The sequence below is a fragment of the Streptomyces sp. NPDC088725 genome, from assembly GCF_044751305.1.
In the GTDB taxonomy this organism is placed as follows: Bacteria; Actinomycetota; Actinomycetes; order Streptomycetales; family Streptomycetaceae; genus Streptomyces.
Genome location: NZ_JBIVLO010000004.1, coordinates 193522 through 251192 on the forward strand (window position 1 = coordinate 193522; position 57671 = coordinate 251192).

The 57671-nt window shown below is 69.1% G+C and carries 47 protein-coding genes and 8 pseudogenes (1 of these 55 running past the window's edge); 25 read left to right on the forward strand and 30 right to left on the reverse strand.

Going from position 1 to position 57671, the window contains the following annotated elements:
- Positions 1-478: 478 nt before the first annotated feature.
- Positions 479-1564 carry an AI-2E family transporter gene (locus tag ACIP6N_RS11060; RefSeq protein ID WP_401815223.1) on the reverse strand — a complete coding sequence of 362 codons (1086 nt, stop codon included), beginning with the start codon at positions 1562-1564 and terminating at the stop codon, positions 479-481.
- A gap of 326 nt (positions 1565-1890) precedes the next feature.
- On the opposite strand from ACIP6N_RS11060, the gene ACIP6N_RS11065 reads away from it, so the two are divergent.
- A complete protein-coding gene (locus tag ACIP6N_RS11065; RefSeq protein WP_401814649.1) occupies positions 1891-2610 on the forward strand; it encodes an SDR family NAD(P)-dependent oxidoreductase in 720 nt (239 codons plus the stop codon).
- Positions 2611-2876: 266 nt separating this feature from the next.
- Here the strand turns inward: ACIP6N_RS11065 and ACIP6N_RS11070 are convergent, their stop codons facing one another.
- The 5 genes and pseudogenes from ACIP6N_RS11070 to ACIP6N_RS11090 form a co-directional block, all read right to left on the reverse strand.
- Positions 2877-3395 (reverse strand): hypothetical protein, encoded by a 519-nt coding sequence (locus ACIP6N_RS11070; protein WP_401814650.1) that lies wholly within the window; start codon positions 3393-3395, stop codon positions 2877-2879.
- Between the two features lie 122 nt (positions 3396-3517).
- A complete protein-coding gene (locus ACIP6N_RS11075) occupies positions 3518-4117 on the reverse strand; it encodes an IS3 family transposase (RefSeq protein ID WP_401814652.1) in 600 nt (199 codons plus the stop codon).
- Positions 4117-4317, reverse strand: a pseudogene (locus ACIP6N_RS11080) (IS3 family transposase); the annotation flags it as partial. The gene ACIP6N_RS11075 and the pseudogene ACIP6N_RS11080, both read right to left, overlap by 1 nt.
- Positions 4318-4370: 53 nt before the next feature.
- Positions 4371-4697 carry a transposase gene (locus ACIP6N_RS11085; RefSeq protein ID WP_401814653.1) on the reverse strand — a complete coding sequence of 109 codons (327 nt, stop codon included), beginning with the start codon at positions 4695-4697 and terminating at the stop codon, positions 4371-4373.
- A 48-nt stretch (positions 4698-4745) separates the two neighbouring features.
- Positions 4746-4943: pseudogene (locus ACIP6N_RS11090) on the reverse strand (Hint domain-containing homing endonuclease); the annotation flags it as partial.
- Between ACIP6N_RS11090 and ACIP6N_RS11095 the strand changes: the two are divergent.
- Positions 4871-6183, forward strand: a pseudogene (locus tag ACIP6N_RS11095) (tyrosine-type recombinase/integrase). The pseudogenes ACIP6N_RS11090 and ACIP6N_RS11095 sit on opposite strands and share 73 nt — an antisense overlap.
- 879 nt (positions 6184-7062) lie before the next feature.
- On the opposite strand, the gene ACIP6N_RS11100 reads toward ACIP6N_RS11095, so the two are convergent.
- Both ACIP6N_RS11100 and ACIP6N_RS11105 read right to left on the reverse strand, forming a co-directional pair.
- Positions 7063-7533 (reverse strand): NUDIX domain-containing protein, encoded by a 471-nt coding sequence (locus ACIP6N_RS11100; protein WP_037888451.1) that lies wholly within the window; start codon positions 7531-7533, stop codon positions 7063-7065.
- 2 nt (positions 7534-7535) lie between these two features.
- A complete protein-coding gene (locus ACIP6N_RS11105; RefSeq protein ID WP_401815224.1) occupies positions 7536-8255 on the reverse strand; it encodes an XRE family transcriptional regulator in 720 nt (239 codons plus the stop codon).
- A gap of 273 nt (positions 8256-8528) precedes the next feature.
- Here ACIP6N_RS11105 and ACIP6N_RS11110 point away from each other — a divergent pair, with 273 nt between their 5' ends.
- The gene (locus ACIP6N_RS11110; protein ID WP_093554521.1) at positions 8529-8780 is read left to right on the forward strand and encodes a hypothetical protein; all 252 of its coding nucleotides are present in this window, start codon (positions 8529-8531) and stop codon (positions 8778-8780) included.
- Between the two features lie 88 nt (positions 8781-8868).
- Positions 8869-9849: pseudogene (locus tag ACIP6N_RS11115) on the forward strand (tyrosine-type recombinase/integrase); the annotation flags it as partial.
- 122 nt (positions 9850-9971) lie between these two features.
- Here the strand turns inward: ACIP6N_RS11115 and ACIP6N_RS11120 are convergent.
- Together ACIP6N_RS11120 and ACIP6N_RS11125 are read right to left on the reverse strand one after the other, a co-directional pair.
- Positions 9972-10235: a hypothetical protein gene (locus ACIP6N_RS11120; protein ID WP_401814655.1), complete on the reverse strand. Its 264-nt coding sequence runs from the start codon at positions 10233-10235 to the stop codon at positions 9972-9974.
- 798 nt (positions 10236-11033) lie between these two features.
- Positions 11034-11529, reverse strand: a pseudogene (locus ACIP6N_RS11125) (polymorphic toxin-type HINT domain-containing protein); the annotation flags it as partial.
- A gap of 4 nt (positions 11530-11533) precedes the next feature.
- Here ACIP6N_RS11125 and ACIP6N_RS11130 point away from each other — a divergent pair.
- Positions 11534-12293, forward strand: a pseudogene (locus ACIP6N_RS11130) (tyrosine-type recombinase/integrase); the annotation flags it as partial.
- Between the two features lie 135 nt (positions 12294-12428).
- On the opposite strand, the gene ACIP6N_RS11135 reads toward ACIP6N_RS11130, so the two are convergent.
- The 7 genes and pseudogenes from ACIP6N_RS11135 to ACIP6N_RS11165 all read right to left on the reverse strand — a co-directional run bounded on the left by ACIP6N_RS11135 (position 12429) and on the right by ACIP6N_RS11165 (position 19263).
- A complete protein-coding gene (locus tag ACIP6N_RS11135) occupies positions 12429-12758 on the reverse strand; it encodes a hypothetical protein (protein WP_401814657.1) in 330 nt (109 codons plus the stop codon).
- Positions 12759-13162: 404 nt separating this feature from the next.
- A pseudogene (locus ACIP6N_RS11140) lies at positions 13163-14506 on the reverse strand (polymorphic toxin-type HINT domain-containing protein); the annotation flags it as partial.
- Between the two features lie 113 nt (positions 14507-14619).
- Positions 14620-15528, reverse strand: a complete 909-nt coding sequence (locus ACIP6N_RS11145; protein ID WP_401814658.1) for a hypothetical protein — start codon at positions 15526-15528, stop codon at positions 14620-14622.
- Entirely contained in the window at positions 15525-16229 is a 705-nt protein-coding gene (locus tag ACIP6N_RS11150; protein ID WP_401814660.1) for a hypothetical protein, read from the reverse strand. The genes ACIP6N_RS11145 and ACIP6N_RS11150 overlap by 4 nt, the downstream gene beginning before the upstream one ends.
- 29 nt (positions 16230-16258) lie before the next feature.
- The gene (locus ACIP6N_RS11155; protein WP_401814662.1) at positions 16259-17563 is read right to left on the reverse strand and encodes a putative T7SS-secreted protein; all 1305 of its coding nucleotides are present in this window, start codon (positions 17561-17563) and stop codon (positions 16259-16261) included.
- A gap of 2 nt (positions 17564-17565) precedes the next feature.
- Positions 17566-17877, reverse strand: a complete 312-nt coding sequence (locus ACIP6N_RS11160; RefSeq protein ID WP_401814663.1) for a hypothetical protein — start codon at positions 17875-17877, stop codon at positions 17566-17568.
- Positions 17878-18309: 432 nt separating this feature from the next.
- The gene (locus ACIP6N_RS11165) at positions 18310-19263 is read right to left on the reverse strand and encodes a pirin family protein (protein WP_401814665.1); all 954 of its coding nucleotides are present in this window, start codon (positions 19261-19263) and stop codon (positions 18310-18312) included.
- Positions 19264-19562: 299 nt separating this feature from the next.
- Between ACIP6N_RS11165 and ACIP6N_RS11170 the strand changes: the two genes are divergently transcribed.
- Together ACIP6N_RS11170 and ACIP6N_RS11175 are read left to right on the forward strand one after the other, a co-directional pair.
- Positions 19563-20183 (forward strand): hypothetical protein, encoded by a 621-nt coding sequence (locus ACIP6N_RS11170; RefSeq protein ID WP_401814667.1) that lies wholly within the window; start codon positions 19563-19565, stop codon positions 20181-20183.
- A 91-nt stretch (positions 20184-20274) separates the two neighbouring features.
- Positions 20275-20889, forward strand: coding sequence for a hypothetical protein (locus ACIP6N_RS11175; protein ID WP_401814668.1), 615 nt, complete (start codon positions 20275-20277; stop codon positions 20887-20889).
- A 324-nt stretch (positions 20890-21213) separates the two neighbouring features.
- Here ACIP6N_RS11175 and ACIP6N_RS11180 read toward each other — a convergent pair whose 3' ends face one another.
- Positions 21214-21696: an SseB family protein gene (locus ACIP6N_RS11180; RefSeq protein ID WP_401814670.1), complete on the reverse strand. Its 483-nt coding sequence runs from the start codon at positions 21694-21696 to the stop codon at positions 21214-21216.
- A 212-nt stretch (positions 21697-21908) separates the two neighbouring features.
- Between ACIP6N_RS11180 and ACIP6N_RS11185 the strand changes: the two genes are divergently transcribed.
- From ACIP6N_RS11185 to ACIP6N_RS11195, 3 genes are all read left to right on the forward strand, one after another.
- On the forward strand, positions 21909-23735 hold the full coding sequence (locus ACIP6N_RS11185) for an acyl-CoA dehydrogenase (RefSeq protein ID WP_401814671.1): 1827 nt from the start codon (positions 21909-21911) through the stop codon (positions 23733-23735).
- 183 nt (positions 23736-23918) lie between these two features.
- The gene (locus tag ACIP6N_RS11190; protein WP_401814672.1) at positions 23919-25214 is read left to right on the forward strand and encodes a M18 family aminopeptidase; all 1296 of its coding nucleotides are present in this window, start codon (positions 23919-23921) and stop codon (positions 25212-25214) included.
- A 124-nt stretch (positions 25215-25338) separates the two neighbouring features.
- Positions 25339-25560 (forward strand): DUF6458 family protein, encoded by a 222-nt coding sequence (locus ACIP6N_RS11195; protein WP_401814673.1) that lies wholly within the window; start codon positions 25339-25341, stop codon positions 25558-25560.
- A 100-nt stretch (positions 25561-25660) separates the two neighbouring features.
- Here the strand turns inward: ACIP6N_RS11195 and ACIP6N_RS11200 are convergent.
- Both ACIP6N_RS11200 and ACIP6N_RS11205 read right to left on the reverse strand, forming a co-directional pair.
- A pseudogene (locus ACIP6N_RS11200) lies at positions 25661-26080 on the reverse strand (MFS transporter); the annotation flags it as partial.
- Between the two features lie 50 nt (positions 26081-26130).
- The gene (locus tag ACIP6N_RS11205) at positions 26131-27978 is read right to left on the reverse strand and encodes an NHL domain-containing thioredoxin family protein (RefSeq protein ID WP_401814674.1); all 1848 of its coding nucleotides are present in this window, start codon (positions 27976-27978) and stop codon (positions 26131-26133) included.
- 202 nt (positions 27979-28180) lie between these two features.
- On the opposite strand from ACIP6N_RS11205, the gene ACIP6N_RS11210 reads away from it, so the two are divergent.
- Positions 28181-28675, forward strand: coding sequence for an LURP-one-related/scramblase family protein (locus ACIP6N_RS11210; protein ID WP_401814676.1), 495 nt, complete (start codon positions 28181-28183; stop codon positions 28673-28675).
- 381 nt (positions 28676-29056) lie between these two features.
- Positions 29057-29881: a maleylpyruvate isomerase family mycothiol-dependent enzyme gene (locus ACIP6N_RS11215; RefSeq protein ID WP_401814678.1), complete on the forward strand. Its 825-nt coding sequence runs from the start codon at positions 29057-29059 to the stop codon at positions 29879-29881.
- Positions 29882-30133: 252 nt separating this feature from the next.
- Here ACIP6N_RS11215 and ACIP6N_RS11220 read toward each other — a convergent pair whose 3' ends face one another.
- Positions 30134-31432 carry a nitrate/nitrite transporter gene (locus ACIP6N_RS11220; RefSeq protein ID WP_401815226.1) on the reverse strand — a complete coding sequence of 433 codons (1299 nt, stop codon included), beginning with the start codon at positions 31430-31432 and terminating at the stop codon, positions 30134-30136.
- Between the two features lie 50 nt (positions 31433-31482).
- Positions 31483-32166, reverse strand: a complete 684-nt coding sequence (locus ACIP6N_RS11225) for a GntR family transcriptional regulator (RefSeq protein WP_401814679.1) — start codon at positions 32164-32166, stop codon at positions 31483-31485.
- Between the two features lie 397 nt (positions 32167-32563).
- Between ACIP6N_RS11225 and ACIP6N_RS11230 the strand changes: the two genes are divergently transcribed.
- The 3 genes from ACIP6N_RS11230 (at position 32564) to ACIP6N_RS11240 (ending at position 35522) form a co-directional block, all read left to right on the forward strand.
- On the forward strand, positions 32564-33562 hold the full coding sequence (locus ACIP6N_RS11230) for a glycoside hydrolase family 64 protein (RefSeq protein ID WP_401814680.1): 999 nt from the start codon (positions 32564-32566) through the stop codon (positions 33560-33562).
- 208 nt (positions 33563-33770) lie between these two features.
- A complete protein-coding gene (locus ACIP6N_RS11235; RefSeq protein ID WP_401814681.1) occupies positions 33771-34718 on the forward strand; it encodes a Bro-N domain-containing protein in 948 nt (315 codons plus the stop codon).
- Between the two features lie 162 nt (positions 34719-34880).
- Complete coding sequence (locus ACIP6N_RS11240) at positions 34881-35522, forward strand: DUF6518 family protein (RefSeq protein ID WP_401814682.1); 642 nt, start codon at positions 34881-34883, stop codon at positions 35520-35522.
- Between the two features lie 685 nt (positions 35523-36207).
- Here ACIP6N_RS11240 and ACIP6N_RS11245 read toward each other — a convergent pair.
- Genes ACIP6N_RS11245 through pdhA form a run of 3 tightly spaced genes read right to left on the reverse strand, consistent with a single transcriptional unit; the run spans position 36208 to position 39898 of the window.
- Positions 36208-37680, reverse strand: a complete 1473-nt coding sequence (locus tag ACIP6N_RS11245; protein ID WP_401814684.1) for a dihydrolipoamide acetyltransferase family protein — start codon at positions 37678-37680, stop codon at positions 36208-36210.
- Between the two features lie 14 nt (positions 37681-37694).
- Positions 37695-38675, reverse strand: a complete 981-nt coding sequence (locus ACIP6N_RS11250) for an alpha-ketoacid dehydrogenase subunit beta (RefSeq protein WP_401814685.1) — start codon at positions 38673-38675, stop codon at positions 37695-37697.
- A gap of 2 nt (positions 38676-38677) precedes the next feature.
- Positions 38678-39898 (reverse strand): pyruvate dehydrogenase (acetyl-transferring) E1 component subunit alpha, encoded by a 1221-nt coding sequence (gene pdhA, locus ACIP6N_RS11255; protein ID WP_401814686.1) that lies wholly within the window; start codon positions 39896-39898, stop codon positions 38678-38680.
- Positions 39899-40219: 321 nt separating this feature from the next.
- On the opposite strand from pdhA, the gene ACIP6N_RS11260 reads away from it, so the two are divergent.
- The 3 genes from ACIP6N_RS11260 (at position 40220) to ACIP6N_RS11270 (ending at position 42728) form a co-directional block, all read left to right on the forward strand.
- Positions 40220-40879, forward strand: coding sequence for a response regulator (locus ACIP6N_RS11260; RefSeq protein WP_401814688.1), 660 nt, complete (start codon positions 40220-40222; stop codon positions 40877-40879).
- Between the two features lie 152 nt (positions 40880-41031).
- Positions 41032-41463: a pyridoxamine 5'-phosphate oxidase family protein gene (locus tag ACIP6N_RS11265; protein ID WP_401814690.1), complete on the forward strand. Its 432-nt coding sequence runs from the start codon at positions 41032-41034 to the stop codon at positions 41461-41463.
- Between the two features lie 257 nt (positions 41464-41720).
- Positions 41721-42728, forward strand: coding sequence for a phosphotransferase (locus ACIP6N_RS11270; RefSeq protein ID WP_401815228.1), 1008 nt, complete (start codon positions 41721-41723; stop codon positions 42726-42728).
- Between the two features lie 52 nt (positions 42729-42780).
- Here ACIP6N_RS11270 and ACIP6N_RS11275 read toward each other — a convergent pair whose 3' ends face one another.
- Positions 42781-44379, reverse strand: coding sequence for a protein kinase (locus ACIP6N_RS11275; RefSeq protein WP_401814692.1), 1599 nt, complete (start codon positions 44377-44379; stop codon positions 42781-42783).
- 339 nt (positions 44380-44718) lie between these two features.
- Here ACIP6N_RS11275 and ACIP6N_RS11280 point away from each other — a divergent pair, with 339 nt between their 5' ends.
- Entirely contained in the window at positions 44719-46335 is a 1617-nt protein-coding gene (locus ACIP6N_RS11280; RefSeq protein WP_401814693.1) for a protein kinase, read from the forward strand.
- Positions 46336-46582: 247 nt separating this feature from the next.
- Here ACIP6N_RS11280 and ACIP6N_RS11285 read toward each other — a convergent pair whose 3' ends face one another.
- Positions 46583-46900 carry a hypothetical protein gene (locus tag ACIP6N_RS11285; protein WP_401814695.1) on the reverse strand — a complete coding sequence of 106 codons (318 nt, stop codon included), beginning with the start codon at positions 46898-46900 and terminating at the stop codon, positions 46583-46585.
- Between ACIP6N_RS11285 and ACIP6N_RS11290 the strand changes: the two genes are divergently transcribed.
- The 5 genes from ACIP6N_RS11290 (at position 46884) to ACIP6N_RS11310 (ending at position 52380) form a co-directional block, all read left to right on the forward strand.
- Positions 46884-47177, forward strand: a complete 294-nt coding sequence (locus ACIP6N_RS11290) for a hypothetical protein (protein ID WP_401814696.1) — start codon at positions 46884-46886, stop codon at positions 47175-47177. The genes ACIP6N_RS11285 and ACIP6N_RS11290 overlap by 17 nt on opposite strands.
- Positions 47178-47364: 187 nt before the next feature.
- Entirely contained in the window at positions 47365-47979 is a 615-nt protein-coding gene (locus tag ACIP6N_RS11295) for a PadR family transcriptional regulator (RefSeq protein WP_401814697.1), read from the forward strand.
- 122 nt (positions 47980-48101) lie between these two features.
- The gene (locus tag ACIP6N_RS11300) at positions 48102-48860 is read left to right on the forward strand and encodes an ABC transporter ATP-binding protein (protein ID WP_401814699.1); all 759 of its coding nucleotides are present in this window, start codon (positions 48102-48104) and stop codon (positions 48858-48860) included.
- Positions 48857-51727: an FtsX-like permease family protein gene (locus tag ACIP6N_RS11305; RefSeq protein WP_401814700.1), complete on the forward strand. Its 2871-nt coding sequence runs from the start codon at positions 48857-48859 to the stop codon at positions 51725-51727. Before ACIP6N_RS11300 ends, ACIP6N_RS11305 begins: the two co-directional genes overlap by 4 nt.
- Positions 51728-51828: 101 nt before the next feature.
- A complete protein-coding gene (locus ACIP6N_RS11310) occupies positions 51829-52380 on the forward strand; it encodes a bacterial proteasome activator family protein (protein ID WP_401814701.1) in 552 nt (183 codons plus the stop codon).
- Between the two features lie 76 nt (positions 52381-52456).
- Here ACIP6N_RS11310 and ACIP6N_RS11315 read toward each other — a convergent pair whose 3' ends face one another.
- Together ACIP6N_RS11315 and ACIP6N_RS11320 are read right to left on the reverse strand one after the other, a co-directional pair.
- Positions 52457-53446, reverse strand: coding sequence for an NAD(P)H-quinone oxidoreductase (locus tag ACIP6N_RS11315; RefSeq protein WP_401814703.1), 990 nt, complete (start codon positions 53444-53446; stop codon positions 52457-52459).
- A gap of 115 nt (positions 53447-53561) precedes the next feature.
- Complete coding sequence (locus ACIP6N_RS11320; RefSeq protein ID WP_401814705.1) at positions 53562-55625, reverse strand: TolB family protein; 2064 nt, start codon at positions 55623-55625, stop codon at positions 53562-53564.
- 379 nt (positions 55626-56004) lie between these two features.
- Here ACIP6N_RS11320 and ACIP6N_RS11325 point away from each other — a divergent pair, with 379 nt between their 5' ends.
- A complete protein-coding gene (locus tag ACIP6N_RS11325; protein ID WP_401814706.1) occupies positions 56005-56961 on the forward strand; it encodes a ribose-phosphate diphosphokinase in 957 nt (318 codons plus the stop codon).
- A gap of 23 nt (positions 56962-56984) precedes the next feature.
- Here the strand turns inward: ACIP6N_RS11325 and ACIP6N_RS11330 are convergent, their stop codons facing one another.
- Positions 56985-57671, reverse strand: partial view of a potassium channel family protein gene (locus tag ACIP6N_RS11330; RefSeq protein WP_401814708.1) — the 3' portion only. The gene runs 387 nt beyond the window's last position; 687 of the gene's 1074 nt are visible here — the last part of the coding sequence; its start codon lies beyond the right edge, outside the window; the stop codon is at positions 56985-56987.

Below are 57671 nucleotides of genomic sequence, written 5' to 3' on the forward strand. Positions count from 1 at the left end.
GAACGTGGGCCGGAGCGACAGCCTCGACCTCGGCCCGTGGGCGAGACGGGGCCGGAACGGGAGCCTTGGCCCGTGGGCGAAACCGGACCGGAGCGGGAGTCTTGGCCCGTGGGCGAGACCGGGCCGGAGCGGGAGCCACGGCCTCAGTCCGTGGCCGAGCCGGAACGTGGGCCGGAGCGACAGCCTCGACCTCGGCCCGTGGGCGAGACGGGGCCGGAACGGGAGCCTTGGCCCGTGGGCGAAACCGGACCGGAGCGGCAGCCTCAGCCGGTGGGCGACCCCGAACCGGAACCCGAACCGGAGCCCGTGCCCGGCGGCTCTTCGTGACCGGCCTCGCGAGAGGGATCCTCCCGAGGGGAACCTCCCGAGGGGGAACCTCCCGAGCGGCCCCGGCGAGGGGCCCGTCAGGCGAGGGCCCGTCAGGCGAGGGCCCGTCAGGCGGGGGGCCGTCAGGCGGGGGGCCTCGGACCGGGGACCCTCAAGCGGGGGGACCCTCCGACCGAGGCCCCCCGCGGGGGAAGCCGTCATGCCCGTCGTGCCCGTAACGTCCGCGCAGCTCGGCGATCACCCCGAACCCGGCCGCCGTCAGCGGCACGGCCAGCAGCATCCCCAGGACGCCCGCGACGCTCGCGCCCGCGGTGATGGCGAGCATGACCACGGCCGGGTGCATCTGCACCGTACGGCTCTGGATCATGGGCTGGAGCACATGCCCTTCGAGCACCTGCACGGCCACGACCACGCCCAGGACCCACAGTCCGATCGCGAACCCCCGGTCGACCACCGCGACCAGTACCGAGACCGCGCCTGACAGGAACGCGCCGAGGTACGGGATGTACGCGCCGACGAACACCAGCGCACCGAGCCCGAGCGCGCCGGGCACCCGCAGGATCAGCAGCCCGACGGTGATGCAGAAGGCGTCGATGAAGGCGATGACGGTCGTCCCGCGCATGAACCCCTCGACCGCCCCGAAGGCCCTGCGCGCCATGGCCTCGACCACTTCCCCGGTGGCGCGCGGGGCGAGCCCTCTGAGCGCGCCGGCCGCCTTGTTCGAGTCCCGCAGGAAGAAGAACATCAGCAGCAGCGCGAGTACGGCGGTGGCGATCAGCTCGCCGACGACGCTGATCCCGGTGATCAGTCCGGAGGCGGCCGTGGCGCCGAACTTCCCCAGCAGGCTCTTGGCGTTGGACGCGAGGTCGTCCAGCGAGGTCCCGGCGGAACCACCGAAGTGGTCGGCCAGGCTGTGCCCCGCCTGCTTGAGTGAGGCGACGATCTGGTCGCCGGTGTCGACGAGCGCGCTGACCACGACGTAGGCCGCGCCGCCGACCACACCCACGACGGCCGCGCAGGTCAGCGCGGCGGCGAGGGAACGGTTCATCCTCGCCGCGACGAGCCGCCGGAACAGCGGCCCGAGCAGCGCGGTGCCGAGCAGGGCGAGCAGGACGGGCGTGATGGCCGTCTTGAAGGTGACACTCAGCCAGATCCCGACGGCCACGACCCCGGAGACGAGCAGCAACACCGCGCACCAGGCGGCGAGGCGCCGGGCACTGTCAGGAAGCAGGGGCACCCGCGACGACGTCTGCACGCCCCCACCCGACCACGGGTCTCGTGTTTTGTCCCGCTTCACACCCCCGGACGGGTGAAGGCGCATGAACACCCGCCCGCCGGAGCAGCCCTGACGCCCCCTCAAGCCCCTTCTCCTGCCGCGCTCCGCAACAGAAGGCACCCACCGAACCGGGATCAGCCCAAGAAACTACATCGATTGCATCACCTTCATTATCCCAGTAACCTTCATCAACAGGTCGGCCCACGCGCGCTGGTGGGCAGGCATGGATCGAGCCGCGCCCCACGTGCGGCTCCGTTTGCGATGGGAAGAAAATGGGACTGTCCGGATTGACCGCCCTTGTCACCGGAGCGACTTCCGGGATCGGCCGTGCCATCGCCAAGCAACTGGCGGACGAAGGAGCCGAGGTCATCGTGCACGGCCGGGACGCCCGGCGCGGGTCGGACGTCGTGGCAGAGATCGAGAAGGCGGGAGGCGCGGCGAGGTTCATCCAGGCCGACATGACGGACGAGGCCGACGTACTACGGCTGGCCGACGAGGCCGGCGATGTCGACATCCTGATCAACAACGCCGGAATCTTCCAGTTCTACGGCACCTCGGAGATGACGACCGAGAGGTTCGACCTCCACATGGACGTCAACACCAAGGCGCCGTTCCTGCTCACCCGCGCCCTGGCCCCCGGCATGGCCGAGCGGGGCCGCGGCTCCATCGTGAACATCAGCACCCTCGCCGCCGCCGTCACGACCAAGGGCACCGGCATGTACGCGGCGTCGAAGGCGGCCCTGGAACAGCTGACGAGGGTCTGGTCCGCCGAATACGGCACCCAGGGCGTACGAGTGAACGCGGTGGCCCCCGGCCCCGTCCGCACCCCGGGCACGGACGACATGGACGCAGCGACCCTCAAGGCGATCGGCGAGACCACGGTGCTCGGCCGCATCGCGGAGCCCGAGGAAATCGCCGAGGCAGTCGTCTTCCTGGCCTCCGACCGCGCCAGCTACATCACCGGAATAGTCCTGGAGGCAGCAGGCGGCCGCCTGAGCATCGGCTGACCCGCATTCACCCCCTCAACCCCGCACCCCAGCCCGCCCCGCGACCGGTCAACGGCCGCGGGGCGGCGGCACGCGGGCAGCCGAATCGGAGGGGATCACTTTCCGGAAGGTCTGAAGAAAACGAGCACTGCCAGCCGCTGACGTTCCAAAGGCCCGAATTCGGCAAACTGAGCCGGCGCAAAAGACCCCCCAGATCAGCGTCGCTCAGAGGTGGAGTCCGCCGCAATTGCCCGTCTCAAGACGGTGAAGCACATGCTTCGCCGGGGTCAGATCTCCTCCGACTTCAGGTCCCACGGAAGGCGGTCTCCTGCAGCGGCCTGTACCGCGCGGAGCCTGTCCCGGTCCTCCTCGATCAGCATGAGCGACTCGAACGCGTAAGCCGCACCAGCCTCCGATGGGCCCTTCATCACCTCGGCATACAGAACCCACAATCCTTGCCGCGCCGCGTCAACACATGCCTCGGCCGCAGCACTCTCTGTGTCCACAGCCGGCCCGAGAATCCGCAGCACCCAGCCGAGCGTCTCCCGTCTGGAAGGCTCGGACAGGTCCCCCGTCAGAGCAGCGAAGGCCGTCGACACAAAGGCGGACGACGCCGACACAAGGCCATCGGCCGGAGTCATCACGTGGTCATGCAGAGCCGTGATGAACGCCTCACCACGGCCATGGCCCTCATCGAGCGTGACCAACTCCCTTACCTTCTCGGGGAGATGAGCAGCACTCCCACCGCAACCGCACTCCATACGCGCCCAGTCGAACTTCGACAGCTCGATCTCGAAGAGATTCATTACCCCTCTACCTTCCCCACGGACCGCCCGGCTCAGCGGTGATCCCAGGCACGAAATTGCCAACGCTGGGATAGTCCGCCTGGCAATTCACGCACTGAACCGTTCCGGGTTCGGTAGAGACCTCAGATTGTGGTTGTGACCTGGGGTTTCGTGGTCGTGAGGTAGTAGTTGGTCTCGTATTCGACGGGCGGGATGTGCCCTATTTCACCGTGGAGCCGACGGTGGCAGTACCAGTCCACCCATTCCGCGGTGGCCAGCTCGACCTGGGAGAGAGTCCTCCAGGGCCGCCCCGGTTTGATCAGCTCGGTCTTGAACAGTCCGATCGCGGACTCCATGAGGGCGTTGTCGTAGGCGTAGCCGACCGAGCCGATCGAGGCCGCGATGCCGGCGGCACCCAGGTGCTCGGCGAGCCGGAAACTCGTGTACTGCGACCCGGCATCGGAATGATGTATCAACTCCCCCCGCCGGTACGGATGTTCTTCACGGTCGCGCTGCCACAGGGCCATGTCCAGAGCGTCCAGAACGAGCTTGGTCTCCTTCGACATGGCGGCGGACCAGCCGACGATCCGACGGGAGAACGTGTCGACGACGAAGGCGACGTAGACCACTCCCGACCAGGTCTTGACGTAGGTGAAGTCGGCGGCCCAGCAGCGGTGATGACCTTTTTGCCGCGGACGGCGCCGGCGATGCCGAGTTCCCGCATGAGTCGTTCGACGGTGCACCGCGCCACTGCGTGGCCCTGTCGGTGCAGCTCGCGCCAGACTTTCCTGGCGCCGTAGACGCGGAAGTTGGTCTCATGGACCTCGGTGATCAGGTCCTTGAGGGCGGTATCACGCACCCGCCTGGCTGAGGGTTCCGCGGCGCGTTTCTTCGCCGCGTAGTAGGTGGAGGGGGCGATCTTGCAGTCATGCTCGGTGAGCACGCGGCAGATCGGCTCGACACCGCCGAAGCGGGCCCGGTGCTCGTCGATGAACGCTACGAGCGTGTGTGTGGCCGGTCGAGCTCGGCCGCGAAGAAAGACGCCGCAGCCTTCAGGATGTCGTTCGCGCGCCGCAGTTCGGCGTTCTCTTTCTTCAACGCCTTCATCGCCGCAGACTCCTGCGACGTCGTGCCCGGACGCTGCCCGGAGTCGATCTCGTCTCGCTTCACCCAGTTCCGCAAGGTCTCGGCCGAACCGATGCCCAGCTTCTGGGCCACCGCCCTCAACGCGGCCGACTCGTTCGGGTAATCGCCGCGGACCTCGACGACCATGCGGACCGCTCGTTTGCGCAGCTCAGGGGGATAAGAGGAGGGGCGTGCCATGACTCAATCCTTTCACGGAATCGAGTCTCTACCGAACCCGGAACGGTTCACCTTGACCAGGTGCTTCAGGCCCTGGCCCTTGATCTCCGCCGTCACCGTGCGGACCTCGGACTTACCCGTCTTCGGGTCCGTCGCGACGACCTTGTCGCCCGCCTTCACCTGCTCGATCGGCTTTGTGCTGCCGTCGGCCATCAGGACCTTGGTGCCCGCCACGAAGCTGTTGCAAGACCCGCCGCACCCGCTCCCGCGCCAACGGCGACGGGACGTCTACCAGCGCAAGGACCACCGCTGGGAAGCCGCCGGATACGTCCTCGCCCCCGGCAACACCCGCAAGCGCGTCCGCGTCTACGGCACCACCCGGAAGGAGGCCCTGGCCAAGCTCACCGAGAAGATCGCCAACAGCAACCGCGGCCTCCCCGTCTCTACCTCGCAGGGCAGCGTGGCCGCGTACCTGACGTACTGGCTCGACGCTGTCGCCGTCCACCAGCTCCGCGAGAACACCCACACCCGCTACGCCGCCTCCATCCGCCTCCACCTCAACCCCCGGCCTCGGGGCCAAGAAGCTCGCCCGGCTCACCACCCGCGACGTCCGCACCTTCCTCGACGGACTCCGCACCACCTGCCAGTGCTGCACCCAGAACCGGGACATTGCCCGGCGAGCCTGCTGCGCCATCGGCCAGTGCTGCGACAAGCGGCTCTCACCGCTGACCGTGACGTACGTCCACGCGGTCCTCAAATCCGCCCTGGAACACGCCGTCCGCGAAGACGACCTGCCCCGCAACGTCGCCCGAAACATCAAGACCCCCGCACCCCGCCCTCGGCGCTTCAAGCCCTTCACCGCGGCGAGGCCCGGCAGTTCCTCCACGCAGCCAGCAGCGACCGGCTCCACGCACTGTACGAACTCGCCCTGCGCACCGGACTCCGCAAGGGCGAACTCCTCGGCCTGCACTGGGACGACCTCGATCTCGACAGTGGCACCGCCAGCATCCACCGCTCCCTCCAGCGCACCCCCACCGGCGGCCTGACCATCCTTCACACCAAGACCCGCGCCTCCGAACGCCGCATCGCCCTCCCCACCGAATGCATCAACTCCCTCAAGACCCACCAGGAACGACAGCAGGAAGAACGTGGGGCAGCCGGAACGGGCTGGACGGACAGCGGGCTCGTCTTCACCACCCCGAAGGGCAGACCGCTCGACCCCACCAACCTCACCCGCCGCTTCCGCTGTCTCCTCCAAAGCGCAGGACTCCGGACAATCCGCTTCCACGATCTCCGCCACTCGACCGCGACCCTGCTCCTGGAACAGGGCATCGACCTCGTCGTCATCAAGGAACTCCTCGGCCACGCCCACATCGGCGTCACCGCCGGCGTCTACCCCCATGTACGACTCCGCCTCCAGCGCCACGCCATCGAGACCCTTGGCAACGCCCTCGGCCAGGGCGACGATGCCCCCGACAACCCTCCCACCGCAGCCGCCGTCCGCTGACGTTGCCGTCAGCGTTGCCGTCGAACACATCAGAAAGCCCCGCCGACGCTCTGGCCGGTGGGGCTCTCTGACAATTTGGCGAACTAGTCCTACTTTCTCGACACACCATCCGAAGGGTGCGCTACGTCTTTCGCGTAAGCGATCGCTTCGGCCACTACGTTCACGTCGACCTCCCTCGGTGTCGGCATGAGGCAGAGGACATCCGCAGCATCTATGCGGATCTCACAGACGCAATCCCCAGTGTCCATGGCTCGACATTCCACATAGTTGACCTCTTCATGAATGCTGGCCACAAGGAAGAGGCGATACTTGCGTCCCGCGATCTCTACTATCCTCATCCGAGGAACCCTTCGAATGTGAGCCCGCCTCCGCGCATACTCCAGCGTGCACCGTAGCTACCGTCCGGATGCCAGATGTCGCGAACCGTGCCTCCATAGTGCGCCGAGGCAGAACCCACTGTGTCTGTACTACCTGGATTGGTCAGCAACTCAAGGACCATGTTGTCGCCCATTTCAGTGCGCTCTGAATCCGAAGCAAGAGTCGGGAACTCACTCGCATGAACCGGCCCTCGACTGGGGTCCGCATGCTTCTGCAATGCCCTCCCAGCATTGCTTTGACCGCGAGCGATTTTGCCGGTACGAGTATCGATTTTGGCGTTCTTATAAGGCCCAGTCGCTGCATCGGCAAGCTCGTCAACGGACGCGTTTCCACAGTTATGAACGAGGACCGGAGTAGCCCCCGCCAGCACATAGTACGTGTGCTACGCGAGCCCCTCGACCTGCTTTTTCGCAGGTCAAGCATGGTTTGCTGGTCCGGTGATGTGCGTGGGTGTCCGTGGTTGTGCGGGGTTGTTGCCGTCAGCTACTGCCGTCAGCCGGTTCAGCCCAGGTAGGGGCTTTCACGGTGTTCCAGGAAGTGCTGGAGCCGGAGCCTCTGGGTGTGGTGCATCGGCAGTTGCTCGATCTCTTCGGGCGGCATGAACCGGAGTTCGGTGGATTCGTCGGAGATTGCCAGTTGGCCGCCGGTGATGCGGGCGGTGAAGCAGACGTTGAACTGGCGGCGGACCTCGCCGTCGGTGTAGGCGATGATGTGTTTCGGGTCGGTGTAGGTGCCGACCAGGCCGGTGATCTCAACGTCGAGGCCGGTTTCTTCCTTGACTTCGCGGACGGCTGTGCCGGGCAGGGAGTCGGTGAGGTCCATGCCGCCTCCGGGCAGTGCCCATAGGTCGTTGTCGCGTCGGCGCTGGAGGAGGATGCGGCCGTGGTCGTCGGTGACGACGGCGGAGGCGGCGACGACCATGCTGTTCGGCTTGGGGGCGGTGGGGTCGTCGTAGTACTCGGTGCGGGCCACGGTCAGCCTTCCTCTCGTACGGGCGTCGCCGTCGCCCACACGGCGTCGAAGCTGTCGGCGTAGGTATCGAACATGCCGCCTGTCTCGTGTCGGCGAAGGTGCCATACGGGGGCGGCGTAGGCGTTGACGCCCCAGATGTGGGCGTTGACGAGTTGCTGGTCGTCGGCGCGGTAGAGGGAGTTGTAGAGCGTGGTTTCGTGGGTGCGGACTTCGATGCCGGGGGTGCCGGCGAGCGGCCTGTAGTGCATGAGGGCGAGGCGGCAGCGGGATTCGATGCCGTGGCCGAAGCGCTCCTCCTGGCCGCGGGCTTGGACGTTGTCGCTGTCGGGGTCCCCGATCGCGATGCGGACGGTGCAGCCTTCGGCGGCGCGTTCGCTGAGGAGTTCGTTCAGCCGCGGGTACGCCTCGTGGAGGAAGACGGCCGCGTAGACGAGGATGTCGATCCGTTCCCGGGCCTGGGCCATCAGGTCGGTGAACGCCGAGACAGGGATGTCGGCCCGCTGGTCGTAGAGCGCGACCAGTTCGGGGCTGATGGCGCGGGCGGGGCGGGCTTGGCGGAGCGCCGGCCAGAGTGCGTGCACGTCTTCTCCCAGGGCCTTGGCCGCCTGGAGGGCTGTGGCACGACGTGGGATACGCCCGAGGTTCACCCAGCGCTCGACCGACTTGGGGTCGACCTCGACCTGCTGAGCGAGTGCGGCGTACGTCCAGCCTCCCGCCGCCATGACGGCTCGTAGCCTCTCGTTCGGCACGAGTCTCCCCCCTTGTCTCAGGACGGCACTAGGGACGTTCTACACGGTGCAGGACGTCCCGAAGTGGGGTTTGGCGGAGGTTCCTTCGTCCCGGTGACCGGCGTGAGGATCGGTGCCGACCCTGTGGCACCAACAGGCCCAGGGGCACGCATCCACGCCGCCGAGGAGCGTCACCGTGCGAAAGAGCGCCACCCCATGTGTTCCCGCCCTGCGACTGGACGCCCGGTCGCGCGCCGCCTCGCCGGGGTGGTCACGATGACGGCCCCCACCCCTGATGCCGACGGGCACACCGTCTCGCCCGATGCCGGCGCCCTGGTGGTCGACCGGCGGAGCGGCAAGGTGGGCGTGGTGATGGGGCATGTGGGGCCGCACGTGCAGCTTCGGCCGCCGCGCGGTGGCCGGGAGTGGGACGTGCCGCCCGAGGACGTACGTACGCCGACTCCGACGGAGGAGTTGAGCGCGAAGGTGGCCGTGGCCAACCGGAGGTGGGGACGGTGACCCCTCGCTCGGTCCTGCGCTACGAGACCTGGACGCTCCAGCCCGACCGCGAGCCGGACGCGGAGCCGGTCCTGTACGCGATGCAGTAAAGAAGAAGCTCGCCAAGCTCGCCGCGAAGGACGTGCGCACCTGGCTGAACGGGCTGCGGACCGTCTGCCAGTGCTGCGCTCGCGGCATCGACGCCCGGCGCAAGCCCGATGCTCAGGCCGACCGTCGGCCCCGCTGCTGCGCCATTGGGAAGTGCTGCCGTAAGTACCTCTCACCGCTGACGCTCGCCTACATCCACTCCGTCCTGAAGTCGGCCCTGGAGCACGCCGTCCGAGAGGAGGAAATCCCGCGCAACGTCGCCCGCAACGTCCGCACCGGCACACCCCGCCCACGCCGCTTCAACCCCCTCACCGCCCACGAGGCCCGCACCTTCCTCGCCTCCGCACAGGGCCACCGCCTGCACGCGCTGTTCGAACTCGCTCTCCGCACCGGACTCCGCAAGGGGGAACTCCTCGGCCTGCGCTGGGAAGACCTCAACCACGACGCCGGCACCGCCAGCATCCGCCGCACCCTCCAGCGCACCCGCACGGGCGGCCTCACCACCCTGCCCACCAAGACCATCAGCTCGGAACGCCGCATCGTCCTCCCAGCCGCCTGTGTCGCATTGCTGCGAGAACACCGCGACCGGCAGACCCAGGAGAAGCAACAGGCCGGTGCGGAGTGGGTGGACGCCGGTCTCGTCTTCACCCGCCTGGACGGGCACCCCATCGAACCCGCCACCCTTAGCCGCCACTTCAACGCCCTGCTCCGTCAATCCCGTCTGAGGGCGATCCGGTTCCACGACCTGAGGCACTCGACCGCCACCCTCCTCCTGGAACAGGGCGTGGAACTCGTCGTCATCAAGGAGCTGTTGGGTCACGCACACATCGGCGTCACCGCCACCGTGTACGCCCACGTCCGCCTCCGCCTCCAGCGCGACGCCATCGACCTCCTCGGCCGCACCCTCGGCAAGTCCTCCGAGGCCGCCACCAACCCCGACGACGGCGACGGCCCGCCGCTTTGTGCAGCACCCGTCCGCTGACGTTGCCGTCAACTACTGCCGTCAAGACGCCATGTAGCCCTCCCCGGAACAGCTCCGGGAAGGGCTACATGGGTTTTCAGATACTTACCTTATGACGCGGACTCTTGAGTTAAGATCGCCTCTCAAATTTCCCAGTTGTTTAGTTCGACAAACGCCTCGATAGAAGGAGTCAGTTGCACGGAAAATGCGCTTGCTGATACCTGCGCCTGGGTTGCCACCGAGCGTCCAATCACACCTTGAGCGGAATCTTCTGACCCCTGAGAAAGAAGCGCAAGGACCTCACGCTCGGCGTCAATCTCCATTTGCACTAGCAGCCCTGGAGGAGGAGGCTCTTCTCCGTACCTTACAATTACGGGATTTTCTCCTGACAGCTTGAAATCGAGCATGGAGAGCAGTGACCTGAGGGTTGATAGACATCTCTGCCTTCGGGGCTGAAGGCCTCAAGGAGACGGCAAGAGCATTTCCCACGAGCCCCACCGCCTGAGCCACATAGAACTCTGGGCGAGAAGAACCACCCTCGCCGTCCTGAGGTTCCATCTCCAGCCCATCCAACGCCTCGGCGCATTCGTCCTGGACAGACTCGCCAGCAGCTGCCGCCCAAGCAAGCTCAAGCGAGGCATCGACCCACGTCAAGTACTCCGAAGGGCCTAGGGCTCGACAGAAAGTCACCCCCCGTTCCGCGGCTGCAGCACAGATCAGCATCAGCTCAGAGTCCGAAGCGTTCGAAATTGCCTGAATTTCTGACGGAATCTCCATGTCCCTCTAGCCTCCAGTGGCCCAGAAGATTGTGAATGGGGAGTTTTGTGCAGCATGACCGCGGATTCCTGCGCCACCCAACGTCACCCCGCGAACGTTCAGCATGGGCGAACAGATGGCAACGCAGAAGTTTCGCGATGCCGCACCGAACACTGCATGCTCATTTGCCCCCAAGCTGTTAAGGATCCCTTCCTCTGCATGTCCAGCCGCCTGCACGAATTCCTCTCCCGGTCGAAGTGTCCACCCGGAAGGCATTGCGCCGCCCCCATTGATTCCGATCCGAGTGGTGAACGTCTTCGTCTGAGAGTTGAAGACACACCAATTACCGCCGTGGTGCCCTTCACGTCCGCCATGAAGTAATCATTGCGGGACGCCTGCAACTCTTCCGCACGGTTGAGAGCAAGCATCGCATCGTCTTCAGTTGCAACCCCATGACCACAGTTGTGAACCAGGACCGGCGTGGTCCCTGCCAGCGCATAGTACGTGTGGAGGTCACCGACGGTGAGGGTGTGGGCGGTGGTGCCGTGGCTGGTCCAGCGGGTGATCGCGGTGATCTGGACGTGGGTGCCCGCGCTGGTCCGGAGCCATTGGCCGGCGTTCAGATCGGTGGCGTCGATCCATTGGCGGAGTTCGGGGACCCAGAAAGGAGGGGCCGTCGGTCGCGGTGATCCCGGCTGTTTCCGTGCCCTTGTCGCCGTCGGTGTCGATGGTGACCTTGACGAGGTGTTTGAGGCCCTCACCCGTGATCTCCGCGGTGACCGTCCCCACCCGGCTCTCGCCGGTCTCCGGATCGGTCACGATGACCCGGACGCCGGCCTTCACCTGTTCGATCGACTTGGTGGTGCCGCCAGCCATCAGGACCTTCGCACCCGGCATGAAGCTGTTACTCGTACACGAGCCGCCCCCGTCAGCCTTGCCGGAGCCGGCCTACGTCCACTCCGTCCTCAAGTCCGCCCTGGAACACGCCGTCCGCGAAGAGGAGACCCCGCGCAACGTCGCCCGTAACATCCGCGCGCCGACACACCACAGCTCCGACGCTTCGAACCCCCCACCGCTGAGGAGGCCCGCCAATTCCTCACCGCAGCCCAAGGCCACTGGCTGCACGTCCTGTTCGAACTCGCCCTCCACACCGGACTCCGCAAGGGCGAACTCCTCCTCGACCTCGACGCCGGCACCGCCGCCATCCGCCGCACCAGCACAGGCGGGCTCACCACGCTGCCTACCAAGACGCGGGCCTCCGAACGCCGCATCGCCCTCCCCGCTGCGTCCAGTCACTGAAGCTTCACCACGAACAGCAGCAGCGCGAGCGCGAGGCAGCAGGCACCGCGAGGCAGCACAGCGCGTACGTGTTCACCACCCCTCAGGGCAGACCGATCGACCCGACCAACCTCACCCGAACCTTCACCACTCTCCTCCGCAAGGCCGGCCTCCGCCGCATCCGCTTCCACGACCTCCGGCACTCGACAGCGACCCTCCTCCTGGAACAGGGCGTCGAACTCGTCGTGATCAAGGAACTCCTCGGCCACGCCCACATCGGCGTCACCGCGACCGTCTACTCGCACGTCCGAATCCGCCTGCAGCGCGACGCTATCGACACTCTCAGCACCGCGCTCGGCAGCCCGGAGACCACCGAGACGGCCAGCAGTGACGGCGATGAACCGCCATCGTGCGCCGCCTTCGTCCGCTGACGTTGCCGTCAACTACTGCCGTCACGAAGTGCAGAAGCCCCGCCAGAAGCGATCTGGCGGGGCTTCATATTTGCGCTTGCGTGCCCTCACAAACCCATGCGGACTCACGGAACTGCATGAAGGCAGAGCCCCCGGTTAAGCGCTTCCGGAAGAATCTCCGGCCCTGTCAGGCGTTGCCCCGATGGAACTCACCAACCCGGCGGCCAATGCCAATGCCTGTTCTCGAAAGAAGCCGATTCTTTCATAGAACACTTCCTCAGAGGACATCAAGGCTGGGGCGGAAACCAACGCTGCGAACAGTACGTGAATCTCATTGAGCTGGAATTCAGAATTCGGCCCGCCAACTTTCTTCATTACCTGCGCAGCGCTTGCGCGATCGACGCCGAGGCGCACAATCGAAGGACGGTCCCCATCGGGGCGATCCGCGTGAAACATAAGCGTCTCGCAAATCAACTGCTTCTGCACCTCCGTCAACCGCAAGAAGGCTCCACTGTGCGTCACTGTGGCTGCAACCTTTACCCTCATGGCGTCACATACCTCCCGCTTTCAAAGGCATCCTGACCGTACCTAAACCCGTGGATGTTACGGCCGGTCGTAACAATTAGCACACCTCTACTGGAATCGTATGCCACACGCGATCCAGTCCTGGTGTCCGTGTGCGTCATCTTGCCTCGCCACGATGCAAAGTAGGAACCCAGCGCGTCAGGGTCATGTCCGATACCGGGAAGATCGTGATCCGCCGCAGTGGAGGAGCCGTCATGCATCCTCTGCACCTGGTAATCGACACCATCGGCCACATCTGGGCCGTGCGCACTATCTATTCGATCGTAGGTGTCATCATCGAGTCCGCCATTGACGGGATCTCGCCCATTGCAGTTGTGAACGAGTACCGGCGTAGCCCCAGCCAGCACATAGTACGTATGCAGGTCCGCGACCGTGAGGTTGTAGACCGTGGTGTTCTGGGCGGTCCACTGTTCTGCGGCCGTTATCTGGATGTGCGTGCCGGCGCTGGTCTGGAGCCACTGGCCCGGCTTCAGGTCCGCGGCGTCGATCCACTCGCCCAGCTCCGGAACCCAGAACGGGTGGCCGTCGGTCGCTATGACCTGGGCCGTCTTCGAGCCCTTCTCGCCGTCCGTGTCGATGGTGACCTTGACCAGGTGCTTCAGGCCCTGGCCCTTGATCTCCGCCGTCACCGTGCGGACCTCGGACTTACCCGTCTTCGGGTCCGTCGCGACGACCTTGTCGCCCGCCTTCACCTGCTCGATTGGCTTTGTGCTGCCGTCGGCCATCAGGACCTTGGTGCCCGCCACGAAGCTGTTGCTCGTTTCGCAGGACCCGCCGCCGCCCCCTTCGGTCTTGCCCGAGCCGCCGCTGCCGCTGGAGCCGCCCCCGCTACTACGAGAGGAAGCGCCGGAGTTACCGCCCGGCTTCGAGCCGCTGCCCTTGCTGCTGCCGCCTCCTCCGGACGAGGCCTTGACGGTGGAGACCTTCGGGGCAGCCTTCGCCTGGGCCTGCTTCTGGACCGGGTTGCCGGTTTTCTTGGTGACCGAGACCGCCTTGTCGGCGGTTCTCTTCGCCGCCTCCGCCGCCTTTTTCTTGGCTCTTTGCGCGGCTTCCTTCTTGGCCTTCTCGATCGCCGCCTTCTTGGCCCGCAAGGCAGCCGCTTCCGCCGCCTTCGCCGCCTTGAGGACGATCTCCGCCGCCCTCTTCGCGGCGCGGAAGGACTCGATGGCGTTGATCGTGCGGTTGACGGCCTTCAGGACCGACGGGATCTTGCCGAGCTTCGTCCACGGGATCGCGCCGATGATCAGGCCGCCGCAGGACCACATGTCGCCGCCGAAGCAGGACAGCGCGTCATTGATGCCGATGAAGTCCTTCAGGGTCTCCCAGGCCACGGCCATGATCACCGAGGAGAGGGACTTGCCCATCATCGACTGCGCCTGGGCCACCTGAGCCGCCGACAGACCCGCGCCCGCCAGCGCCGCCGCGCGTTCCGACCCCGTGAGGCTGATCGCCAGACCCGTCGGGTCGGACATCGTCACCGGGTTGTTGTGCGCGTACGAGTAACCGTTGGACTGGAGAACGTCGTTCAGGTCCAGGACCGGGTCCGCCGACAGGAAGCGGCCGACCACCGGGTCGTACATGCGCGCGCCCAGCGGCTGGTAGCCAGAGGAGTCGTCGCGGGTCGCGCCCAGGAAGCCCGTGTGGGACTGGAAGTTGACGCCGACCGTTCCTGCCGGGTCCCGGGCTCCGTCCCCACCAGGGACGACCGGGACCAGGCCGCTCGCGTACTACTCATACCTCGGGCAGGCATGGGCGCGAGCGCTCAGTCCTGTGGGACCTCCTCGACCACCGTCTCTCCGAAGCGCCACGAACCCCGATTGCCGACGGCCTCCGCACGTAGCCCCATCTCCCAGGCGATCCGGGCAGCCCGCCGCTGTGTCACATCGGGGTACTCCTCGGGGCGCACCTTGATGTAGCCGCGGCGGTCGGAGGGATACCCGCGCAGGGCGTCGCGCAGCTTCTCCTCCTGCTCCTCCCGCGTGGAGTGATCCCTCGTGAGAGTCTTGTACGCCCTTCCGGCGGCACCAGGCCTCTTCCGCTCGTTCCGGCGCCTCGCCGCGTCCGATCCGCGCCACGCCATCCAGGCGACGGCGCCGAGCGCGGCCAGCGCCAGGGCCGCCGAGCTGAGTGCGTCGCCCGTGGCGTCCGCCTGGCCCGGTGTCTGGGGGCGGAGTTCACCGTCGGGGTCCTCGATCACCGTCACCTTTTGGCCGACGTCGTAGAGGTCGGACGTGGTCGTCATGGCCGGGCCCGGGACCTCGGTGCCGTCCTGGTGCTCCAGTGCGTAGTGGGAGTCCCGGGCCTTGCGTCCCTGCGCCGGGTCGAGCCACTCCTTGACGACGGTGGCAGTGACCTTCTCACCCCGCCGCTGCAACAGGAGGTCGTCGTGCGCCACATGGGCTATATACACGGACATCAGGGACGCACCGACGATGAACAGCATCGCGTACGCACTGGACTCCCTGGCTCCGAGCTTTCGGAGCAACACGACGAGAAGCACGCCGTGCACGATCCACAGGGGTATCAGCAGGCCGAAGCCGAAGTCGTCCGCCAGGAGGAATGTCCCCGCGATCACGGCCAGCACATAGCAACCGATACCGACCGCCAGCAGAAAGGGAAACCGGGTGCGCCTCTTCCGTGCTTCCTCCGCTGCCTCCGCGCCGCCGCTCATGCCTGTCGCTCCGTTCCTTCGCTGTTCGGCGCGCCGCCGACCTCCGGATTGTCTTCCTGGCGCGGTTCATCTGCCGAGACGGACCTCATGATGCCGCTGAGCACCTCCAGATAGTCGGCCCAGTGGTCTATGTCCTCGGTCATGAAGACGAAGAGAACTGATCCGGGGCCGGTCTTGAGCGGCACGCAGAATTGCACCTGCCGAACTGTGGCGGGAACAGGCTCGTCCAGATCGAAGAGTGCTCCCGGGATCAGCAGGTCCTGATCCTGTATGCAGAGGGCGGAGATGCCGTATGGCAGCATGACCAGCCCGACCTCGGCGTCCGGATAGAACTCTCGCCACTGGGCGGCCGTGCGTTTCGCCGATCCCTGCCTGTCCTGACTTCGCGGGCCGGCGTCCGGCTGTTCGACGATCACACAGAGAGTGCCCTGGGACAGCGCGTCCCCAGGCATGCGCAACAGGCAGCTCGACACGTGCTCAGCCCCCGCCGCGATCATCGTCTGAAGGATGTACTCGCTCGACACCACGAGGCTGAACTTCTGTGTCGGCGTGGCGTCGGCGAACAGTGAGTCGGTCGCGTCCGCCATGCGCAGCATGCGCGCCTCGGGATCCTCGTCGAGATCGAACTCCGTGAAACCTGGGGGTATTTCGAACCAGAAATCCGGCACGCCGGCCGGCGAAACGGCCTCTCTGGAGGGCACGGTCGTAGTCGGTGTATCCGTAGAGGCCATCAGCTCGTCAACTCCCAGGCGCCCAAGCCGATACTGCTTGCGATGGCGACGAGTCCACCGAACTTGCCACCACCGGCGCCCCCCGCGACATTGCCCACGGCGGTGCCCCAGTTGGCGGCTTCGTACCGACCGGCGCTCGTCTCGTAGGCGTTGACAGCGGTCGGTGCCGTCCATGCGAGCTGGGCGGCGGCCTGAATGCCTTCTGTGGTGGTCAGGGCAGCACCGCGCGAGACTCCGAGCCTAGTGGCGACGGACATCACCGGTTTGTCGATTACGGCAGCGACCGGGTCGGCGGCCTTCATCACGTTTTTCGCCGTCGTGATGCCGACCTTGGCGCCGCTGGCGAGTTCGCCGGCCCCTCGCCCCGCCTTGAGACCGGCTGTGATGCCGGCCTTCGCCCCGCTGACGCCAGGAATCATTCCGAGGGCGTCGCCGCCCAGTGTGAGCCAGTTGCCGATCCGGTCGCCGGTGGGAGGCCAGAGCCCGCTCCACCCGTAGGAGGACGCGTGCGCGAAGAACGCAACCGCGCTGAGCCCGATGGCCAGCGGAGCGAGCACCGGACAGAAAATGGCCACGACGCCGACGACGGAGGCCGCGACGCCGATCCAGTCCGCGTGGCTCTTGATCCAGTCCCCGATGCCGGCGAGAAGGTCGCCCATCTGACCCGGCAGGTCCGCCAGGGCGTTGCCCAATCCTTCGATGGCCTTCCCGAGCTTGTCCCAAATATCGGGCTCGTTCGGCGCGACGTCCATGGCGTGCCGCAGGAGTTCGGCTATCGCCTTGCCGTACTCCTGGTATTCCTTCTGCATCCAGCGGCCCTTGCGACGGATTTCCTCCAGCACTTGTTCGCCCGCGTTCACCGCCCGGCCGGCACCTTGGACCTTGTCCTCGTAGTCCTCGGCCTCCTTCGCGTCATCGGCGGCGTTCTTGAGCTTGTCTGCCTTGGCACGCTCCCGGCCCAGTTGCTCGTCGGCCTCTGCCGCCCGGATCTCCAGCCGTACGGCGGCCGCCTGCGCGTCCTCCATGTGCTCCGCCCAGTCCTCCAGAGCACTGGCGGCACGGCCGAACGAGTCGCGGGCCTCGTCCATACGCGGGCGGAATTCGTCGTCGAAAGTCTCCCGGAAGGCCTCCGCCGCCTTCCCTTTCCAGTCGCCGGCGCCGGTACCGTGCAGCACCTGACAGACCTCGACGAGCGCCTTGGCCGTTCTGCGAACCGTCTTGGCCACGTCGTCGGCCGCCGCGTGGTCTCCGGGGCAGGGCACGAACCCCAGGGCTGGGAAATCCTCCAGTTTCGCCTCGGCCATGACTACTTCCCGCCCCCGTTGCCGTTGCCCTGTTTCCTGTTCACTTCGGCAAGTTCGTGGTCCAGCTTCTCGAAGGTCTCCTTCACCTTGAGCAGCGTCTTGGACGCCTTCTCAGAGAACTTCGTCAGTTGCTTGATGCCGTACGACCACTCGTCGCCGAAGTCGTCCATGCGCTTGGCGAGTTCGGGCACCCCCATGGAGACGCAGCTCATGCGCTCCATCTCCTGGCCGGGTTTCTTCATCAGGTGCGCTATGTGGTCGAGGTTGTTTCTCACTCTGTTCAGCACTGCGTAGTCGATTGACAGGTCGCTCACAGTTCCCCCGTTCCTGTCCGTGACCCGCTTTCCGGCGATCGCCCCCGGGAGGTGGGCGATCAGCGGTTCGAGGCCTGGACCTTCCGCACTGTCATGTTCTGAGTGGTCTTGAAGGTGCCGCTGGAGGACGTCCTGGTCCTTGAACGTGATCTTGACCGGCCCGCGCCCGCATGAGCAGTCGTCAGAACACCTCGTGGTCACCTGTACTGCTGTCCCTGCCGTCCTCCCCGTCGAACTGAGCCTCCTCCCCATGATCGCTTTCCATCGGATCTCCACCACAACGGAGCGCGATATGGGAGGTTTTCAACCGAGGCAATGGTACTCAAGGGGTGCATGACAACTGCCGGGACAGACGAAACCCCCGTCCGCACCGACCGAAGCCGGGACGAGCAGGGGTTCGGCGGGGACTCCCGCGCAGTCAGTACCTGGGTGTTACGTGTGCGGCACCGGGATCGTGCCCAGGCGGCCCTGCTGGAAGTCTTCGAAGGCCTGCTTCAGTTCGGCCTGGCTGTTCATGACGAACGGGCCGTAGTGCGCCATCGGTTCGCGGATCGGGCGGCCGCCCAGCAGGACGACCTCCAGGTCCGGGGTGTTGGCGTCCTGCGTCTCGTCCGCGCGGACGGTGAGCGAGCCGCCGTCGCCGAAGACCGCGGTCTGGCCCGTCCTGACCGGCCTGCGGTCCGTGCCGACCGCGCCGCGGCCGGCGAGGACGTACGCGAGGCCGTTGAAGTCCTCGCGCCACGGCAGGGTGATCTCGGCGCCGGGGCGCAGCGTCGCGTGGATCATCGTGATCGGGGTGTGCGTGATGCCCGGGCCCTCGTGACCGTCCAACTCGCCCGCGATGACGCGCAGCAGCGCGCCACCGTCGTGGGACGTCAGCAGCTGTACCTGGCCGCCGCGGATGTCCTGGTACCTGGGGTCCATCATCTTGTCGCGCGCCGGCAGGTTGACCCACAGCTGGAGGCCGTGGAACAGGCCGCCCGACATGACCAGCGACTCCGGCGGCGCCTCGATGTGCAGCAGGCCGGAGCCGGCCGTCATCCACTGGGTGTCGCCGCTCTGGATGGTGCCGCCGCCACCGTTGCTGTCCTGGTGGATGAAGGAGCCGTCGATGAGGTACGTGACGGTCTCGAAGCCGCGGTGCGGGTGCCAGGGGGTGCCCTTCGGCTCGCCGGCCGCGTACTCCACCTCGCCCATCTGGTCCATCATGATGAACGGGTCGAGGTACTGGTAGTTGATGCCCGCGAACGCGCGCCGCACAGGGAAGCCCTCGCCCTCGAATCCGCTCGGCGCGGTCGTGACGGCGAGCACGGGGCGGGCCACGGTGTCGGCCGGGGCCGCCACCCTGGGCAGAGTCAGCGGGTTTTCGACGGTCACAGCTGGCATGAGGGGCCTTCCTCGGGGAGTCTTGCGCGGCCAATTTAGTTGAATCCTTAACATCTAGCAACCCGCGGCGCATTCCCCTGCGGCAGACCGCGCGCCCGGCGCGGCACTCGGCGGAGCACCCGGTGCGCCCCCTGACGCCACGCCCCACCCCGGCGCGCCACACCAATCGGGCATGACACAGGACGCCACCTGCGGCGCCATCCCCGAATAGCGGGCAATTACGGGCATCCGGTTTTGACGTGTGCATTACCGAGCAAGCGCCCCACCGACCAACTGGTCGGATTGAAAGGGAGTTGCGTATGCCGGAGAGAACCGCCCGCACGAGCGGGCTGGCGACCGCAGCCGCGGCACTGCTCGTGACAGGCGTCGTCGTGGCACCGTCGGCCGGCGCCGCCGACCACAGCCCCGCCGACGCCGGCTCCACCGGGACGCGACACTGCGTCGTGGACAGCCGTACCGGCGAACAGAGTTGCTTCGCCACCTTCCCCGAGGCCATCGAGGCCGCCAGTGGCGGCGCCGTCACGGACGCGCCCGCCTCCTCGCGCTCGGCAGCCGAGGGCACGAGCGCCGCCGACACCGGGTTCCGTACGGAGATGAAGGAGTTCAACTCCGACGCGCGGACCCTGGAGGCCGGCGAAGTCATCCAGGGCACCTTCTTCGACGAGACCCAGTTCGGCGGATCCTCGCTGACCATCACCGGGGCCGCGCCCTGCGTGAAGGACGGCTGGATCGAGTACCAGTACGACTTCCCGGACGAGTGGAAGAACCGGGTCTCCTCCGTACAGCCCTGGGCCAACTGCTGGATCTGGCTCTACCCGGAGCCGGACCTCGGCGGTGACCGCGACGGGCCGTTCGACGAGAACGCGCCGGACATCGGTTCCTTCATGAACGACCGCGCCCAGTCCGTCGGCTTCAGCTGACCCGGGCCCCTGGTCTCTGACCCCGGGCCCCCACTTCCGAGGCACCCCACACCTCGGTTTCCTGACGTTCCCCCCACATTCGGAGACAGCGATGAACAGAAGAGTCCGACTCTCCATCCTGCTCGCGGCCGCCATGACCGCCACCAGCGCCGCCCTCGTGCCGACCACCGCGTCCGCCGAGGAGACCCCCACCGTGCGCGAACTGCTCGACAAGTGCGACAACGGCACGGACCTGTGCGTCTTCCATCCCGACGCGGCGCCCGAGGTGTCCATGGGCGAGGCGCACCAGGTCGGCGACAGCGCCTACAACTGCACCGCCGACCTCCAGCGTTCCACCGTCGGCTGGTCCGACACCACCGGTGAGTCGAACAGCGTCGGCGTCTCCCTCAGCGCCGAGTACGGCTTCGCCGAGGTCTTCAAGGTGTCCATCCAGACCAACTACTCGCACAGCTGGGAAAGTTCACACACCGAGACGGACCAGACGAACGTCGACGTGCGGCCCGGCGAGGTCGGCTGGGTGACGCGTGAGGCCCAGATGCAGCACGTCACCGGCACCTACGAAATGCACTTCGGGGACCCGTACTACGGCCACTACTACTGGTACGTGCCGTTCGACGCCACCGGTCCCCTGCCCGACGCGCCCAGCACCAAGACGCAGCACACCCGGGCGATGACGGACGACGAGAGGGCGCAGCACTGCGGCTGAGCCCGCGGGAGACCCGTGAGGGTCCCGCGAATCCGTAAGGGACCCGCAGAAGAGGGACCCGCAGGAGACAGAGCCCGCAGATGACAGAGGCAGCCCGGCCCCGCGAGCGCGAGGCCGGGCTTTCGCATACGAGCCGTGGGCGTGCGGCGGTCACCCGTATCGGTGGGCGTGCGGCGTCACCCGTATCGCGGGCGTACAGGCCGCCCCGCACGCGGACTTGTCGCACACCGGGCGAACGGACCGCCCCACACGCGGGCCTGTCCACGCGCGGCCCTGTCGCACACCAGGCGGGTGGCCGTTACCCCTGCATCCGCCGCACGGCGGTTACCCGTACATCCGGCGCATCGCGAAGTCCACCATCTGCTCGACCGCCTTCGCGTCGAACACCATCCGGTGCTCGCCCTCCATGTCGAGCACGAAGCCGTACCCCGTCGGCAGCAGGTCGATCACCTCGGCGCCCGTGATCACGAAGTACTTCGACTCCTTGCCGGCGTACCTGCGCAGCTCCTTCAGGGTGCTGAACATCGGGATGACCGGCTGCTGCGTGTTGTGCAGCGCCAGGAAGCCGGGGTTGTCGCCGCGCGGGCAGTACACCTTCGACGTCGAGAAGATCTGCTGGAAGTCCTCGGCGGCCAGCGAGCCCGTCGTGAAGGCCCGTACCGCGTCGCCCAGCGACGGCGGCGACGGCTCCGGGTACAGCGGCTGCTCGCCGTACCCGCCCGCTCCGCCCTGATGCGGCTGCTGCGCCTGGTGCGGCGGGGGGCCGTACTGCTGCTGGGCGCCCGGATTCTGGTCGTAGCCGTACATGACCGCAAGACTACTGAGGATTGTGGCGCCAGGGAGCCCCGAGGGCCTTCCGAAAGCGTTCCGAGGGACGCTCGTCACACATCGCCGGGAAGGGTTGCGTCTTATTACCGACGGGTAGCATCATCGTGAGCAGTTGACTGGTACATGCATGAGGAATCACGAGGAATCCCGCCTCCCCGATCCTTCCTCCCGAGTCTTACGGAGCCTTTGCCATGGGGCACTACAAGCCGAATCTGCGCGACATCGAGTTCAACCTCTTCGAGGTCCTCGGGCGCGACAAGCTCTACGGCACAGGACCGTTCGCGGAGATGGACGTGGAGACCGCCAAGAGCATCCTCGAAGAGGTCGCACGGCTCTCCGAGACGACCCTCGCCGACTCCTTCGCCGGTTCCGACCGCACCCCGCCGGTCTTCGACGCCGAGACCAGCACGGCCCCGCTCCCGGCCGCATTCAAGAAGAGCTACCAGGACTTCATGGACGCGGAGTACTGGCGGCTCGGCCTGCCCGAGGAGATCGGCGGCACGACCTCGCCGCGCTCGCTGATCTGGGCGTACGCGGAGCTGGTCCTCGGCGCGAACCCGGCCGTGTGGATGTACGCGTCGGGCCCTGCCTTCGCCGGTGTCCTGTACGACGAGGGCAACGAGGCGCAGAAGAAGATCGCCGCGATCGCCGTCGAGAAGGAGTGGGCCTCCACGATGGTCCTCACCGAGCCCGACGCGGGCTCGGACGTCGGCGCGGGACGCACGAAGGCCGTCGAGCAGGAGGACGGCAGCTGGCACATCGAGGGCGTGAAGCGCTTCATCACCTCCGGTGAGCACGACCTGTCGGAGAACATCCTTCATTACGTCCTCGCACGCCCCGAGGGCGCGGGACCCGGCACGAAGGGGCTGTCCCTCTTCCTCGTGCCGAAGTACGAGTTCGACTGGGAGACCGGCGAGCTGGGCGAGCGCAACGGCGCCTACGCCACGAACGTCGAGCACAAAATGGGCCTGAAGGTCTCCAACACGTGCGAGATGACGTTCGGCGACCGCCATCCCGCCAAGGGCTGGCTGATCGGTGACAAGCACGAGGGCATCCGCCAGATGTTCCGCATCATCGAGTTCGCCCGCATGATGGTCGGCACGAAGGCCATCGCGACGCTCTCCACCGGCTACCTGAACGCGCTGGAGTACGCCAAGGACCGCGTCCAGGGCCCGGACCTCGCGCAGTTCATGGACAAGACCGCCCCCAAGGTCACCATCACGCACCACCCCGACGTGCGCCGCTCGCTGATGACGCAGAAGGCGTACGCGGAGGGCATGCGCTCCCTGGTCATGTACACCGCGTCGGTGCAGGACGAGATCGCCGTCAAGGAGGCCGCGGGCGAGGACACCAAGGCGCTGTCCGGGCTGAACGACCTGCTGCTGCCGATCGTCAAGGGCTACGGCTCCGAGCGGTCGTACGAGCAGCTCGCGCAGTCCCTCCAGACCTTCGGCGGCTCCGGCTACCTCCAGGAGTACCCGGTCGAGCAGTACATCCGGGACGCCAAGATCGACACCCTCTACGAGGGCACCACGGCCATCCAGGGTCAGGACTTCTTCTTCCGGAAGATCGTCCGGGACCAGGGGCAGTCGCTGAACACCCTCGCCGAGGAGATCAAGCAGTTCCTCGCGGTCGGTACGGGCGGTACGGAGCTGGCCGCGGCGCGTGACGCGCTGGCGAAGGCGGCCACGGACCTGGAGGCGATCGTCGGGCAGATGCTGACGGACCTCACCTCCACCGGCGACGACGTCAAGAACATCTACAAGGTCGGGCTCAACACGACCCGCCTGCTGATGGCCTCGGGCGACGTGGTCGTCGGCTACCTGCTGCTGCGCGGCGCGGCCGTGGCGGCGGAGAAGCTGGAGACGGCGAGCGCGAAGGACGTCGCGTTCTACCGGGGCAAGATCGCGGCGGCGAAGTTCTTCGCCGCGAACGTGCTGCCGGGTGTCGGGGCGGAGCGCGCGCTCGCCGAGTCCGTCGACAGCTCGCTGATGGACCTGGACGAGGCCTCCTTCTAGCCTGCCCTTCCATCTGCCGCCCGTTCCGTCACGCCACGTCATGTCCGGCCGGCCGCGAACCGGGCGCCTCCCTCAGGGGCGGGCGCCGGTTCGCGGCCGTTCCAGTTGCCCCACTCCGCCCATGTACATGCCACTACGACCTGCGCCGGGCCCAGTGGCGTAGACCATCGTTAGGCTGGCCCCATGAGCACTACCGCCCGCTTCGACCGCGGCCACACCGATGACCTCATGGCCTTCCTGATGGCCAGTCCCTCCCCGTACCACGCGGTGGCCACGGCAGCCGCGCGCCTGGAGAAGGCCGGTTTCGCGCGGGTGCGCGAGACGGACGCCTGGGACGGCACGGCGGGCGGGAAATACGTGCTGCGCGGCGGCGCGATCGTCGCGTGGTACGTCCCCGAGGACGCTCAGCCGCACACCCCGTTCCGGATCGTCGGCGCGCACACGGACTCCCCCAACCTGCGGGTGAAGCCGCTGCCCGACACCGGCGCGTTCGGCTGGCGCCAGGTCGCCGTCGAGATCTACGGCGGGACCCTGCTCAACACCTGGCTCGACCGCGACCTCGGTCTCGCGGGACGCATCACGCTGCGCGACGGCTCGCACCGGCTGGTCAACATCGACCGCGCGCTGCTGCGCGTCCCGCAGCTGGCCGTGCACCTGGACCGCTCGGCCAACAGCGACGGGCTCAAGCTCGACCGGCAGCGCCACATGCAGCCCGTCTGGGGCCTCGGCGAGCCCACCGAGGGCGACCTCCTCGGCTTCGTCGCGGAGGAGGCCGGGGTCGAGGCCGCGGACATCGCGGGCTGGGACCTGATGCCGCACCCCGTCGAGCGCCCCTCCTACCTCGGCCGGGACCGCGAGCTGGTCGCGGGCCCGCGGATGGACAACCTGCTGTCGGTGCACGCGGCCACGGCGGCGCTGGCCGCGGTGGCGGAGTCGGAAGGCCCCCTTCCGTACATCCCGGTGCTGGCGGCCTTCGACCACGAGGAGAACGGCTCGCAGTCGGACACCGGCGCCGACGGCCCGCTCCTCGGCACGGTGCTGGAGCGCTCGGTGCTCTCCCGCGGCGGTTCGTACGAGGACCGGGCGCGGGCGCTGGCGGGCACGGTGTGCCTGTCGTCCGACACCGGCCACGCCGTACACCCGAACTACGCCGACCGCCACGACCCGACGCACCACCCGCGCCCCAACGGCGGCCCGATCCTCAAGGTCAACGTCAACATGCGGTACGCGACGGACGGCAGCGGCCGCGCGGCGTTCGCCGCCGCCTGCGAGAAGGCGGGCGTGCCGTGGCAGAACTTCGTCTCCAACAACGCGATGCCGTGCGGCACGACGATCGGCCCGATCACGGCAGCGCGGCACGGCATCCAGACGATCGACATCGGGGTGGCGATCCTGTCGATGCACAGCGCGCGCGAACTGTGCGGCGCCGACGACCCGTTCCTGCTGGCGAACGCGCTGGTGGCCTTCCTGGAGGGCTGAGCCCGGCCGGTGGACCCGCCGCCCGCCGGGCGGCGAACTGCCCGCACCCGCATGGCCGTTCCGGACCGGGGTACGCGACCCAATGGCCCGGAACGGCCACCACTCATACCAGGAGGCGGGATTCATGGGCATCGGCGGATGTATCGCACTGATCGGGCTGGGGGCCATCCTCACCTTCGCGACCGACTGGCAGACCGACAGCGTCAACATCGATCTGGTCGGTGTGATCCTGATGGCGGTCGGCATCATCGGCATCGCGGCCATCACCAGCATCGCCAGGCGGCGGCGCGCGGTCATCGCCCCCACGATGGTCGACCGCCACGACGACCCGGGCGCCCGGTACTGAACTGCGTTCGCCCGGCTGCGGCTTGCGGCCGTACGGCCTGCCGCTGACGCCGTCGGGCGCCCGCCGCCGATCGCCGCTTGATCTGGCGCGCGCCGCGCGGTCAGCCGGCCTCGGGCTCCGGTCCCGGCGCGTCGCGCGGACGGTCATTGGGCGGACGACCGGGCCCGAGCGGTTCGCGGCCCGCGCGCAGCCCGGGTGCCAGGGCCAGGGTGACCGCGAAGGAGACCATCGCCATCGCGGCCATGGCAGTCGCGGGTGAGGTGTACTGCGCGACGGCGCCCGCGAGAGCGGCGCCCACCCCCTGGAACGTGAGCATCCCGGCGGAGGCCAACCCGAAGGCGTGGCCGCTCAGTTCGTCCGGCGTCAGGACCATAAGACGCTCCTGGAGCAGCAGCCCCGCCGCGTAACCGACCGAGGCCAGGACGACGGCGGCCACTGCGACCGGCAGCGCGGGCCGCAGCGCGAAGACCGTGTACGGAGCGGCGGGCAGCAGACGCAGCGGCGAGCCGAGTCGCGCCCGGCCGCCGTCCCGCGGACGCGGCGGCGGTCAGGCCGCTCGAACGGCTCCGCTCAGGCGTCCATGCCCGCGAGTACCAGGCCCAGGCGGGCTGTTCCCGACGGGGTGACCTTGATGGGGACGCCCCAGTCCTGCTGGTGGACGTGGCAGGCCGGATATTCGTTCGCCGGGTCGTCGTCGCAGGACGCGGCCATCGCGGAGACGTGCAGGACGCCTTCCGTGATGCCGTCCGCGAGCACCACCTCGCGGCTCAGATCCGTGTCCGCGCCGTCGCCGGAGGCCAGCAGTTCCGGCGGGGTGGCGGAGACGAGCAGGCGGGTCGAGGGGCCGTAGCGGGTGTCGAGCTTCTGGCCCTTCGGCGCCGTGAAGACGATGTCCAACTGGAGTGTGCCCGGGGCGACTTCGGTCGCCGCGCGCTGCGTGCGGTGCGCCACGGACTCGACCCGTACCGCTTCTTCCGGCAGTCGCAGCCGGGTCAGCCGGTGGCGCGCCGACTCCACGACCACGATGTCCTCGCCGACGAGCACGGCGCCGGACGGTTCGCGCAGATCCGTCGCGAGCGTGGTGACCTGGCCGGTCGCCGGGTCGTAGCGGCGCAGCGCGTGGTTGTACGTGTCGGAGATCGCGACGGAGCCGTCCGGCAGCGCGGTCACGCCCAAGGGGTGCTGGAGCAGAGCCTGTTCGGCGTCGCCGTCGCGGTGGCCGAAGTCGAAGAGGCCGGTGCCGACGGCCGTACGGATGACGTAACCGGCGCTGCCGTCCGGCCCTTCGCTCCCGCCCGCGTCCGCGCGCTCGACGTACCGCACCGCGCTGGTCTCCGAGTCGGCGACCCACAGCCGGTCCCCGGCGGCGGCCAGCCCGGAGGGCTGCGCGAACCACGCCTCGGCGGCGGGCCCGTCGACCAGGCCCTCGTTCGTGGTGCCGGCCGCGACCTCGACGGTGCCGGTGGCCGGGTCGTACGTCCACAGCTGGTGGACGCCCGCCATCGCGATCCACACCCGGCCCTCCCACCACGCCACGTCCCACGGTGAGGAGAGATCCACTTCGAGCGCGGGCCCGGACGTCGCGGACCCCTGCCACCACTGCTTGCCGGTGCCTGCGACGGTCTCGACCGCGCCGCTGACCGGGTCGTACGTACGCAGCGCGTGGTTCACGGTGTCGGCGACGATCACCGTGCCGTCCGGCAGCAGCGCCAGTCCCTGCGGCTCGCTGAACGAGTCGCGCCCGAACCCGCGCACGCCGGAGCCGATCCGCCGTACGACGCTCTCGCCGTCCGGCTCCAGCTCGACGAGCTGGTGGCGGGTGGAGTCGGAGACCAGGAGGTTCCCACTCGGCAGCACGAGCGCCTTGCCGGGGAACCGCAGATGCGTGGCGACGGGCTCCGGCGCGACGTACGGGCCGTCCCCGCGCCGCAGTGTGCCCTTCGCGGCGTGCTCGGTCTCCAGCTCCTCGACCAGCTTCTCGATGGCGTGCGCATGTCCCTCGCCCGCGTGCTGGGCGACGATGTACCCCTCGGGATCAACCACCACCAGCGTCGGCCAGGCGCGCACGGCGTACTGCTTCCAGGTCGCCAGCTCGGGATCGTTCAGAACGGGGTGATGCACCTCATACCGTTCGACGGCGTCCACGACCGACTGGTGTTCCGCCTCGTGCACGAATTTCGGCGAGTGGATCCCGACGATCACCACCGTGTCCCGGTGCTTCTCCTCCAGCTCGCGCAGCTCGTCGAGGACGTGCAGGCAGTTGATGCAGCAGAAGCTCCAGAAGTCGATAATGACGATGCGTCCCCGCAGGTCAGCAAGGGTGTAGGAGACATCGCCGGTATTCAGCCAGCTCCCCTGTCCGATCAGCTCCGGGGCACGGACGCGGGCACGGCGGGTCGCGGGGGTCGCATCGTTCATGTTTCAAGGGTGCCACCTGCGAGAACGTTCTCCGGACACCGGCCCCGATTCCGGCATTCACCCCGATTCCGCGCCGCGGCCACGCCCGGCAACGGACAGGCCAGGGTCGACCTTCGGCCAATCTCGTCCGCCGTCGCACCCGAACGCGTGCACCTGCGGACCCGCCGTCGTCGGACGCGGCGTTCGCGGGTACCCGTTCCCCATGAAATATCTCGTACGCGACAAAATCTTCGCGATCGGCGACGACTACTGGATCGAGGACGAGCACGGCCGGCAGGCGTTCCTCGTCGACGGCAAGGCGCTGCGGCTGCGGGACACCCTGGAGCTAAAGGATCCGTCCGGGCAGGTGCTGATCACGCTGCGCCAGAAGCTGATCAGCCTGCGGGACACGATGACCATCGAGCGCGGTGACGAACCGCTGGCGACCATCCGCAAGAAGCGGCTCTCGCTGCTCCGCAACCACTATCGCGTGACGCTGGCCGACGGCACCGAGCTGGATGTCAGCGGCCGGATCCTGGACCGCGAGTTCGCGATCGAGTACGACGGCGAACTGCTGGCCCACATCTCGCGGCGCTGGCTGCGGGTGCGGGAGACGTACGGCGTGGATGTGGTGCGGGAGGACGCGGACCACCCGCTGCTGATCGCGGTCGCGGTGTGCGTGATCCGCATGGCGGAGAAGGAGCGCGGCGACGGCTGACGCGGGCTCGGCCGGCCGTCCCCGCGTGAGCCGCGGCGTGCGTCATCCCCGCGTGAGCCGCGGCGTGCGTCATCCCCGCGTGAGCCGCGGCGTGCGCCGCCTCGGGCCCGGCCGCGCCAAAGCCGTACGGGCGAAGCCCCGCACGCACCAAGGGAATTGGCCGATTCGCCCGGTATCCTTCGCGACCCGACGCGCGAGTGGCGCGCACGGTACCACCGTCTTGGCGTTCGGGCCGTCAACGCGGGCCTACGATCGTCACACGAAAGCACTGCCGGGGCGCCAGCGAGCAGCGTAACTTAGCACCCAAACCTCCCACGCCGCCCGCAGCCCGCCCGCAAGCCGACAAGCCAGCCAGCGACCGCAGAACCGCCGAGGGGTCCCGTGACCGTCCATCCCAGCCTTCAGACCTACGCAGATGCCTGGTCCGAATCCATCGAGGCCATAGCCGAGTTGGTGCAGCCGCTCGCCACCGAGGAGTGGAACTGGCGAACGCCGTGCCCCGGCTGGTCGGTGCGGGACATCATCTCGCATGTCATCGGCATGGAATGCGAGATGCTCGGGGACCCGCGGCCGATTCACACACTGCCGCGCGATCTCTACCACGTGCAGAGCGACATCTCGCGTTATATGGAGATGCAGGTGGATGTCCGGCGGCATCACACCGCGCCGGAGATCACGTCCGAGCTGGAGTACACGATCATCCGCCGCAACCGGCAGCTGCGGAACGAGAACCGGTCGCCCGACACCATGGTCCGGGCCCCCCTCGGCACCGAGCAGACCCTGGAAACGGCCATGCGGCTGCGGGCGTTCGACCTCTGGGTGCACGAGCAGGACCTCCGTACGACCCTCGGGAAGCCCGGCAGCCTCGACTCCGGCGGTGCCTTCGTCGCGCGGGACGTGCTGCTGGCCGCGCTGCCGAAGGTCGTCGCCAAGGACGCGGGCACGCCGCCGAATTCGGCGGTAGTCGTCGACGTGCACGGGCCCGTGGAGTTCATGCGTACGGTCCGGGTGGACGCGGAGGGCCGGGGCACGGTGGACGGCGCGCCCTCGCTGGGTCCCGTGGTGACGCTGGTGCTGGACTGGGAGGCGTACTTCAAGCTGGCGTGCGGCCGGGTACGGCCCGCGGCGGTCGCCGAGCGCATCAAGGTCGACGGCGATCAGGACCTGGCGGAGGCGATCCTGCGCGAGTTCGCGGTGACGAGCTGACGAGTCGGCGAGTTGGCGAGCCGGCGAGTTGGCGAGCCGGCGAGTTGGCGAGCCGGCGGACAGCGAGTGGCGCTCGGCGGCTGCCCCGGCGGCCCCGGCCCTCGTACCGGGACCGCGCCTCGTCCGTACGGCAGGCACGTATGCGCACTGCTCACGGACCCGCCCGCGCACGGACTCGTGCGCGTACGTACTCACGCGGGTACGGACTTGTGGGCGTGCGCACTGCCCGTAAGCGCTCACGCCCGTACGCACTCACGCCGGTACGTGTACGGCCTCCACCCGGCTGGCCACCAGCCGCTCACGCTCACGCTCACGCAGGGCCGCGCGTCTCCGCAGCCGCAGGATCTGCACGACTCCGAGCGTCTGGAGGACGAAGACCGCCGAGAACGCCGTCCGGAAGCTGTCGCCGGTCGCGTCCAGCAGGAGGCCGACCACGAGCAGCATCGTCATCGAGGCCGTGAAACCGCCCATGTTGACGATTCCGGAGGCCGTGCCCTGACGCTCCGGCGGGTTCGCGGGCCTGGCGAAGTCGAAGCCGATCATCGACGCGGGACCGCAGGCGCCGAGGACCAGGCAGAGCGTGACCAGCAGCCACATCGGGGCATGACCGCCGGGGTACCCGAGAGTCGCGGCCCAGACCAGCGCCGTCGCCCCGGTCGTACCGAGGGCCAGCGGGGTCCTGGCCGCGTGGTGGCGCGCGATGACCTGCCCGTACACCAGGCCGACCAGCATGTTGGAGAGCACGACGAGGGTGAGCAGTTCGCCCGCGGCGGCCCGGGAGAGCCCCTGCGCCTCCACCAGGAACGGCAGTCCCCACAGCAACATGAAGAACATCGCGGGGAACTGCGTCGTGAAGTGCACCCACATCCCGAGCCGGGTGCCGGGCTCGCGCCAGGATTCAGCGATCTGCCGGCGGACGAACGCGGCGCCCGCGTGCTGTGAGGGCGGCGGCGCGTGGCCTTCCGGATGGTCCTTGAGGAAGAGCAGCAGCAGGACGAGGACGAGCACACCGGCCATGGCGCTGCCCGCGAAGGTCGCGGTCCAGCCGAGGCTGTGCAGGGTGCGGGAGATGAAGACGGTGGACACGAGGTTGCCCGCCACCCCGAAGAGCGCGGCGATCTGCGCGACCATCGGCCCGCGCCGCGCCGGGAACCAGCGGGTGCCGAGCCGCAGCACGCTGATGAACGTCATCGCGTCACCGCAGCCGAGCATGGCGCGGGAGGCGAGGGCCATGCCGTACGTGGGGGAGAGCGCGAAGCCCAGCTGCCCGACGGTGAACAGCACCGCCCCGAACGTCAGCACTCTCTTCGTGCCGAGCCGGTCGACCATCAGGCCGACGGGTATCTGCATGCCCGCGTAGACGAGGAGTTGGAGGATGGAGAACGTCGAGAGGGCGGACGCGTTGATCTGGAAGCGGTCGGCGGCGTCGAGTCCGGCCACCCCGAGGCTCGTACGGAAGATGACGGCGACGAAGTAGACGGCGACGCCGATGCCCCACACCCAGACGGCACGCCGGCCGCCGGGCGGATCGCCGGGCAGGGTGAGGGACAGGGAACCGCGCGGTCTCGGCGAACCGGCCGCGCTCGCGGAATTCGCGGAACTCACCGGACCTCACCCCTGACCAGCACCTGAACCCGTCCGACGTGCCGCCGTACGCACGCGGCAGCGCTGTCGGCGTCGCCCGCCCTGATGGCGTCGAGCAGTTCGCCGTGCTCGGTGATGTTGGCGGCGATACGGTCGGGATGGGCTTCCATCACGGCGACGCCCATCCTCAACTGCCGGTCCCTGAGCTGGTCGTACAGCTTGGAGAGGATCTGGTTCCCGGCGTTGCGCACGATCTCGGCGTGGAAGCACCGGTCGCTCACGGACACCGCGGCGAGATCACCCTCCCCGGCCCGCATCCGCTGCTCGTCGAGCAGCACTTCCAGCCGCTCGACCAGCCGAGCGGACGCCGGTACGGCCTTCCGTACGGCGAACTCCTCGACCAGCAGGCGCGTTTCGACGACATCCGCGATCTCCTGCGCGGAGACGGCGAGCACGAGGGCGCCCTTCTTGGGATAGAGCTTGATCAGCCCCTCGACCTCCAGCTTGAGCAACGCCTCACGCACCGGCGTACGGGACACCCCGACCGCCTCGGCCAGCTCCCCCTCGGTGAGAAGGGTCCCGCCCTCATAACGGCGTTCGAGCACGCCCTCCTTGAGGTGGCTGTAGACACGGTCGGCGGCGGGAGGCAGCTTGGCGGAGTCGGCGGCGGGCGCGTTGGGAACGGCCGGGGCGGAAGGCATGCGCACAGCATAGATACAACAGAGGTGCATCCCAGAGGCCGTCCGGGATGCGGACAGGACACGTGCGGGCGAGGGAGAGGAGAGACGCGTGGGACCTCGCGCAGGTTCTTGACAAGTACATGCGGTCGCAGGAGGCTCTGTGAGAGCGCTCTCACGGCGCTCTCGCACGCGATTCCGCCGCACGCGCCTCCCCGCGCGTGCCTCCCGCGTGCGGCTCCACCGCACGGCACGCCACCGCGCGCGGCCCACCGCACGCGGTTCACCGCACCGGACCGCCCGTACCAGCGAACCGGAGCACGGAAGCACGGAGCGCTCCCCCAAGGCCGGACGAGGTCGCCACCTGGCCGGCGGCCATCACGTTCGCGGCCGCCAACCCCCCACAGCCAGGGAGAACTTGATGCCCACCGCAACACAGGCGCTCCACCGGCGCCCCGCCACGTATCTGATAGCCGCCGTCGCCATGGCGCTGCTGACGATGGGCGCGGTCACCACCTCGACGCCCTCCGCCAGCGCCGCGAGTACGGAGCACGCCGTGAGCGCGTCCAGTCCGAGAGTCGCGGCGGGTGACGCGCCGCCGGACTCGTTCTGGGGCGACACCGGCAGCATCCCGCCCGCGCAGAACGTCGTCATGCTCAAGATTCTCAACAAGACGAACGGCCAGTACCCCGACAGCGAGGTGTACTGGAAGTTCAACGACCAGGTGCACTCGATCGCCGAACAGCCGTACTTCGACATGCCGGCGAACTCGGCGGGCCGGATGTACTTCTACCTCGGGTCGCCGGACAGCCAGTACTTCGACTTCATCGAATTCACCGTCGGGGACGGGGTGTTCAACGGCAACACCACCCGCGTCGACGCCTTCGGCGTCAAACTGGCGATGCGGCTGCACGCCGCCGACGGGTACGACGTACAGGTCGGCGAGGACTACCAGACCTTCCAGCAGAGCCGGGAGGAGACGTTCCAGCAGTTCAAGAACGAGGTCCCGACCGAGTTCAAGGGCCTGGCCGACGTCCAGGCGCCGTACCGCATCCCCGCTCCGGGCAGCGCTCCCGACTTCCGGGAGGGCGGGCAGTACGCCGACTACTTCACCGGCTACGCCCAGTCGGTCGGCGTGAACGCCCCCACCTCGGACATCACCGGCTGCGCCGGCGTACTGGCCACGGACCCGGGCATGTGCTCGGCGCTCAACCGGCACGTGGCACAGCTGCCGCAGTCCGACTGGTCGAACCCGGGCCTGTACTACCAGGCGGCGCCGGCGAACTACTACGCCAAGTTCTGGCACGACCACGGCATCAACAACCTCGCGTACGGCTTCCCGTACGACGACTACGCGGGCCAGTCGTCCTTCGTCTCGCACGGCGACCCGCAGTGGCTGGAGGTAGCGGTCGGCTGGTGACCCGGCAGATCGTCCCCCACCGGGGCGGTCGACCGTCACACGCAGGCTGAGAGGCAGGCGCGGGCTCCGGAGGTCCGCGCCTGCCTCTTCCTTTCACTTTTCTTTTCGTAGGAATTCAGCGACACCTCACCCGTAGTGATGAACATCTATTAGTCAGCTGGCATATTCGATTTGCTTCCCTTTACGTTCCGCCATGGAGGTGGTTCGTATGAACGATCACGGCACGCCGTCAGACGCGGCTGCGCAACGCGAAGCGATCGACATCAGTGACTTCGTCTACGGGGCGACGGGCGCGCGGATCCGGCGGCTGACGATGCCGGACGGAAGCCACTGGTTCCCGGCGGCGGATCTATGCAGGCGACTCGGGTACACGACCCCGAGGAAGGCGCTTGTCGACCATGTCCCCGAAGCTCACCGAGACTCTCTCGAGACAGTGACTGGAAGTCACAGTCTCAGCGTTCCCGCAGGTAGAGAGTGGCGCCGAGACCTTCAGCTCATCGATCTCAGAGGCCTGATCCACCTCGTCAACGGATGCACGAAAGCATCGTGCGCACCGTTCAAGGAATGGGTCGCCGAGGTCATCATCAGCGTCCAGCGGGACGGCTCCTACGTGCTTCCCAAGGCCGAGGTACAGCCCGCCGATCCGGCCGCGCCGGTGGCGTACGCGATGCCCGGGCAGGTGGCCGACGCGATCGTCCGGCTCGAGGAGCGGAACCTCCGGCTGGACGAGGAGTTCGCAGCCGTACACCGTGAATCACTCGCCGCGCAGCTGGCCACCGCGCAGGCCATGGAGCGCATCGCGGACCGGCTCGACCAACTGCTCTCCGACCGGTCGACGCCGGCCGCGGCGAATCCCGCGACTCCGGTGTACCCCGCGCCCCGGACCGCGCCGCCACCGCCCCGGCCCAGTGCCGACGCCGTGCTCGCCGACCGGGAGTCGCGGATGTCCGTGACGGAGGACATCTGGGCCGTGGCCGTCACCATCGCGCCCGTCCTGGCCCGGGACAGCGAGCTGCGCCAGCCGCTGGACTCCATCGCCCGGCGGACCGGACTGTCGGTCCAGCGCGTCAACGACTCCCTGCGCTTCATGCGCAAGCACGCCTGCATCCAGGCGCGGGGCGGCGCGGCGGACGGGTCGCCGGTCTACGTGCTGTGAGCCGTGCCGGACTGCGAGCCGTGCCGGATCCGCCTCGGGAAGCAAGAGGTCTTCCGCACACCCTTCCCTCTCTCCTGCCCCTCGTGTAGTCCTCAGGAGTGAGGCGCACGTTCAATCACCGGAGGGACGCCCGGCGCCACCCAGCCGGGGCATCCTTCAGGGGTGACCACTACCCTCTCTCAGTCCCCTCGCCCCACTCACCCCGCGCGCCTGCTCGCGGGTGCGATTCTCGCCATACTCGGCGGCCTCGCCATCGGGGCCGTGACGAACGTGCTTCAGGGGCTCCTCCCCGGGCCGTTCCAGGCGTTCTCCAATTCAGGTTCCGTCTGGGTCGTCGGCGCGTTCGCCGCAGGCGCGGTGATCGGGGTGCCCGGGTGGCGTGCGAGCTTCGCCGGGATCGCGACGCAGGTGGGAGCGGTGGTCGGGTACTACGGGTACGCGGAGTACGTACGCGACGGCATGGGCGACCTGACCTGGCCGACGTTCTGGCTGGTGCTCGGTCTGATCGCGGGCCCGATCTTCGGCACGGCCGGCGCGTGGTGGCGTACGGGCACGGCGTGGCGGCGCCTGGCGGGCCCGGCGGTGCTGGGAGCGGTGTTCGGTATGGACGCGCTCCACTACCTGTTCGCTCTGCACTACTACAGCGACGCGATCAGCTACGGCGTGATCGGCGTCGCGCTACCGCTGCTGCTGGGCCGTACCGCCCGGGAGCGCCTGATCGGCGCCGGATGCGCGGTGGCGCTCGCGTTCCTGGCGCTGGGCATCCTGCTCGGGTTCCTCTCCGCGATGAACAGCTTCATCTGACCGGCGGAGCCACGCCGGCCACCGAGGCGGTGCCGGGCGCGCGTGCACCAGCGCGGCTGCGGACGAGCCGGCCGGCCCTCGGCACGGACGCCCGCCGGCACAGACGCCCGTCAGCAGGGACGCCCGACCGAGGCTCAGCGCACGATACGACCTGGATCGTCCAGCCACACCCGCTGTCCCCCGCCCGGGTCGACAGCCGGTCGGGGCATCGCCGTCCGGAGCCCAGACGGCCTCCGGAACGAAGGCGGAGCGCGGTGCGCGCGCGAACGCCTCCCGCCACTCCTCGCCCAACGCGCCGACCGCGTCCGGTACGGCGGCCCCGCTCAGACCGGCCGACGACCGCGTGTACCGATCCATCAGCGAGCGCTCACTTCTTCGGCGGAACAGGCCTGGTCAACTGGCCGTCCGACTCCTTCGGGGACTGCTTCTCGTCCCCGACGCTTCCGCCTTGCCGTCTCCGTGCTCTCCCATGAAAACTCCCCCGTGTCCTGATCACCGTCAGTCGCCGATACAGATATACCCGCTCCGCTCCGTCACCAAGAGGGCGCGAGGGAGCGCGGTGGGGAGCGAAGGAGTGAAGACGTATTGCCCGCGCGCGACGCGATGAGCCCCGCGACCGTGGCGGTCGCGGGGCTCGTCGTGGTGTGTTCGGCCGGGGTGGCGCCCCGGTCCGGGGACCTGGTGGTCAGCCCCAGGTGATCAGGCGTTTCGGCTGTTCCAGGATCGCGGCGATGTCCGCCAGGACCTTGGAGCCCAGTTCACCGTCGACCAGGCGGTGGTCGAAGGAGAGCGCCAGGGTGGTGACCTGGCGGGGCTTGACCTTGCCCTTGTGGACCCACGGCTGGAGCTTGATCGCGCCGACCGCCAGAATCGCGGACTCGCCGGGGTTGAGGATCGGCGTGCCGGTGTCGATGCCGAAGACGCCGACGTTGGTGATGGTCACCGTGCCGCCCTGCATCGCCGCCGGGGTGGTCTTGCCCTCGCGGGCCGTCGCGACCAGTTCGCCCAGAGCCGTGGCCAGTTGGGGCAGGGTCTTGTCGTGCGCGTCCTTGATGTTCGGGACGAGCAGGCCGCGCGGGGTCGCGGCCGCGATGCCCAGGTTGACGTAGTGCTTGAGCACGATCTCCTGGCTGGCCTCGTCCCAGGCCGCGTTGACCTCGGGGTTGCGCTTGATGGCCACCAGCAGCGCCTTGGAGATGAGCAGCAGGGGGTTGACGCGCAGCCCCGCCATGTCCTTGTCGGACTTCAGCTCCTCCACCAGCTTCATCGTGCGCGTCACATCGACGGTGATGAACTCGGTGACGTGCGGCGCCGTGAACGCGCTGCCCACCATCGCCGCCGCCGTGGCCTTCCGTACGCCCTTCACCGGGATACGGGTCTCCCGGCCGCCGGTGGTCACGGCACCCTGGACCGGCGTCGCGTCCGCCGCCGGGGCGGGGACCGCGGCCTGCTCGGGCGCCGGCGCGGTCGCCGCGTGGACGTCCTCGCGCGTGATGATTCCGTCCGGGCCCGTCGGGGTGACCGTGGTCAGGTCCACGCCCAGGTCCTTGGCCAGCTTGCGCACCGGCGGCTTCGCCAGCGGCCTGGCCGGAGCCTCGGTGATCTCCTGAGCCGACGACGGGACCGACACCGGAAGGGAGTCGGACGACGGAGCCGCCTGGCCGTTCAAGCCGGACCGGCCGTTCATCTCGGACTGGATCGCCCGCGCCGCCTGCGCGGCCTCCGGCGCCGCCGCGCCCTTGCGGGCCCGCCGCTTCGTGGACGCCTCGGACACGCCGTATCCGACCAGGACCGGCGTACGGCCCTTCGGTTCCGCCTCACCGGCAGAACCGGCGGAAGCGTCGGAGCCGGCAGAAGCGCCGGACGCCTCGGGCGCCGCCGGTTCCTCCGGCGATCCCGGGGCCACGTCCACCGTGATGATCGACGCGCCGACGTCGACCGTCGTGCCTTCCTCGAAGCGCAGCGCGTGCACCACACCGTCGTACGGAATGGGCAGTTCGACGGCGGCCTTCGCCGTCTCCACCTCGCACACCACCTGGCCGTCCGTCACCGTGTCGCCCGGCTTCACGTACCACTTGAGGATCTCGGCCTCCGTGAGCCCTTCGCCCACATCGGGCATCTTGAACTCTCGGAAGCGAGCGGAAGTGGCAGCTGTCATGGTCACGGCACTCCTCAGTACGCAAGCGAGCGGTCGACGGCGTCGAGCACTCGGTCAAGGCCAGGGAGGTACTCGTCCTCCAGCCGGGCCGGCGGATACGGCGCGTGGAATCCGCCGACGCGCAGCACCGGGGCCTCCAGGTGGTAGAAGCACCGCTCCGTGAGGCGAGCGGCGATCTCCGCACCCGATCCGTAGAAGACCGGCGCCTCGTGCACCACCACCAGCCGGCGCGTCTTCTCCACCGACGTCTGGATCGTGTCGAAGTCGATCGGCGACATCGAGCGCAGGTCGAGGACCTCCAGCGACCTGCCCTCCTCGGCTGCCGCCGCCGCTGCCTCCAGGCAGACCTTGACCATCGGGCCGTACGCCGCGAGCGTCAGGTCCGTGCCGGGACGCGCCACCCGGGCCGCGTGCAGCGGTCCCGGGATGGCCTCGGTGTCGACCTCGCCCTTGTCCCAGTAGCGCCGCTTCGGCTCGAAGAAGATCACCGGGTCGTCGCTCAGGATCGCCTGCTGCATCATCCAGTACGCGTCGGCCGACGACGAGGGCGAGACGACCTTCAACCCGGCGACGTGCGCGAACAGCGCCTCGGGCGACTCCGAGTGATGCTCGACCGCGCCGATGCCGCCGCCGTACGGGATACGGACGACGACCGGCATCTTGATCTTGCCGAGCGCACGGGCGTGCATCTTCGCGAGCTGCGTGACGATCTGGTCGTACGCCGGGAAGACGAAGCCGTCGAACTGGATCTCCACCACCGGGCGGTAGCCGCGGAGCGCCAGGCCGATCGCCGTGCCGACGATGCCGGACTCGGCGAGCGGGGTGTCGATGACCCGGTCCTCGCCGAAGTCCTTCTGCAGACCGTCCGTGACGCGGAAGACGCCGCCGAGCTTTCCGACGTCCTCGCCCATGATGAGGACCTTGGGATCGGTCTCCAGAGCCTTGCGCAGCGATTCGTTGATCGCCTTGGCGAGGGGAAGTTTCTGTACGGCCATGGCTACTTGCCCTCTCCGGCTTCGTCGGCGTCCGCGAATGACGCCTGGTAAGCGGCGAACTGCGCCCGCTCCTCGTCCACGAGCGCGTGGCCGTCCGCGTAGACATGGTCGAAGATCGCCATGTCGTCGGGGTCGGGCATGGCCCGTACGGCCTCACGTACGCGCTTGCCGAGGGCTTCGCTCTCCTCGTCCAGCTCGGTGAAGAACGCCTCGTCGGCGTGGCCGGCCTTCTCCAGGTACCTGCGCAGCCGCAGGATCGGGTCCTTCGCCTCCCAGGACTCCGTCTCCTCGTCCGCGCGGTACTTGGTCGGGTCGTCGGAGGTGGTGTGCGCGCCCATGCGGTACGTGAACGCCTCGACCAGCATCGGACCCTCGCCCCTGCGGCAGTGCTCCAGCGCGGCGCGCGTCACGGCCAGGCAGGCGAGTACGTCGTTGCCGTCGACGCGGACGCCGGGGAAGCCGTAGCCCTGCGCGCGCTGGTAGAGCGGCACCCGCATCTGCTTCTCGGTGGGCTCGGAGATCGCCCACTGGTTGTTCTGGCAGAAGAACACCACCGGCGCGTTGTAGACCGCGGCGAAGGTGAACGATTCGGCGACGTCGCCCTGGCTGGAGGCGCCGTCACCGAAGTACGCGATCACCGCCGAGTCCGCGCCGTCCTTGGCCACGCCCATCGCGTAGCCCGTGGCGTGCAGCGTCTGCGAGCCGATGACGATGGTGTAGAGGTGGAAGTTGTTCGTGTTGGGGTCCCAGCCACCGTGGTTCACCCCGCGGAACATGCCCAGCAGGTTGGTCGGGTCGACCCCGCGCACCCAGGCGACGCCGTGCTCCCGGTAGGTCGGGAAGACGTAGTCGTCGTCGCGCAGCGCGCGGCCGGAGCCGATCTGCGCGGCCTCCTGGCCGAGCAGCGAGGCCCACAGCCCCAGCTCGCCCTGGCGCTGGAGCGCGGTGGCCTCGGCGTCGAAGCGGCGGGTGAGGACCATGTCCCGGTACAGCCCCCGCAGCTCGTCGGGGGTCAGGTCCAGCTGGTAGTCCGGGTGCTCGACGCGCTCGCCCTCGGGGGTGAGCAGCTGTACGAGCTGCGGCTCGGACTTCTCGGCCCCGGAATCCCGGGAACCGGAACCCCGCGGCCCGGCGGCCTGCGATTGCGGCGCCTTCTGCGCGCTCGCGCGCTTGGTACCGCTACTGCGTCGCGGCTTACGCGCGGCAGTGCTCTCCACGGTCACGTGCGTGCTCCTCCGTCTTTCCGGTCCCCGGGATCCGCCGGGAACCAGTGCGGCTCGTCTGCTCACCGTGCGCACGGGGTGGGTGCGTTCCTGGTCGGAACAGACGTGACAGGTGCTCCGGCGAGTGCTTGTCGCCTGCACGTTACCCAGTAGTCCGTACTCCTGTGAAACCCCCTTTGACCTGCGGATTTGCTTGGATCTCCAAGTAAATCCAGAAAGGGGCGAACAACCACTGGTCACAGCCTTGCAGGCGGCCGGAACAACGGCACGTTATCCCGCTCCATCACCGCAGGGAAGAGCCGAGTGTGTTTGACTTAATACGTGCCCGAAAATAGGAGAATCACCGTATTTCTCTTGGATGACCATGAGGTGGTCCGCCGCGGGGTTCACGAGCTGCTCGCGGTGGAGGACGACATCGAGGTGGTCGGCGAGGCGGGCACGGCCGCCGACGCCGTCGTACGGATCCCGGCGACGCGTCCGGACGTGGCCGTGCTCGATGTCCGGCTGCCCGACGGCAGCGGGGTCGAGGTCTGCCGCGAGATCCGCTCCCAGGACGACAGCATCAAGTGCCTCATGCTCACGTCGTTCTCCGACGACGAGGCGCTGTTCGACGCGATCATGGCCGGAGCCTCGGGATACGTCCTGAAGGCGATCCGCGGAAACGAGCTGCTGACCGCGGTACGGGACGTGGCGGCAGGACGTTCCCTGCTCGACCCGGTGGCGACGGCCCGGGTGCTGCAGCGGCTGCGGGACGGCAACAACCCGAAGAACAACGACAAACTGAGCGGTCTGACCGATCAGGAACGCAAGATCCTGGAACTGATCGGCGAGGGGATGACGAACCGCGCCATCGGCGAGAACCTGCATCTCGCCGAGAAGACGATCAAGAACTACGTGTCCAGCCTGCTCGCCAAGCTGGGCATGGAGCGGCGCTCGCAGGCCGCCGCGTACGTGGCGAGGCTCCAGGCCGAGAAGCCGTGACCGGGGCCGCCGGGGCCGCCGCCCCGCCGCGCCGGCGGCTCTCACGGCACCGCCGCCCGTGACTTTCCCGGGCCGGCAGGGACGAACGTCCCGTACCGGTCAAGGCCGCCCTCCTCTGGCGAGGGGCGACGCGGTGCCAGACAGTGGAGAACATGTCCACCGAGGAATTGTGCGCCCCCACGGAACCGCGTACCCGCACCCAGGGAACCGCGGACCCCATGCAGCTGCTGAGTCGCGTCTCCCACGGACACGTGGCGACGAGCTTGCGGGCCATGCCCTTCGTGGCGCCGGCCCGTCATGTCGTCGCGGACGGCTGCGTGATGCTGCGGATGCACGCGGGCCTCGGCTACCAGCGGGCGTGCAGCGGCAGTGTGGTGGCGTACGGCGCGGACAACTTCAACTCCGGCCACACCGGCCTGTGGTCGGTCCAGTGCACCGGCACCATCGAGCCCGTCGAGCCGACGGCCGCGCTGCTGGAGATGTACGGCAGCACGCCGGCCCGGGTGGACGGCGAGCCGTTCGAGGCGGTCTTCATGCGGCTGGAGCCGCAGTTCATGACAGTACACACATTCGATTATTCATAAAGCGACGAGACCGGCACGCAGAGTGATCTAACATCTGACAAGTGCTGCGCTCATATGCAATGGCGGCGTCCGCCGCCACCTCCGCCGATTCCTTGCCCACCACTTCTGCTTCATCCGCCTTTGTCCCATCCCCATTTTCCGGTTCCGCGGGTCGCACCGGTTCCGCCGGTCCCAGCAGCTCCACCGGTCCCATCAGCTTCGCCGGTCCCGGCAGCTCCGCCGGTTCCAGCAGCTCCGCCGCCCCGCCCGTCCGCGCCCTGCTGAGCCGCTACCGGGCCGCCGGAGAGCCCCTTTCCTGCGCGCCCGTCGCGCAGGGGCTGCTCAACCGCGGCTACCGGCTCACGACCACCCGCGGCGCGTACTTCCTCAAGCACCACCTGGACGGCGACCACCGGGCCATCACCCGCCAGCACGGCGCCACCCAGCGGCTCCAGACCCTGGGCGTGCCCGTCGCGCCGCCCGTCGAGAACGCCGACGGCGACACCGTCACGGTGATCGGCGGCCGCTGCTACGCCCTGCACCCCTGGATCGAGGGACGCCACCGCGGCGGCACGCAGCTGGAACGCGTGGAATCGCAGCGCCTCGGCACGCTCCTCGGCATCGTCCACGTACGCCTCGACCAGGTGATGGACGCGGAACCGGCCTCGCTCACGTCCGACAGCCCCGAGCCCGCGGCCGGTCCTGAGCCCGTGGTCAGTCCGGAGCCCGCCGACACGTTCGCGCTCATCGACGACCTGCTGGAACTCGCCCGCGCCCGCTCCCCCCGTGACGACTTCGACAGGCTGGCGGAACGGCGCCTGGTCGAGCGGCGCGCGCTGCTGGCCCGTAACGTCCACCACCGCCCGCCGCCCGGCGCCGAGCCGGCCACGGGGTGGGTGCACGGGGACTTCCACCCGCTGAACGTGCTCTACCGGGGCGCGGAACCCGTCGCGATCGTCGACTGGGACCGGCTCTCCGTGCAGCCGCGCGCCGAGGAGACCGTCCGTGCCGCGGCGATCTTCTTCGTCGGACCCACCGGCGAGCTGGACCTCCCCAAGGTACGGGCCTACGCGCGTGCCTACCGGCGCGCGTCGGGGACGGACGCCTCCGAACTGGCCGCGGCCGTCTACCGGGTGTGGTGGGAACGGCTGAACGACTTCTGGATACTGCGCTGGCGCTACCAGCTGGACGACCGAAGGGCCGACCCGCAGTTCGCTGCGGTGTCGGCCCTGGCGGTGTGGTGGACGAGGGAGTACGAGGCGGTGTGCGAGGCCTTCGCGGGCTGAGGGCCGGTGCGCGGGGGCGTGACGCGCCGGTGTGCGCGGCCGGGCCCGGGGATCAGTTCCCGAGGTCGCCGCCGAGCGGGTCCGCGCCGCCTGTGGTGCCTCCGTCCGCCGCGCCGCCCGTCGCGCCCGTCGTACCTCCGGTGTCCGCTCCGGTGCCGCCGGCGTCGCCGCCACCGCCGCCGGTCGCCGGAGGCGTCGCCGGAGTGGACGGATCGCCTTCGCCGCCGCCGGTGTCCGTACCGCCCGCCGCCGTACCCGGGTCCGGGGACGACGGATCGTCCGACGGCTCCTCGGTGTTGCTCGGCGTCGGGGTGTACTTCGGGGTCGGGGTGTACTTGGTCCAGCCGCCCCCGCCGTTGGAGTAGTCCGGTTCCTCGGTGTCCTCGGTCTGCTCGTCCGACGGTGACGGGTCCACGCTCGGGGTGGTCGCCGTCGGCGAGGTCGCCGGTTTCTTGTCCTTCGAACCGTCGTCCGGGGCATTCATGTTCTGCACCGCGAACGCCACCCCGGCCACGATCGCGACCAGCGCGAGCGCGACGAAGATCCACATCCGGCGGCCGCCGCCACCGGACCGGCCGCCGTCGTACCCGCCGTCGTCCGGGTTCACCGGCGGCAGCAGCGGGCGCTGCGCGGTGTCGCCGTGCTGCGGGTGGCCCATCACACTCGTCGCCGCCATGCCCATCGCCGGCGTGCTGCCGCCGTTGTGCGGCTCGACGAGGCCGGTGTTCCACGTCCCGGTGTACGGACCCTGCTGCTGGAGCATCTGGAGCCCGTACTGGACCAGCCCGCGCATCTCCTCCGCGCTCTGGAACCGGTCGTCCGGCTCCTTCGCGAGCGAGCGCATGACCAGGCCGTCCAGCTCGGGCGGAGCCGTGTCCGAGACCTCGGACGGCGGGATCGGGATGTCCTGGACGTGCTGGTAGACGACGGAGAGCGGGGTCTCGCCGGTGAACGGGGGCCGCAGGGCGAGCAGTTCGTAGAGCAGGCAGCCCGTGGCATACAGGTCGCTGCGGTGGTCGACCGCCTTGCCGAGCGCCTGCTCGGGGGAGAGGTACTGCGGCGTGCCCATGACCATGCCGGTCTGCGTCATGGTCGACTGCGCGCCGTGCAGGGCGCGGGCGATGCCGAAGTCCATCACCTTGACCGCGCCGCTGTTGGTGATGATCACGTTCGCGGGCTTGATGTCGCGGTGCACGATGCCGTGCTGGTGCGAGTACGCGAGCGCCTCCAGCACACCGGACACGATGATCAGCGCCTGCTCGGGCGGCGGGGCCTCAGCGTTCATCAGGAGTTCACGGATGGTGCGGCCCTCGACCAGCTCCATCACGATGTACGGCACGGTCTGGCCACCGAAGGTGTCCTCGCCCGAGTCGTAAACCGCCACCACCGAATGGTGGTTGAGACCGGCCACCGACTGCGCCTCGCGGGTGAAGCGGGCCTTGGAGACCGGATCCTCCGCGAGATCCGAGCGGAGCAGCTTGACCGCGACGGTGCGTCCCAGCCGTACGTCCTCCGCCGCGAACACCTCCGCCATACCGCCTCGTCCGAGGCGGTGGGTCATCCGGTAACGGCCGTCACCGACCACCCCGCCGACGCCAAAGGATTCCGCAGCATCCGACACTCCGCCGCCTGCTTCGGGTTCGGGTGCCATCAGTCCTCGCCGTCGTTTCTGTCCGCGCGAGATCCGCGTGTGCGGTTCGCGGGGGTTCGATGATCCCGGGGTCTTTCGCCGTGTCCCAGGGGTGCTATGCCACGTCACGCTACAGCCTCAGTGCGACGGCTCGGTTCCGGACGGGATGCGGGACTGGTTCGGGAGGTGGATCGGCCATGAAACCCGCAGACCGCACGGCCATGCAAATTCCACGCTCATCCTGTAACGCTTCCGAGACGCTTGCTGTGCGTACGGTCACGGAACGGGCACCCGGCTTGACGTGTCAGTGGCCTGCGGCAGACTTGGCGCGTCTTGCGTATGAGGGGGGAAGCACCAGTCATGAGCCACGACGGCGCACGGGGCCGCCATGCGGGTGGGTCGGTCGCGGGCGGCCGGTACCAGCTTCGCGACCTCCTCGGCGAAGGCGGTATGGCATCCGTCTATCTGGCGTACGACGTGGCGCTGGACCGCCAGGTCGCCATCAAGACCCTCCATACGGAACTGGGACGCGAGCAGTCGTTCCGCGAGCGCTTCCGCCGCGAGGCCCAGGCCGTCGCCAAGCTGTCGCACACCAACATCGTCTCGGTCTTCGACACCGGCGAGGACGATCTCGGCGGCGCGACGATGCCGTACATCGTCATGGAGTACGTCGAGGGCGACCCGCTCGGCTCCGTACTCGAGGCGGACATCGCGCGGTACGGCGCGATGCCGGCCGACAAGGCGCTGAAGGTCACGGCCGATGTGCTGGCGGCGCTGGAGTCCAGCCACGAAATGGGCCTGGTCCACCGGGACATCAAGCCGGGCAACGTGATGATGACCAAGCGCGGCGTCGTCAAGGTGATGGACTTCGGCATCGCCCGTGCCATGCAGTCGGGTGTCACGTCGATGACGCAGACCGGCATGGTGGTCGGTACGCCGCAGTACCTCTCCCCCGAACAGGCGCTCGGGCGCGGTGTCGACGCCCGCGCCGACCTGTATTCGGTCGGCATCATGCTCTTCCAGCTGCTCACGGGGCGACTGCCGTTCGACGCGGAATCGCCGCTGGCGATCGCGTACGCGCACGTGCAGGAGGAGCCCGTCGCGCCGTCCTCCATCAACCGTACGATCACCCCGGCGATGGACGCGCTGGTCGCGCGGGCGCTGAAGAAGAACCCGAACGAACGCTTCCCGAGCGCGGAGGCGATGCGCGCCGAGTGCGCGCGCGTACTGCCCTCCGGGCAGGCGGGCGCTCCGGCGATCGTCCAGGGCACCCCGCGGGGCAGCGGCGCGGACGTGGGGGCCACGGTCTTCCCGCCGGTCGACCAGTCGGTCCAGGCGCCCTCGCCGTACGGCCGGGGGCCTTACCAGCCGGGACCCTACGGTCCGCCCGCGCAGGGCCATGGGCCCGTTCCGGGTCCCGGGCCCGCGGGGTACGGCTATCCGCAGAGCGGCGCCTACCTGCCGCAGCCTCCGCTGGCGCCCACCCCACCGCCCTACTCCGTCTCGACGCACCAGGCGGCCGGTTACGGCCGGGGCCGCGGCAGGCGGCACATGCGGCTGATAGCCGGCTCGGCCGTGGTCGCGCTGCTGGTGGTGGGCAGCCTCATCGCGGTCCTCGTGCGCCAGGGCCGCTCGGGCGGCGAGGAGGACCCCGGCGGCACCGGCAGCGCTCAGGGGCAGGTGGCGGGCCACGTCGGCCCCGACCGGAGCCGCACCATCGACGAGGACGCGTGCACGGACCCTCTTGAGGACACCTCGGACCCGTCCAAGGTGGAGGCCCCCGACCTGCGCTACAAGGACATCATCTCGGTGAAGGCGTGTCTGCGCGCGGCCGGCTGGGACGTCAAGACGTCCCGGGTGGACAACGGACAGTTCGCCGAGGACACGGTCATCGAGCAGTACCCGTCGCACAACTCGCCGGTGACGCCGGGCGATCAGGAGTTCGAGCTGAAGGTCGCGTCGGGCGATCCGGAGTAGGCGCGACTCCGGCGCCGGGAGAGCGGCCGGGCCGCCGCCGGTAATCCGGTGCTCCGGTTCCGGCGCTCCGGTTCCGGCAGTCCGTTTCGGGCACTCCGGTACGGGAGAGGCCAGGCGCGGGCCGGGTGCGTGCGGTCCGCTCCGTCCACGGGAACATCTGGGCGTAATCCTGGGATATTCGGCTGATCCGGGATGCCCGGTCTGGTGGTTTATGTGACGCTGAGTCGGTGACGCCAAGGCTCCGCCCTCACTGCGCGATCGCGGTCGCGTGCCTGCTGCTGACCGGACCGGTCGCGTACGCGGACGAATCCGCGGCTCCGGTGGTGGTGACGGACCCGTCGGTGCCGCCCGAGCCCACGACGTCGCTGGCGGGCCGTCCGGCCGGGGAGGGACGGGACCGTCCGGGCAGGCCGCCCGCGCCCGGAACCTCGCCGCCCGAGGACGCGAGCCCGAGCGCTTCCGCGTCCCCCGGCGAGCCCCCGGCCATGACCGTGTCACCGTCCGCCACGGCCTCCCCGCCCGGCTCCCCTTCCTCCTCCCCGTCACCGGTGACGCCGTCCGCCACGGCGTCACCGCCCGCGCGGGAAGACGAGGAGACGGAAGAGCCGGAGGACGAACCGGACAACCAGTCGGACGAGGCCGAGGACCTGCCCGCGCCGTCCGAGTTCACCTCGGAAGCGCCCACGGCGCCCCCGTCCGAGGACGTCGCCGGCGGCAGGACGCAGGCGCGCCCGGCCGCCGAGTCCGTCGTACGGCCGACTCCCGTACTGACCCTGGGGGCCGCGATCATGGGTCTCGGCCTCGTCCTGGGCTTCATCGGACTGCGGCTCCGCCGCCGCTGACCGCCGCGCGGGCGCCTCGTACGGTTGCGGCGGACGCGCTCATACGGTCGCCGCGGGCGCCCTCGTACAGCCGCTCTCCGGTGCCATGTCCGCCCCCGTACCGACCTCCGTCGTCCTCAAGGCTGACGCGCGAGATCACTCTCACGCCGCTTGTGAGGCAACGGCATACTCGGTGAACATACTCAGTATGTCGATCCGTCACGGGCTGCTCGCCCTCCTTGGACGTGGCCCCCGCTACGGCTCTCAGCTGCGCACCGAGTTCGAGAACCGCACCGGCTCCACCTGGCCGCTGAATGTCGGGCAGGTCTATACGACCCTCGGCCGGCTGGAGCGCGACGGCATGGTCGAGCAGGGCGGGACGGACGACGCCGGCCACGCCTTGTACACGATCACGGACGGAGGACGCGCTGAGCTGACGTCCTGGTTCCGTACGCCCGTCGACCGCGCCAACCCGCCCAGGGACGAGCTGGCGATCAAGCTCGCCATGGCGGTGGGTACGCCGGGGATCGACATCCGGGAGGTCATCCAGTCGCAGCGCCGCCACACCGTCAAGGCGATGCAGGACTACACCCGGCTCAAGGCGCGGGCGCTCGGGGCCGAACCGGCGGACCGCGACGAGGTGGCCTGGCTGCTCGTCCTCGAACAGCTCATCTTCCAGACCGAGGCGGAGGCGCGCTGGCTCGACCACTGCGAGTCCCGGCTCGTCCGGCTCACGCTGATGCCGGAGACGAGGGCCGCCGATCCCGTGTCCGAGCCCGCCGCCGAGCCGGCGACCGGGACAACTCGCCGCACGCGGGACTGACTTCCCGCGCGACTTCCTCGCCGGGCTTTCCGGCCCGGCTTTTCCACCCGGCTCTCCTGACCGGCTTTCCCGTCACTTCCACTTTCGTACGTACGCGTACACGCACAGGGGGACAACCACTCATGCCTGCCACACCCCACCAGCCACTCCAGTCGCAGCACGCGGTGCTGCGACTGGAGAACCTGACCCGCGTCCATGGCAGCGGCGCCACCGAGGTGCACGCTCTGCGCGGCGTCAATCTCGATGTCCACCCGGGCGAACTCGTCGCCGTCATGGGCCCGTCGGGATCCGGCAAGTCCACGCTGCTCACCCTCGCGGGCGGCCTCGACACCCCCAGCTCGGGCCGGGTCCTCGTCGAGGGCACCGACCTCACCACCGCAGACCGCAAGACGCTCGCCGCCCTGCGCCGGCGCAGCATCGGTTACGTCTTCCAGGACTACAACCTGATCCCGGCGCTCACCGCAGCCGAGAACGTTTCGCTGCCCCGCGAGCTGGACGGCGTCTCCGCGCGCAAGGCCCGCGTCGAGGCGCTGGCCGCGCTGGCCGAGATAGGCCTGCCCGAGCTGGCCGACCGCTTTCCCGACGAGATGTCCGGCGGCCAGCAGCAGCGCGTGGCCATCGCCCGCGCCCTCATCGGCGACCGGCGTCTGGTGCTCGCCGACGAGCCGACCGGCGCCCTGGACTCCGAGACGGGCGAGTCGGTGCTCGCCCTGCTGCGCAACCGCTGCGACGCGGGCGCGGCCGGGGTCCTCGTCACCCACGAACCGCGCTTCGCCGCCTGGGCGGACCGGGTGGTCTTCGTACGGGACGGCTCGGTCGTCGACGAGACGCTGCGCAGCGAGGCCGATTCCCTCCTCAGTGGCCGGGCGGCCCAGCTGTGAGAGCCTGGTACCACTCCTGGCGCGCCGCGGTACGGATCGCCCGCCGCGACGCCTGGCGCTACAAGGGACGCAGTTTCCTCGTCCTCGCCATGATCGCCCTGCCCATCCTCGGCGTGAGCGCCCTGGACCTGACCGTCCGCGGCTCCCAGCTCTCGGCCGAGGAGAGCACGACACGGTCCATGGGCGCGGCCGATGTCCGCTTCTCCGACCCGCGTTACGCCGGCGAGCCGATCCTGCAGTCGCCGGACGGCCTCCTGTACACCCCGGAGAAGGACTACGGCGACGATCCATGGCCCAACGGCCCGACCGATCTCACGACGGTGCTCCCCGCGGGCGGCAAAACCCTGACGGACACTGTCGGCAGCGGCAAGCTCCGTACCGCGTACGGCGTGCTGAACACCCAGATCCACGAACTGAAGGCCGCGGATCCCCTTGCCGGGGGCATCATGCGCCTGACCTCCGGCCGCTTCCCGGCGAAGTCGGGCGAGGTCGCGGCGACCACCCACTTCCTGGAGATCAGCGGCCTTCAGGTGGGTTCGAAGCTCACCGCACGGGGCCTCGACTCCGACTACCGGATCGTCGGCGCGTACGAACTGCCCAGCGAGCTGAAGACCGACGAGGTCAACGCACTGCCCGGCGCCCTGCTCGCCCCGCTCGACAAAGCACTGAAGGCCAAGGGGCTGTCCAGTACGCGTTCGACCACCACGCGACTCGCCGCGACGCCCGGCGGTTTCACGTGGAACATGGTGGCAAAAGCCAATAAAAAGGGCGTGGTGGCCGTCTCGCGTGAGGTGGCGCTGAACCCCCCGTCCCGCTCGGAAGTGCCGCTCTACCAGAAGCCCGGCTGGGATTCGTCCGGAAGGGACAGCGGTCCCACAGCCGAAGACCTGGCGGCTCTCGGCACCGTCGTCGGCCTCGCCATGCTGGAGATCTGCCTGCTGGCCGGCCCCGCCTTCGCCGTCGGCGCCCGGCGCTCGCGCCGTCAGCTCGGCCTGGTGGGGGCCAACGGCGGCGACCGGCGCCATATCCGTGCCATCGTCCTCGCGGGCGGTCTGGTGATCGGTGTCGCCGCCGCTATCGTCGGTACGGCGCTCGGCCTCGGCCTCACCCTGGCACTGCGCACCGTCCTTGAGGACATCATGGGCAAGCGCTTCGGCGGCTTCGGGATCCGGCCGGTCGAACTGCTCGCCATCGCCCTGCTCGCCGTGGTCACCGGCCTGCTGGCCGCGATCGTCCCCGCGATCACGTCCTCTCGGCAGACCGTTCTCGCCTCGCTCACCGGCCGCCGCGGCAGCCGTAGGACCGGCAGAACACTGCCGGTCCTGGGGTTCATCGCCTTCGTACTGGGCGCGGCCATCGCGCTCTACGGATCCACGATGACGGACCAGTCCATCGTCGTCGCGGGCGGCAGCGCCCTCGCCGAGCTGGGCGTGGTCGCGCTGACCCCGGCCCTGGTGGGGCTGTTCGGCAAGGCGGGACGCCTGCTCCCGCTGTCGCCCCGGCTCGCGCTGCGCGACGCCGTACGCAACCGGGGACGCACGGCTCCGGCGGTGGCCGCGGTGCTGGCCGCGATCGCGGGCACGGTGGCGGTGTCCACGTACTCCGCGAGCCTCGAAGCCAAGAACCGGGCGGAGTACGAGCCGCGGCTGCCGAACGGCGCGATCTCCCTGCTGATCACCGAGGAGGGCGGCCGGGACGTGCCGGCGGCACGGGAGGCGATCGAGAAGAACATGCCCGTCGAGGTGGCGGCCGATGTGGACCGTGTGGTCCTCGGAAAGCGCGGCTGCGCGGTCGAGAGCCAGCCAGGCGACGGCTGCGGGGCGTACGAGTTCGTCGTGCCCAAGGCCAACCGGTGCCCGCTGTGGACCACTCAACCCGACGGCTCCCAGCAACCCGTGACCGGGCTGAGCAGTGCCGAGCGCCGGAAGCTCTTCAAGGACTGGCGCTGCCGGGAGCCGCGCGGCTTCAACAACATCGACGTGGTGGTCGGCGACGCTTCTCTGCTTACGGTCCTCGGAATCGACGATCCGGAGGCGGCGAAGGCCCTGTCGGCGGGGCAGGTCGTCTCCTTCGACAAGCGGTACCTGGAGAAGAGCGCCGGGACCGGCGAGAGCGACCACGTCGGCATCCGCCTGGTCGATGACGCCGACAAGGAAAGCGAGGCCATCGAACAGGGCAAGAAGTATCCGAGCAGGGTCAAGGCTCTCCCGGCACACCAGGTCCCGGACGGCTCGAACGCCTACGGCCTCAAGCTGCTCATGCCACCGGCCGCGGCCAGGGCCACCGGCTTCACCACCGTCCCGGTCGGCTCCTACTATTCGACCACCGCGATGCCGAGCAGTGCGCAGCGGCAGAAGGTGGACGAAGCGCTCGACAGGACGGGCGGCGCCATCGACCTGCACGTCGAAGAGGGATACGTCAGCGAGAGCAGCATCGTGCTGCTGGCGCTGACCATCTTCGCCGGACTGGTCACCGTCGGCGCCGCCGGAATCGCCACCGGCCTGGCCCAGGCCGACGCTGAGGCCGACCTCAAGACGCTGGCTGCGGTCGGCGCGCCGGCCAGGGTCCGCAGGACGCTGAGCGCGTTCCAGTGCGGGGTGGTGGCAGCGATGGGTGTGGTGCTGGGGACGGCCGCGGGTGTCCTGCCCGCGATCGGGCTCCGGCTGACCGAGCGCCGCGAGCAGACGCACGCGTACTGGGAGATGCTCGACCAGAGCGTGGGCGGCGCGGAGCTGCCGTACATCCCGATCGTCCTTCCCTGGGGAACGCTGGCCGGTCTGCTGATCACGGTTCCGCTGGGCGCGGCGCTGCTGGCCGCTCTCTTCACGCGCTCACACAAGTCGCTGTCGCGCAGGGCGGCCACGTAAACGGCGCGCGATGACGTTCGGCGTGCCCCCGCACGAAGGTGAGGAACCTTCGTACGGGGGCACACCGTCCGGTCTCACACATGTGCGAGACAATAGGACGTATGGAGATGCCGACGAACGAACGGTCGCAGGATGATCCTTCTGTCCTCGTGCTGGGGCAGGACGGAATGGCGCTCGGCGGTGGTGCGGGCGACGGCCACCAGCGGGAGATCCCGGTGACGGAGATGGTCGAGCAGCCGGCGAAGGTCATGCGCATCGGCAGCATGATCAAGCAGCTGCTCGAAGAGGTCCGCGCGGCTCCTCTCGACGAGGCGAGCCGGGTACGGCTCAAGGAGATCCACGCCGGTTCCGTGAAGGAGCTGGAGGACGGGCTCGCGCCCGAACTCGTCGAGGAGCTCGAGCGTCTCTCGCTGCCCTTCACCGACGAGGCCATCCCCTCCGAGGCGGAGCTGCGGATCGCCCAGGCCCAGCTGGTGGGCTGGCTCGAGGGTCTTTTCCACGGGATCCAGACGGCGCTGTTCGCCCAGCAGATGGCGGCCAGAGCGCAGCTGGAGCAGATGCGCCGAGCGCTTCCGCCCGGCGCGGTCCAGGACGACGAGGGCGACGAGGGCCAGGGCGGCCACGGCGCGCTCCGCTCGGGCCCGTATCTGTAGGCAGTCGTGACGGACGGCCCGGCCCACCTTCACCGGTGGGCCGGGCCGTCCGGTTTCGCGGGGAACAGCGCGCCGATCAGCCGGAAGACGGCGCGATCAGCAGGATCTTGCCGACGTGTGTGCCGGCGTCGAGCGCGCGGTGCGCCTGCGCCGCGTCGGACAGCGGAAGCCGCTGGTCCACGACGGTCCGTACGTGCCCGTCCGCGACGAGCGGCCACACGTGCTCCCGTACGGCCGCGACGATCGCCGCCTTCTCGGCGGGCGGGCGGCCGCGCAGCGAGGTCGCCGTGATGGCTCCGCGCTTGCGCAGCAGGGCGCCGAGGTTGAGTTCCGCCTTCACCCCGCCCTGCATGCCGATCACCGCGAGGCGGCCGTTGACGGCCAGCGCCTCCACATTGCGTGCCAGATACTTCGCGCCGACGATGTCGAGGATGACATCCGCGCCCGCGCCGTCGGTGGCCTTGTGGATCTCCTCCACGAAGTCCTGCTCGCGGTAGTCGATCAGGATGTCCGCGCCCAGTTCGGCGCAGCGCGCCAGCTTGTCGGAGCTGCCCGCCGTGACCGCGACCCGCGCGCCCAGCGCCTTGGCCAGCTGGATCGCCATCGTGCCGATGCCGCTGGCCCCGCCGTGCACGAGCAGCGTCTCGCCGCGCCGCAGATGCGCGACCATGAAGACGTTCGACCACACCGTGCAGGCCACTTCGGGCAGCGCGGCGGCGGTGGCGAGCTCAAGTCCCGCGGGTACGGGCAGCAGTTGGCCCGACGGTACGGCGACCTTCTCGGCGTATCCCCCGCCGGACAGCAGGGCGCACACCTCGTCCCCCACGGCCCAGCCCGACACACCGGGCCCCAGCGCGCTGATCCGCCCCGCGCATTCGAGACCGGGGTACGGAGATGAGCCGGGCGGCGGATCGTAGAAGCCCTGACGCTGCAACAGATCGGCGCGGTTGACCGCGCTCGCCACGACATCGACGAGGACTTCGCCCTCGCCGGGTACAGGATCGGGCACCTCGGCCCATACGAGCGCTTCGGGGCCACCGGGTTCCGGAATCGTGATCGCATGCATGGCCGCGAGGCTACTCCCGGGCGGTGGCGGCCCGGACGCTCCCGCGCCTGAACCGCCACCGCCCGCGTGCTTACCGCGCCAAGCCCTGTACGCCGGCTTGCCGTCGGACAGGGGGTTACTTGACGACCTGTCCGTTCTTCGCCGGCAGGTGACGGCCGGGCGCCGTCACGGGGCCGGTCTGCGGCCCGGCGGCGGACTCCGGCGCCGGTTCGGCCGACCCGAGGGACTTCGCGGCGGTCTTCGGCGCCACACCGCCCACGGCCCACACCGTGTCCATCCACGCGCTGCTCGCACCGATCGCGTTACCGATGGCGGTGCGGTTGGCCGGCGGGTAGGACACGTTGCCGCCGAAGGCGTTCACGCTCCAGATGCTCGCGGAACGCTCGGTGAGGTACTTCTCCGCCTGCGACGAGAGCGTCGCCTGGGTCGACCAGAGCATCGGTCCGTAGGTGGCGGTCACGGCGCCACCGGCGACGGCGTTCTCCCAGGTCCAGGTGTCCTCGACGGTGACCGACAGAGGCGTGTCCCACCAGAAGCGCGCCAGGTTGGCGGCGACGTCCTCGTGGGTCGCACCGGTCATGCTCCAGTAGCCCCAGTCCTTGCTGAGCTTCATCTTCTGGAGCGCCGCGTCGGCGGTGGCTCCGACCGTCACCAGACCGGTCTTGTCCGGGTCCAGGCCGTTGAGGAAGTTCGTGGCCGCGGTGGACATGCTCGTCCCGTTGGACAGCAGCACCACACCCGTGCCCCGGTATCCGAGCCCGCCCGCGGCCGTGGAGGCCGCGATCGGGTCGTGGTACTCCCTGCCGTCGGCGATGAAGACCCAGCTCGGGGTCGCGGCGATCTGCTTGGCGACCCGCGCGGACAGCGAGGAGAGGTCACCGGCTTCGAGGCGCAGCGCCTTGTAGCCGAGCGCCTCCACCTGGGTGGCCACCTTGGCCGCCAGCAGGTTGGTGGCGCCGTTCAGGTAGACGGTGCCGCCCTTGGGAAGGACGCGCTTCAGCTCACTGGCCGCCGAGGCGTCCAGCGCGCCGCTCGACGTGCTCACGACCGGGCCCTGCTTCTCGGCGCCCAGCGCGACCGCGAGGGACGCGTACGTCGCGTTGCCCTTGTTGATGAGAACCGCGGACTTGGCGGCGATCAGGCCGTTCTGGTGTGCCGCTCCGGCCGTGTCGAACGTCCAGCGGGACGCGGCCGCGTCGATGCCGATGGGCCCTGTGCCGTAGACCCGGTTGAGAGTGTTCTTGCGCAGCGGCTGCCAGGACGGCTTGTCGCCCTGGCCCGCGCCGGTGAGCTGGGTGGACGTACCGCTCGCCACGTCGAGGATCCGTACCGTCTGCACGTCGCCCGCAGCTCCGGCGTGCGAGGTGTGCGCGTCGTACGCGAGCCGGCCGCCCGCCGGGTCCCAGGTCGGGTTGGCGTGGTCGGACGCGTCGGTCGTCACCTGCTGTACGCCGGTGCCGTCCGCGTTGGCGGTGAACAGCTGCGACCAGCCGTCCACGACCCGCGTGAAGGCCAGCCGGCGCCCGTCCGCCGAGTACACCGGCGCGCTGCCGGACGCGATGATCCGCTTCGGCGCGGCCGTGTTGCTGTTGACCGTGTAGATGCCGCTGCTGACCTGGCAGTTGCGGTCGAGCCGTTCGAAGGCGACCGTGCCGTCGACGTTCCCCGCGGGGTGCACGTCACAGACCGACGTGGGCTCCTGGGAGGAGGTCATCAGAGGCTCCGGGGCCCACGCGGCGTCCGAGGCCCCGTAGACGATCTGACCGCCGACGCTGGACAGCACGTACCGGCCGTCCATCCAGAAGACCGGGTCGTCCTGGTTCCCGCCGGCGCGCGTGCCTGCCGGCTTCAGCAGGGTGACGAGCGAGGTGGCGCCGGTGATCCGGCCGGTGGCCGCCCGGCCGTTTCCGGCGGTGACCCGGCTGCCGTCCGGCGCCCAGTTCGGCGCGTAGCCGAGGTTCGGGATGTTGGGTACGGAGCGCAGGCCCGTACCGTCCGCGTTGACCACCTGGATGCCGGTGGGACCGCCGTGCAGGCTGATCTGACCGCCGGAGACCCCGGTGGCAGCGGTGGCCGCGGGCGCGGCCTGGACGCTCGACGCCGTGGCACCGAGCAGGCCGGCCGCCAGTGAGGCGGCCGACGTGAACGCCGCGAGAGCGCGGCGCGAGTTCGTGTTCAAAGAAGAGCCCCCAAGGTGTGTGAATCATCTGCCGCCGAGCGCGCCCCGGCCCCCGTGCACCCCCCGGGCGCGTCTCGCGTACGGGCCCCACGCCCGCAGGTTTTGCGCGGCGCTCCCGTAAACGATCACTCGTCGGCAGATGGACCTTATGAGGAGATGTCCGCACCGATCATGATCTTCACCGGAACACTGGGTGAACAATTGACCGTGGCTCATCCGTCGACCCGGCGGCGGCATCACTGGCCGCCCGGCGGTGGACGTTCGCCGGCCCGGTGGCGGACGTTCGCCGGCCTGGTCGCCGGGCTCTCGGCGCGGCGGACCGCCAAGCGGACCACTAGCATGACGAATGCACCCCGATCGACCAGGCGAGGAGCGGTTCGTGCGAGACATCGCTGTGTTCAGCGGTAGTGCTCATCCCGAGTTGGCGGCGGAGGTCTGCTCCCATCTGGGGGTTCCGCTCAGTCCCTCACGGGTCAGCCGGTTCGCCAACGACTGCCTGGAGGTTCAGCTCCAGGCCAACTGCCGCGGGCGCGATGTCTTCCTCGTACAGCCGCTGGTCACGCCGGTGCAGGAGAACCTCGTCGAGCTGCTGCTGATGTGCGACGCCGCACGCGGCGCGTCGGCCGGGCGGATCACGGTGGTCATGCCGCACTACGCCTACGCGCGCTCGGACAAGAAGGACGCACCGCGTATCTCCATCGGCGGGCGGCTCGTCGCCGATCTGCTGGTGTCCTCCGGTGCCTCCCGGGTGCTGGCGATGACGCTGCACTCCCCGCAGGTGCACGGCTTCTTCTCCGTGCCGGTCGATCATCTGCACGCGCTGCGTGAACTGGCCGACCACTTCCGCCGCACCCCGGGTCACGACCCCTCGAACACCACGGTCGTCTCGCCCGACCTGGGCAACGCCAAGGAGGCCGCGGCCTTCGCCCGCATGCTGGGCGCGCAGGTGGCGGCCGGTGCGAAGCAGCGGTACGCGGACGACCGGGTCAGCATCAGCACCGTCATCGGCGACATCGCCGACCGGGACGTGATCGTCCTGGACGACGAGATCGCCAAGGGCAGCACCGTCCTCGAACTCCTCGACCGGCTGCGCGAACTGGGCCCGCGCTCCATCCGGGTCGCCTGCACCCACGGTCTGTTCGCCGCGGGCGCGCTCAAGCGGCTCTCCGAGCAGCCCGACGTGCTGGAGATCGTCTGCACGAACACGGTGCCGATCCCGGCCGAGGAGCACACCGAGAAGCTGCGCGTCCTGTCGATCGCCCCGGCGCTGGCCGAGGCCGTCCGTCGCATTCACAACGGCGAGTCGGTCAGCGCCCTGTTCGACGCGCCTTCCTGAGACCGGGTCGGCTCCGGGGCCTCCTACCGCGTGTCCGACGTGGGGTTCTGGGCCCGGATGATGGTGATCAGCCGGTCCGTCAGCTGGAGCGGGCTCGCGGCCGGGTCGTCGTACCCGATCAGCCGGTGGCCGCGCAGCACGCTGACCACCAGGTCGTCCGTCTCCCGTACGTTCCGGCCGACCTCGGCCTTTATGACCGGCCGTTCGACGAGGTCGAGGCCGCTGCCCTGCTGGATCAGGTCCTCCATCACCGTGCCGGCCATGGGGCTGAGCACGGACAGGCCGAGCAGCCGGCCGGCCGCGCTGGCGCTGGTGATCACGCCGTCGGCGCCGGACTGGCGCAGCAACGGCGCGTTCTCCTCCTCGCGCACCGCGGCGACGATCTTCGCGCTCTTGTTCAGCTGCCGCGCGGTCAGCGTGACCAGCACGGCCGTGTCGTCGCGCTGGGTGGCGATGACGATCTGACGGGCCCGCTGGACCTCGGCCCGCAGCAGCACATCGCTGCGTGTCGCGTCACCGATGACCCCCACGAAACCTTCGGCGTTGGCCGCCTCGACCACCTTGTTGGAGGGGTCGACGATGACGATGTGCTCCTTCTTGATGCCCGTGGCACAGAGGGTCTGCATCGCCGAACGCCCCTTCGTCCCGTAGCCGACGATGACGGTGTGATCGCGCAAGTTGGACCTCCAGCGGTTCAGCCGCCACTCCTC

What these genes read in the sequence shown, in the direction of transcription:
- ACIP6N_RS11070 (WP_401814650.1), bottom strand. Translation starts at nt 3,395, where the DNA reads ATGAATCTCTTCGAGATCGAGCTGTCGAAGTTCGACTGGGCGCGTATG.
- ACIP6N_RS11085 (WP_401814653.1), bottom strand. Translation starts at nt 4,697, where the DNA reads ATGGCACGCCCCTCCTCTTATCCCCCTGAGCTGCGCAAACGAGCGGTC.
- ACIP6N_RS11105 (WP_401815224.1), bottom strand. Translation starts at nt 8,255, where the DNA reads ATGGCGGCGGGAGGCTGGACGTACGCCGCACTCGCTCAGCAGGTCGAG.
- ACIP6N_RS11120 (WP_401814655.1), bottom strand. Translation starts at nt 10,235, where the DNA reads ATGCTCGATTTCAAGCTGTCAGGAGAAAATCCCGTAATTGTAAGGTAC.
- ACIP6N_RS11145 (WP_401814658.1), bottom strand. Translation starts at nt 15,528, where the DNA reads ATGAGCGGCGGCGCGGAGGCAGCGGAGGAAGCACGGAAGAGGCGCACC.
- ACIP6N_RS11155 (WP_401814662.1), bottom strand. Translation starts at nt 17,563, where the DNA reads ATGGCCGAGGCGAAACTGGAGGATTTCCCAGCCCTGGGGTTCGTGCCC.
- ACIP6N_RS11165 (WP_401814665.1), bottom strand. Translation starts at nt 19,263, where the DNA reads ATGCCAGCTGTGACCGTCGAAAACCCGCTGACTCTGCCCAGGGTGGCG.
- ACIP6N_RS11170 (WP_401814667.1), top strand. Translation starts at nt 19,563, where the DNA reads ATGCCGGAGAGAACCGCCCGCACGAGCGGGCTGGCGACCGCAGCCGCG.
- ACIP6N_RS11175 (WP_401814668.1), top strand. Translation starts at nt 20,275, where the DNA reads ATGAACAGAAGAGTCCGACTCTCCATCCTGCTCGCGGCCGCCATGACC.
- ACIP6N_RS11180 (WP_401814670.1), bottom strand. Translation starts at nt 21,696, where the DNA reads ATGTACGGCTACGACCAGAATCCGGGCGCCCAGCAGCAGTACGGCCCC.
- ACIP6N_RS11185 (WP_401814671.1), top strand. Translation starts at nt 21,909, where the DNA reads ATGGGGCACTACAAGCCGAATCTGCGCGACATCGAGTTCAACCTCTTC.
- ACIP6N_RS11190 (WP_401814672.1), top strand. Translation starts at nt 23,919, where the DNA reads ATGAGCACTACCGCCCGCTTCGACCGCGGCCACACCGATGACCTCATG.
- ACIP6N_RS11195 (WP_401814673.1), top strand. Translation starts at nt 25,339, where the DNA reads ATGGGCATCGGCGGATGTATCGCACTGATCGGGCTGGGGGCCATCCTC.
- ACIP6N_RS11205 (WP_401814674.1), bottom strand. Translation starts at nt 27,978, where the DNA reads ATGAACGATGCGACCCCCGCGACCCGCCGTGCCCGCGTCCGTGCCCCG.
- ACIP6N_RS11210 (WP_401814676.1), top strand. Translation starts at nt 28,181, where the DNA reads ATGAAATATCTCGTACGCGACAAAATCTTCGCGATCGGCGACGACTAC.
- ACIP6N_RS11225 (WP_401814679.1), bottom strand. Translation starts at nt 32,166, where the DNA reads ATGCCTTCCGCCCCGGCCGTTCCCAACGCGCCCGCCGCCGACTCCGCC.
- ACIP6N_RS11230 (WP_401814680.1), top strand. Translation starts at nt 32,564, where the DNA reads ATGCCCACCGCAACACAGGCGCTCCACCGGCGCCCCGCCACGTATCTG.
- ACIP6N_RS11235 (WP_401814681.1), top strand. Translation starts at nt 33,771, where the DNA reads ATGAACGATCACGGCACGCCGTCAGACGCGGCTGCGCAACGCGAAGCG.
- ACIP6N_RS11245 (WP_401814684.1), bottom strand. Translation starts at nt 37,680, where the DNA reads ATGACAGCTGCCACTTCCGCTCGCTTCCGAGAGTTCAAGATGCCCGAT.
- ACIP6N_RS11250 (WP_401814685.1), bottom strand. Translation starts at nt 38,675, where the DNA reads ATGGCCGTACAGAAACTTCCCCTCGCCAAGGCGATCAACGAATCGCTG.
- ACIP6N_RS11265 (WP_401814690.1), top strand. Translation starts at nt 41,032, where the DNA reads ATGTCCACCGAGGAATTGTGCGCCCCCACGGAACCGCGTACCCGCACC.
- ACIP6N_RS11275 (WP_401814692.1), bottom strand. Translation starts at nt 44,379, where the DNA reads ATGGCACCCGAACCCGAAGCAGGCGGCGGAGTGTCGGATGCTGCGGAA.
- ACIP6N_RS11280 (WP_401814693.1), top strand. Translation starts at nt 44,719, where the DNA reads ATGAGCCACGACGGCGCACGGGGCCGCCATGCGGGTGGGTCGGTCGCG.
- ACIP6N_RS11295 (WP_401814697.1), top strand. Translation starts at nt 47,365, where the DNA reads ATGTCGATCCGTCACGGGCTGCTCGCCCTCCTTGGACGTGGCCCCCGC.
- ACIP6N_RS11300 (WP_401814699.1), top strand. Translation starts at nt 48,102, where the DNA reads ATGCCTGCCACACCCCACCAGCCACTCCAGTCGCAGCACGCGGTGCTG.
- ACIP6N_RS11310 (WP_401814701.1), top strand. Translation starts at nt 51,829, where the DNA reads ATGGAGATGCCGACGAACGAACGGTCGCAGGATGATCCTTCTGTCCTC.
- ACIP6N_RS11315 (WP_401814703.1), bottom strand. Translation starts at nt 53,446, where the DNA reads ATGCATGCGATCACGATTCCGGAACCCGGTGGCCCCGAAGCGCTCGTA.